The 56,510-nt window shown below is 73.1% G+C and carries 53 protein-coding genes and 1 tRNA gene (2 of these 54 cut by a window edge); 31 read left to right on the top strand and 23 right to left on the bottom strand.

The window, feature by feature from the left end; all coding sequences use genetic code 11:
- From rho to AC3WRM_RS01390, 5 genes are all read right to left on the bottom strand, one after another.
- Positions 1-1,712: the 5' portion of a transcription termination factor Rho gene (rho, locus tag AC3WRM_RS01410; RefSeq protein WP_492246719.1), read on the bottom strand. The gene continues 178 nt to the left of window position 1, outside the view; only the first 1,712 of its 1,890 coding nucleotides appear in the window; it begins with the start codon at positions 1,710-1,712; its stop codon lies off the left edge, out of view.
- Positions 1,713-1,897: 185 nt separating this feature from the next.
- Complete coding sequence (thrB, locus tag AC3WRM_RS01405; RefSeq protein WP_492246720.1) at positions 1,898-2,791, bottom strand: homoserine kinase; 894 nt, start codon at positions 2,789-2,791, stop codon at positions 1,898-1,900.
- A gap of 11 nt (positions 2,792-2,802) precedes the next feature.
- A complete protein-coding gene (thrC, locus tag AC3WRM_RS01400) occupies positions 2,803-3,867 on the bottom strand; it encodes a threonine synthase (RefSeq protein ID WP_492246721.1) in 1,065 nt (354 codons plus the stop codon).
- A gap of 16 nt (positions 3,868-3,883) precedes the next feature.
- Positions 3,884-5,200, bottom strand: a complete 1,317-nt coding sequence (locus AC3WRM_RS01395) for a homoserine dehydrogenase (protein ID WP_492246722.1) — start codon at positions 5,198-5,200, stop codon at positions 3,884-3,886.
- A 10-nt stretch (positions 5,201-5,210) separates the two neighbouring features.
- Positions 5,211-6,704 (bottom strand): MFS transporter, encoded by a 1,494-nt coding sequence (locus tag AC3WRM_RS01390; RefSeq protein ID WP_492246723.1) that lies wholly within the window; start codon positions 6,702-6,704, stop codon positions 5,211-5,213.
- Positions 6,705-6,763: 59 nt separating this feature from the next.
- Here AC3WRM_RS01390 and soxR point away from each other — a divergent pair, with 59 nt between their 5' ends.
- The 4 genes from soxR to AC3WRM_RS01370 are packed head-to-tail and all read left to right on the top strand — an operon-like array spanning position 6,764 to position 8,711.
- Positions 6,764-7,207 (top strand): redox-sensitive transcriptional activator SoxR, encoded by a 444-nt coding sequence (gene soxR / locus AC3WRM_RS01385; RefSeq protein WP_492246724.1) that lies wholly within the window; start codon positions 6,764-6,766, stop codon positions 7,205-7,207.
- Positions 7,208-7,253: 46 nt separating this feature from the next.
- Positions 7,254-7,724: a hypothetical protein gene (locus AC3WRM_RS01380; protein WP_492246725.1), complete on the top strand. Its 471-nt coding sequence runs from the start codon at positions 7,254-7,256 to the stop codon at positions 7,722-7,724.
- A 1-nt stretch (position 7,725) separates the two neighbouring features.
- Positions 7,726-8,400 carry an AzlC family ABC transporter permease gene (locus AC3WRM_RS01375; RefSeq protein WP_492246726.1) on the top strand — a complete coding sequence of 225 codons (675 nt, stop codon included), beginning with the start codon at positions 7,726-7,728 and terminating at the stop codon, positions 8,398-8,400.
- Positions 8,397-8,711: an AzlD domain-containing protein gene (locus tag AC3WRM_RS01370; protein WP_492246727.1), complete on the top strand. Its 315-nt coding sequence runs from the start codon at positions 8,397-8,399 to the stop codon at positions 8,709-8,711. Before AC3WRM_RS01375 ends, AC3WRM_RS01370 begins: the two co-directional genes overlap by 4 nt.
- A 13-nt stretch (positions 8,712-8,724) precedes the next feature.
- On the opposite strand, the gene lysA is transcribed toward AC3WRM_RS01370, so the two are convergent.
- The 3 genes from lysA to AC3WRM_RS01355 form a co-directional block, all read right to left on the bottom strand.
- Positions 8,725-10,137 (bottom strand): diaminopimelate decarboxylase, encoded by a 1,413-nt coding sequence (gene lysA / locus AC3WRM_RS01365; protein WP_492246728.1) that lies wholly within the window; start codon positions 10,135-10,137, stop codon positions 8,725-8,727.
- The gene (argS, locus tag AC3WRM_RS01360) at positions 10,134-11,798 is read right to left on the bottom strand and encodes an arginine--tRNA ligase (RefSeq protein WP_492246729.1); all 1,665 of its coding nucleotides are present in this window, start codon (positions 11,796-11,798) and stop codon (positions 10,134-10,136) included. Before argS ends, lysA begins: the two co-directional genes overlap by 4 nt.
- A gap of 64 nt (positions 11,799-11,862) precedes the next feature.
- On the bottom strand, positions 11,863-12,255 hold the full coding sequence (locus AC3WRM_RS01355) for a response regulator (RefSeq protein WP_492246730.1): 393 nt from the start codon (positions 12,253-12,255) through the stop codon (positions 11,863-11,865).
- Between the two features lie 81 nt (positions 12,256-12,336).
- Here AC3WRM_RS01355 and AC3WRM_RS01350 point away from each other — a divergent pair.
- Positions 12,337-12,408 (top strand) — tRNA-Arg (locus AC3WRM_RS01350).
- Between the two features lie 348 nt (positions 12,409-12,756).
- Here the strand turns inward: AC3WRM_RS01350 and AC3WRM_RS01345 are convergent.
- Together AC3WRM_RS01345 and AC3WRM_RS01340 are read right to left on the bottom strand one after the other, a co-directional pair.
- Positions 12,757-13,893 carry an EAL domain-containing protein gene (locus AC3WRM_RS01345; protein ID WP_492246731.1) on the bottom strand — a complete coding sequence of 379 codons (1,137 nt, stop codon included), beginning with the start codon at positions 13,891-13,893 and terminating at the stop codon, positions 12,757-12,759.
- A complete protein-coding gene (locus tag AC3WRM_RS01340) occupies positions 13,890-14,342 on the bottom strand; it encodes a DUF952 domain-containing protein (protein WP_492246732.1) in 453 nt (150 codons plus the stop codon). The genes AC3WRM_RS01345 and AC3WRM_RS01340 overlap by 4 nt, the downstream gene beginning before the upstream one ends.
- 67 nt (positions 14,343-14,409) lie before the next feature.
- Here AC3WRM_RS01340 and AC3WRM_RS01335 point away from each other — a divergent pair, with 67 nt between their 5' ends.
- From AC3WRM_RS01335 to AC3WRM_RS01325, 3 genes are all read left to right on the top strand, one after another.
- Entirely contained in the window at positions 14,410-15,426 is a 1,017-nt protein-coding gene (locus tag AC3WRM_RS01335) for an LLM class flavin-dependent oxidoreductase (protein WP_492246733.1), read from the top strand.
- 830 nt (positions 15,427-16,256) lie between these two features.
- The gene (locus tag AC3WRM_RS01330) at positions 16,257-17,297 is read left to right on the top strand and encodes a GNAT family N-acetyltransferase (protein WP_492246734.1); all 1,041 of its coding nucleotides are present in this window, start codon (positions 16,257-16,259) and stop codon (positions 17,295-17,297) included.
- Between the two features lie 88 nt (positions 17,298-17,385).
- Positions 17,386-17,832 (top strand): OsmC family peroxiredoxin, encoded by a 447-nt coding sequence (locus AC3WRM_RS01325; RefSeq protein WP_492246735.1) that lies wholly within the window; start codon positions 17,386-17,388, stop codon positions 17,830-17,832.
- 6 nt (positions 17,833-17,838) lie between these two features.
- Here the strand turns inward: AC3WRM_RS01325 and AC3WRM_RS01320 are convergent, their stop codons facing one another.
- Entirely contained in the window at positions 17,839-19,110 is a 1,272-nt protein-coding gene (locus tag AC3WRM_RS01320) for a glutaminase (RefSeq protein ID WP_492246736.1), read from the bottom strand.
- Positions 19,111-19,169: 59 nt separating this feature from the next.
- Between AC3WRM_RS01320 and AC3WRM_RS01315 the strand changes: the two genes are divergently transcribed.
- The 5 genes from AC3WRM_RS01315 to AC3WRM_RS01295 all read left to right on the top strand — a co-directional run bounded on the left by AC3WRM_RS01315 (position 19,170) and on the right by AC3WRM_RS01295 (position 26,566).
- Positions 19,170-20,222: a winged helix DNA-binding domain-containing protein gene (locus AC3WRM_RS01315; protein ID WP_492246737.1), complete on the top strand. Its 1,053-nt coding sequence runs from the start codon at positions 19,170-19,172 to the stop codon at positions 20,220-20,222.
- A gap of 248 nt (positions 20,223-20,470) precedes the next feature.
- Positions 20,471-24,235 carry a multifunctional oxoglutarate decarboxylase/oxoglutarate dehydrogenase thiamine pyrophosphate-binding subunit/dihydrolipoyllysine-residue succinyltransferase subunit gene (locus tag AC3WRM_RS01310; protein WP_492247074.1) on the top strand — a complete coding sequence of 1,255 codons (3,765 nt, stop codon included), beginning with the start codon at positions 20,471-20,473 and terminating at the stop codon, positions 24,233-24,235.
- Between the two features lie 3 nt (positions 24,236-24,238).
- Entirely contained in the window at positions 24,239-24,415 is a 177-nt protein-coding gene (locus AC3WRM_RS01305; protein ID WP_492246738.1) for a DUF6104 family protein, read from the top strand.
- A 293-nt stretch (positions 24,416-24,708) separates the two neighbouring features.
- Positions 24,709-25,440 carry an AAA family ATPase gene (locus AC3WRM_RS01300; RefSeq protein WP_492246739.1) on the top strand — a complete coding sequence of 244 codons (732 nt, stop codon included), beginning with the start codon at positions 24,709-24,711 and terminating at the stop codon, positions 25,438-25,440.
- A complete protein-coding gene (locus AC3WRM_RS01295; RefSeq protein WP_492246740.1) occupies positions 25,433-26,566 on the top strand; it encodes an SLC13 family permease in 1,134 nt (377 codons plus the stop codon). Before AC3WRM_RS01300 ends, AC3WRM_RS01295 begins: the two co-directional genes overlap by 8 nt.
- A 21-nt stretch (positions 26,567-26,587) precedes the next feature.
- On the opposite strand, the gene AC3WRM_RS01290 is transcribed toward AC3WRM_RS01295, so the two are convergent.
- From AC3WRM_RS01290 to AC3WRM_RS01280, 3 genes are all read right to left on the bottom strand, one after another.
- Positions 26,588-27,556: a zinc-binding dehydrogenase gene (locus tag AC3WRM_RS01290; protein WP_492246741.1), complete on the bottom strand. Its 969-nt coding sequence runs from the start codon at positions 27,554-27,556 to the stop codon at positions 26,588-26,590.
- Between the two features lie 75 nt (positions 27,557-27,631).
- Positions 27,632-28,834 carry an NAD(P)-dependent malic enzyme gene (locus AC3WRM_RS01285; RefSeq protein WP_492246742.1) on the bottom strand — a complete coding sequence of 401 codons (1,203 nt, stop codon included), beginning with the start codon at positions 28,832-28,834 and terminating at the stop codon, positions 27,632-27,634.
- A 142-nt stretch (positions 28,835-28,976) separates the two neighbouring features.
- Positions 28,977-29,411 (bottom strand): hypothetical protein, encoded by a 435-nt coding sequence (locus tag AC3WRM_RS01280; RefSeq protein ID WP_492246743.1) that lies wholly within the window; start codon positions 29,409-29,411, stop codon positions 28,977-28,979.
- A gap of 210 nt (positions 29,412-29,621) precedes the next feature.
- Here AC3WRM_RS01280 and AC3WRM_RS01275 point away from each other — a divergent pair, with 210 nt between their 5' ends.
- Positions 29,622-29,873, top strand: coding sequence for a WhiB family transcriptional regulator (locus AC3WRM_RS01275; RefSeq protein WP_067856180.1), 252 nt, complete (start codon positions 29,622-29,624; stop codon positions 29,871-29,873).
- Positions 29,874-29,968: 95 nt separating this feature from the next.
- Here the strand turns inward: AC3WRM_RS01275 and AC3WRM_RS01270 are convergent, their stop codons facing one another.
- Positions 29,969-31,414: a sensor histidine kinase gene (locus tag AC3WRM_RS01270; protein ID WP_492246744.1), complete on the bottom strand. Its 1,446-nt coding sequence runs from the start codon at positions 31,412-31,414 to the stop codon at positions 29,969-29,971.
- A 56-nt stretch (positions 31,415-31,470) separates the two neighbouring features.
- On the opposite strand from AC3WRM_RS01270, the gene AC3WRM_RS01265 reads away from it, so the two are divergent.
- From AC3WRM_RS01265 to AC3WRM_RS01240, 6 genes are all read left to right on the top strand, one after another.
- The gene (locus AC3WRM_RS01265) at positions 31,471-32,427 is read left to right on the top strand and encodes a DUF2785 domain-containing protein (protein ID WP_492246745.1); all 957 of its coding nucleotides are present in this window, start codon (positions 31,471-31,473) and stop codon (positions 32,425-32,427) included.
- Positions 32,428-32,437: 10 nt separating this feature from the next.
- Entirely contained in the window at positions 32,438-34,195 is a 1,758-nt protein-coding gene (locus AC3WRM_RS01260; RefSeq protein ID WP_492246746.1) for an acetolactate synthase, read from the top strand.
- Positions 34,196-34,260: 65 nt separating this feature from the next.
- Entirely contained in the window at positions 34,261-35,994 is a 1,734-nt protein-coding gene (locus AC3WRM_RS01255) for an ABC transporter transmembrane domain-containing protein (RefSeq protein ID WP_492246747.1), read from the top strand.
- On the top strand, positions 35,991-37,772 hold the full coding sequence (locus AC3WRM_RS01250; RefSeq protein ID WP_492246748.1) for an ABC transporter ATP-binding protein: 1,782 nt from the start codon (positions 35,991-35,993) through the stop codon (positions 37,770-37,772). Before AC3WRM_RS01255 ends, AC3WRM_RS01250 begins: the two co-directional genes overlap by 4 nt.
- A 30-nt stretch (positions 37,773-37,802) precedes the next feature.
- On the top strand, positions 37,803-38,171 hold the full coding sequence (locus AC3WRM_RS01245) for a thioesterase family protein (RefSeq protein WP_492246749.1): 369 nt from the start codon (positions 37,803-37,805) through the stop codon (positions 38,169-38,171).
- Positions 38,172-38,249: 78 nt separating this feature from the next.
- Positions 38,250-38,324, top strand: a complete 75-nt coding sequence (locus tag AC3WRM_RS01240) for a 50S ribosomal protein bL37 (RefSeq protein WP_369797015.1) — start codon at positions 38,250-38,252, stop codon at positions 38,322-38,324.
- An 867-nt stretch (positions 38,325-39,191) separates the two neighbouring features.
- Here the strand turns inward: AC3WRM_RS01240 and rsrA are convergent.
- The 4 genes from rsrA to AC3WRM_RS01220 form a co-directional block, all read right to left on the bottom strand.
- Positions 39,192-39,482 (bottom strand): mycothiol system anti-sigma-R factor, encoded by a 291-nt coding sequence (gene rsrA, locus AC3WRM_RS01235; protein WP_492246750.1) that lies wholly within the window; start codon positions 39,480-39,482, stop codon positions 39,192-39,194.
- Entirely contained in the window at positions 39,479-40,186 is a 708-nt protein-coding gene (locus AC3WRM_RS01230; RefSeq protein ID WP_492246751.1) for a sigma-70 family RNA polymerase sigma factor, read from the bottom strand. Before AC3WRM_RS01230 ends, rsrA begins: the two co-directional genes overlap by 4 nt.
- Before the next feature lie 175 nt (positions 40,187-40,361).
- Positions 40,362-41,093: an SOS response-associated peptidase gene (locus tag AC3WRM_RS01225; protein ID WP_492246752.1), complete on the bottom strand. Its 732-nt coding sequence runs from the start codon at positions 41,091-41,093 to the stop codon at positions 40,362-40,364.
- Between the two features lie 63 nt (positions 41,094-41,156).
- Entirely contained in the window at positions 41,157-41,807 is a 651-nt protein-coding gene (locus AC3WRM_RS01220) for a hypothetical protein (protein ID WP_492246753.1), read from the bottom strand.
- 157 nt (positions 41,808-41,964) lie between these two features.
- On the opposite strand from AC3WRM_RS01220, the gene AC3WRM_RS01215 reads away from it, so the two are divergent.
- The 6 genes from AC3WRM_RS01215 (at position 41,965) to arfB (ending at position 48,300) form a co-directional block, all read left to right on the top strand.
- Positions 41,965-43,758, top strand: a complete 1,794-nt coding sequence (locus AC3WRM_RS01215) for a sigma-70 family RNA polymerase sigma factor (protein WP_492246754.1) — start codon at positions 41,965-41,967, stop codon at positions 43,756-43,758.
- Positions 43,759-43,869: 111 nt separating this feature from the next.
- Entirely contained in the window at positions 43,870-44,355 is a 486-nt protein-coding gene (locus tag AC3WRM_RS01210) for a DoxX family protein (protein ID WP_067856151.1), read from the top strand.
- Between the two features lie 64 nt (positions 44,356-44,419).
- A complete protein-coding gene (gene aroA / locus AC3WRM_RS01205; protein ID WP_492247075.1) occupies positions 44,420-45,697 on the top strand; it encodes a 3-phosphoshikimate 1-carboxyvinyltransferase in 1,278 nt (425 codons plus the stop codon).
- On the top strand, positions 45,694-46,716 hold the full coding sequence (gene rsgA, locus AC3WRM_RS01200; RefSeq protein ID WP_492246755.1) for a ribosome small subunit-dependent GTPase A: 1,023 nt from the start codon (positions 45,694-45,696) through the stop codon (positions 46,714-46,716). Before aroA ends, rsgA begins: the two co-directional genes overlap by 4 nt.
- Positions 46,717-46,906: 190 nt before the next feature.
- The gene (locus tag AC3WRM_RS01195; RefSeq protein WP_492246756.1) at positions 46,907-47,860 is read left to right on the top strand and encodes an inositol monophosphatase family protein; all 954 of its coding nucleotides are present in this window, start codon (positions 46,907-46,909) and stop codon (positions 47,858-47,860) included.
- A 20-nt stretch (positions 47,861-47,880) separates the two neighbouring features.
- Entirely contained in the window at positions 47,881-48,300 is a 420-nt protein-coding gene (arfB, locus tag AC3WRM_RS01190) for an alternative ribosome rescue aminoacyl-tRNA hydrolase ArfB (RefSeq protein ID WP_492246757.1), read from the top strand.
- 8 nt (positions 48,301-48,308) lie between these two features.
- Here arfB and AC3WRM_RS01185 read toward each other — a convergent pair whose 3' ends face one another.
- Together AC3WRM_RS01185 and AC3WRM_RS01180 are read right to left on the bottom strand one after the other, a co-directional pair.
- A complete protein-coding gene (locus tag AC3WRM_RS01185) occupies positions 48,309-48,587 on the bottom strand; it encodes a hypothetical protein (protein WP_492246758.1) in 279 nt (92 codons plus the stop codon).
- 73 nt (positions 48,588-48,660) lie between these two features.
- Positions 48,661-49,899 (bottom strand): Fic family protein, encoded by a 1,239-nt coding sequence (locus AC3WRM_RS01180; protein WP_492246759.1) that lies wholly within the window; start codon positions 49,897-49,899, stop codon positions 48,661-48,663.
- A 162-nt stretch (positions 49,900-50,061) separates the two neighbouring features.
- Between AC3WRM_RS01180 and AC3WRM_RS01175 the strand changes: the two genes are divergently transcribed.
- On the top strand, positions 50,062-50,349 hold the full coding sequence (locus AC3WRM_RS01175; RefSeq protein ID WP_067856131.1) for a hypothetical protein: 288 nt from the start codon (positions 50,062-50,064) through the stop codon (positions 50,347-50,349).
- 112 nt (positions 50,350-50,461) lie between these two features.
- Here AC3WRM_RS01175 and AC3WRM_RS01170 read toward each other — a convergent pair whose 3' ends face one another.
- Positions 50,462-51,472 (bottom strand): NAD(P)H-dependent flavin oxidoreductase, encoded by a 1,011-nt coding sequence (locus AC3WRM_RS01170; RefSeq protein ID WP_492246760.1) that lies wholly within the window; start codon positions 51,470-51,472, stop codon positions 50,462-50,464.
- 155 nt (positions 51,473-51,627) lie between these two features.
- Here AC3WRM_RS01170 and AC3WRM_RS01165 point away from each other — a divergent pair, with 155 nt between their 5' ends.
- From AC3WRM_RS01165 to AC3WRM_RS01150, 4 genes are all read left to right on the top strand, one after another.
- Positions 51,628-52,029, top strand: coding sequence for a nuclear transport factor 2 family protein (locus tag AC3WRM_RS01165; protein ID WP_492246761.1), 402 nt, complete (start codon positions 51,628-51,630; stop codon positions 52,027-52,029).
- A 132-nt stretch (positions 52,030-52,161) separates the two neighbouring features.
- The gene (locus AC3WRM_RS01160) at positions 52,162-52,755 is read left to right on the top strand and encodes a TetR/AcrR family transcriptional regulator (RefSeq protein WP_492246762.1); all 594 of its coding nucleotides are present in this window, start codon (positions 52,162-52,164) and stop codon (positions 52,753-52,755) included.
- Between the two features lie 25 nt (positions 52,756-52,780).
- On the top strand, positions 52,781-53,731 hold the full coding sequence (locus AC3WRM_RS01155) for a hypothetical protein (RefSeq protein WP_492246763.1): 951 nt from the start codon (positions 52,781-52,783) through the stop codon (positions 53,729-53,731).
- An 80-nt stretch (positions 53,732-53,811) separates the two neighbouring features.
- Positions 53,812-55,347: an acyl-CoA carboxylase subunit beta gene (locus AC3WRM_RS01150; RefSeq protein WP_492246764.1), complete on the top strand. Its 1,536-nt coding sequence runs from the start codon at positions 53,812-53,814 to the stop codon at positions 55,345-55,347.
- 118 nt (positions 55,348-55,465) lie between these two features.
- Here the strand turns inward: AC3WRM_RS01150 and AC3WRM_RS01145 are convergent, their stop codons facing one another.
- Positions 55,466-56,510, bottom strand: the 3' portion of a protein-coding gene (locus AC3WRM_RS01145) for an RtcB family protein (protein WP_492246765.1). It continues 194 nt past the right edge of the window; 1,045 of the gene's 1,239 nt are visible here — the last part of the coding sequence; its start codon lies off the right edge, out of view — the gene reads right to left on this strand; it ends in the stop codon at positions 55,466-55,468.

Here is a 56,510-nt window from a genome sequence, read left to right as displayed (position 1 = left end):
CGCGAGCCGGCGATGTCGACGGCCGGGAAGACCTGCTGGTTCTCGTCGACGTGCAGGCGCAGCACGCTGTTGGCGGCACCGTCGATCTCCTCCAGCACGGCCTCGTCGACGACGGAGGAGGTGCCCGCCAGCGCCGTCGCGAGGATGGTCAGCGAGCCGCCGTCCTCGGCGTTGCGTGCCGCGCCGAAGAACGTCTTGACGGGGTGCAGGGCGGCCGCGTCGACCGCGCCGGCCATCCGGCTCGAGGCCGTGGACGCCTGGTGGTACGCCCGGCCCAGCCGCGTGAGCGAGTCGAGGAGGACGACGACGTCGTGGCCCAGCTCGACCAGCCGCTTGGCGCGCTCGATGGCCAGCTCGGCCACCGTCGTGTGGTCGGCGGCCGGACGGTCGAACGTCGAGGCGATGACCTCGCCCTTGACCGAGCGCTGCAGCTCGGTGACCTCCTCGGGACGCTCGTCGATGAGGACGACCATGAGGTGGCACTCGGGGTTGTTGGCCGTCAGGGCGTCGGCGACGGTGCGCACGAGCGCCGAGCGGCCGCCCCGCTGCTCCGAGACGACCAGCTGGCGCTGACCCTTGCCCACGGGCGCGAAGAGGTCGATGAGACGGGTCGTGACGACCGTCGGGTCGGTCTCCAGGACCAGACGCTCCTCGGGGTGCACCGGCGTCATCGAGGAGAACTCGATGCGACCGCGCGCCTCCTCCAGCGGCGTCCCGTTGACGGTGTCGACCCGCACCATCGGGTTGAACTTCTCCTTGCGCTCCCCCTCGCGCGGCTGGCGCACCTGCCCGGTGACCGCGTCACCCTTGCGCAGCCCCCACTTGCGGACCATGGAGAGCGAGACGTACACGTCGTTCTCGCTCGGCAGGTAGCCGGTGGTGCGCACGAAGGCGTAGTTGTCGAGGATGTCGAGGATGCCCGCGGCCGGGACCAGCACGTCGTCCTCGGTGTAGGTGGGCTCGCCGTCGGCGCCCCGGCCGCCGCGGTTGCGACCGCGTCGGTTGCGACGACGTCCGCCGGCCTCGTCGTCGTCGGCTGCCTGCGGGTCCGGGCCGCGCTGACCGTTCTTCGGCGACGCGTCCTGCCCGCCCTGCTGGTCGCCCTTGCGCTGCTGGTCACCGCGACGCTGGTCGTCGTTCTTCTGACCGTCGCCGTTCTTCTGGCCGCCGTCGTTCTTCTGGCCGTCGTTGCGCTGTCCGTCGTTCTTGGCGCGCTGGTTGCCGTTCTTCGCGCCCTGGCCCTTGCCCTGGCCGCGGTTCTGCCCGTCCTTGGCCTGGACGTCCTTCTGTGCAGCGTCCTGGGGCTGGGCGTCCTTCTGGACAGCGTCCTGGGGCTGGGCGTCCTTCTGGGGAGCGTCCTGGGGCTCGCCGTCCTGGGGCTGGGCGCCCTGGCCGCGACGACCGCGACCACGCGGGTTCTGCTGCGGCTGGTCGTCCGTCGCCGGCTCGTCCTGCTGGGGCGCCTGCTGCGCCGGGGCGGCCTGGACGGCGCTCGGAGCGCTCTCTCCACGGGCGGCCTTGATGGCGTCGATCAGCTCGCCCTTGCGCAGCTTGCCGGCGTCGCTGATGCCGAGGCCGGACGCGATCTCGCGCAGCTCGGCGAGCACCTTGCCGCCGAGGGCACCGCCCGAGCGACGGGCGGGCTTGGCGGGGGCGGCGGAGGCCGGCTCCGCCGACGGGGACGCAGACTGGTCAGTGGGGGTGTCGGTCACGAGGATGCTTCCTGGGTGGGAGGGGGCGCCACAGGCCCTCCGGCGAAGACCGGGGCACCGTGGCCACCCGCCGACGGCGGGCGGACGTACACGTGTCGGGGAACGGGATCCACACCGACGTCCGTCACTCTAGCAGTGCCGTCGGGAGCCCGGTCCGCCCCCACGAGCGGCGTCCGGACCGCCCGTCAGGACGTCGTGACGACGTGGGCGCCGCGGTCGGCGACGTCGACCTCGAGCACCTTCCAGCCGTCGGGCACCGCGTCGGACACGCCCCGCGCGAACGCGAGGACCGTGGGGCCGGCACCGGAGATGACGGCGGGCACGCCGTCCACGCGCAGGCTGCGGACGAGGCGGTAGGACTCCGGCATCGCGCCGGCTCGGTACTGCTGGTGCAGGAGGTCCTCCGTGGCCGACGCGAGCCGCTCGGGCGCCTGGGTCAGCGCCGCCACGAGCAGCGCGGCACGGCCGGCGTTCGCCGCGGCGTCGGCGTGGCTGACCACGTCGGGCAGCAGACCGCGCGCGGCCTGGGTCGAGACCGGCTCCGGCGGCACGAAGAGGGTCAGCGGCACCGCGACGTCGAGCCGGACCGCCTCGGCGGCGAAGCCGTCGATCCACGCGATGGTCAGACCGCCGAGGAGCGCCGCCGCCACGTTGTCGGGATGACCCTCGATGTCCTGCGCGAGCTGCAGCGTCGCGCGGTCGTCGAGCGGCTCCACGCCCTCGACGAGCGCCTTGGCGAGCACGATCCCGCCGACGATCGCGGCCGAGGAGGAGCCCATCCCCCGACCGTGCGGCACCACGTTGCGGCACGTGAGCCGCAGACCCGGACGTCGCACGCCCATCAGGTCGAGGGCGGCGTCGAGGGAACGGACCACGAGGTGCCGCTCGTCGCGCGGCACCTCGTCGGCGGCCTCGCCCTCCACGACGACCTCGAGCCCGTCGCCGGGGACGACCTCGGCGGTCAGCTCGTCGTGCACGTCGAGCGCGAGCCCGAGGGCGTCGAAGCCCGGACCGAGGTTCGCGCTGCTGGCGGGCGTGCGGACCGTCACGGGCCCGCGGCGGAACGGCTGGTCGACCACGACGGCGCCGCTCAGGCCAGACCGGCGGCGGCCGCGGCGTCGTGCACGTCGGCGTCGATGACGGAGTCCACCACGGACTCCACGCCCGACAACGCCGTCTCCACGTCCTTCAGGCCGTGGCCGGTCACCGTGACCGCGATGCGCAGACCCGGGTCGACCTCGCCCGCCTCGGCGGCGGCCAGCAGGCCGGCGACACCCGCGGCCGACCCCGGCTCGACGAACACGCCGTCGTGGGCGCCGAGCCGACGCTGGGCCTCAAGGATCTGCTCGTCGGTGACGGCGTCGATGCGCCCGCCGGAGCTGTCGCGGGCCTCGATGGCCAGCTGCCAGGACGCCGGGTTGCCGATACGGATCGCCGTGGCGACGGTCTCGGGCCGGGCCACGGCCTCGCCACGGACGAGCGGCGCGGCGCCGGCGGCCTGGAAGCCCCACATGCGCGGGCGGTGGGTGGCCAGACCGGCGTCGGCGTACTCGCGGTAGCCCATCCAGTAGGCGGAGATGTTGCCGGCGTTGCCCACCGGGAGCACGTGCACGTCGGGGGCGTCGCCCAGGACGTCGACGATCTCGAACGCGGCGGTCTTCTGGCCCTGCAGGCGCACCGGGTTGACCGAGTTGACGAGCGCGACGGGGTACTCGTCGGCCAGCGCCCGCGACAGCTGCAGGCACTCGTCGAAGCCGCCCCGCACCTGGATGACCTCCGCGCCGTGCATGACGGCCTGGGCCATCTTGCCGGTCGCGATCTTGCCGTGCGGGACGAGCACGATCGGCGTGAGGCCGGCGCGCGCCGCGTAGGCGGTCATGGACGCCGACGTGTTGCCGGTCGAGGCGCACACCACGGCCTTCGCGCCCTCGCCGACCGCCACGGAGATGGCCGCCGTCATCCCGCGGTCCTTGAAGGAGCCCGTCGGGTTGTCACCCTCGACCTTGAGCCAGACGTCGCCCTGGACGAGCGAGGACAGCCAGGCCGAGTGGACGAGCGGCGTGCCGCCCTCCCCCAGCGAGATCACCGGGGTGTCCTCGTCGACCGGGAGCCACTCGCGGTACTCCTCGAGGACACCACGCCACGGCTGCGCCATCAGCGGAACTCCTTCATCAGTTGAGGCCTTCGACACGCATGACCGACGAGACGTCACGCACCATGTCGAGCGCGCGCACCACCTCGACGGTCGCGGCCAGGGCGGCGTCGTCGGCCTCGTGGGTCACGATGACGAGCTGGGCGTCGGATCCGTGGCCCTCCTGGCGGACCGTCTTGATCGACACGTCGTACTGCGCGAAGGCGTCGGCGACCGAGGCGAGCACGCCCGCGCGGTCGTCGACGTCGATCGACACGTGGTAGCGGGTGCGGGCGCGTCCGACGTCGAGCACCTCCAGGTCCGCATGAGCGGTGTCGCCGGGGCCGTGCACGTCCTGGCGGCGGTTGCGCGCGACCGAGACGAGGTCGCCGAGCACCGCGCTCGCCGTGGGGGCGCCACCGGCACCCGGACCGTAGAACATGAGCTGGCCGGCGGACTCGCTCTCGACGAACACGGCGTTGAACGCGCCCCGGACGCTGGCGAGCGGGTGGCTCTTCGCGATCATCGCCGGGTGGACGCGCGCCGACACGGCGTCGCCGTCGGGCGTGGTGATCTTCTCGCAGATCGCGAGCAGCTTGACGACGCAGCCCATCTCGTCGGCCGAGCGGACGTCGGCGGCCGTGACGTCGGTGATGCCCTCGCGGTGCACGTCGCCGATGGTCACGCGGGTGTGGAACGCGAGCGACGCGATGATCGCGGCCTTGGCGGCGGCGTCGAAGCCCTCGACGTCGGCGGTGGGGTCGGCCTCGGCGTAGCCCAGACGCTGCGCCTCGTCGAGCGCGTCGGAGAAGCCGGCTCCCGTGGTGGTCATGGCGTCGAGGATGAAGTTCGTCGTGCCGTTCACGATGCCGAGCACCCGCTGCACGGCGTCGCCGGCCAGCGACTCCTGGAGCGGTCGGATGATCGGGATGGCACCGGCGACCGCCGCCTCGAAGGCGATGTCGCGCTCGGCCTTCTCGGCCGCCTCGAACAGGTGGGCACCGTCCTCGGCGAGGAGGGCCTTGTTGGCGGTGACGACGGAGGCGCCGTGCTCCAGCGCGGCGAGGATCAGCTCGCGGGCCGGCTCGATGCCGCCGATGACCTCCACGACCACGTCGAGGTCGCCGCGGGTGACCAGCGCGTGCGCGTCGGTGGTGAACAGGTCGGCCGGGAGGTCGAGGTCGCGCGCCCGGCCGAGACGACGCACGGCGATGCCGACGAGCTCGATCGGCGCGCCGATCCGACGCGCCAGCTCGTCGCCGTCGCGGGTCAGCAGCCGGGCCACCTCCGACCCCACGACGCCGCAGCCCAGCAGGGCGACCTTGAGGGGTCGGGCGGTCGACGGAGCGGTGTTCACGCGCGACAGCCTATCGGCGTCCGTCCTCGGTCCGGTCCCCAGTCCTCGCGACGAGACCGGGTTCCCTGCGGGAGGCTCTCCGCTCGTAGCCGCGCCCGAGCACGAGCAGCCCCGCGACCACGCACCCTGCCGGCACCGCGAGGGCCGCGAGCACGCCGACGCCCAGGCCGTGGCCGACGGCCGCGGCGAACACGGTGGCACCCAGGGCGAGTGCGACGGACTCGGCGACCGAGTCGCTGGTCTGCAGGGCGGCACTGTGGTCCGCCTCCTCCCCCGGGCGGGAGCGACGCAGCACCTCGGTCACCGACGTCGACGAGAGCACGCCCATCCCGAAGCCGCCCACGACCCAGACCGTCGCCACGACCACCACCGGGACGTCGGCGACGAGCGAGAGCGGCACGGCGAGGAGCCCCAGGAGGATCGCGCCGGCACCCAGCGCCGCGCGACGTCGGGGCGTGCCGACCAGCGCGGGCAGCCGCTCCGGCCGCGACACGAAGGCCGCGCCGGCGTACCAGGTGAAGGCCGTGCCGGAGATCGCCGCACCCGCCAGGCCCACGGAGAGTCCCCGCTGGTCGACCAGCACCAGCGGCACGTAGACCTCCGCCGCGAAGTACGCCGCCATGAGGAAGGCTCGAGACCCGATGAGGGACGGGAGGCCGCGGCCGCCGGTCCAGGTGCGCGGAGGGACCAGCCGACGGACAGAGAGCCCGAGGGCCACCAGCCCCAGCACGAGCCAGACCGGCCAGGCCGGGAGCGTCCGCTGCCCGGCGACGGACACGAGGAGCACCGCTGCCGCAGCCACCGCGGCGGCAGCCAGGCCGCCCACCGCGCCGTCCCCACGGCCGACGTCGTGGCGAGCGCGGTCGTCCCCGGCACCGGCCGGAGCAGCGGCGAGCGACCGGACGGCCGACCAGGCGACCGCGAGGCTCGCGGCGGCCAGCACGGGCCCGAGCAGGAACACGACCCGCCAGCCGAACGCGTGGGTCAGGCCACCGGCGACGACGGGTCCGACGATCGCCGGCACGGTCCAGGCGCTCGTCATCACGGCGAGCGCGCGGGGACGCAGGTGGTCCGGGTAGGCCCGCGCGACCACGACCCAGAGGGCGACGCCGATCGGCCCGGCCCCGAGCCCCTGCACGGCGCGACCGACGAGGAAGCCGGACATCGACGTGGCGGTGCCGCACACGACGAGCCCGACGGCGAACAGCGTCACCCCCCAGCCGAGCGCCGGCGCGGGACCCGCCCGACCGATCCAGGAGGCGCTGGCGGTCCTCGAGAAGATGCTCACCGCGACCGGGGCGGCGAACGCCACCGCGTACAGGGCGAGCCCGTCGAGCGCGCGGGCCACCTCCGGCATGACGCTGACCACCGCGAGCGACTCGAAGGCGACGAGGAAGGCCAGCGAGAAGAGGCCGAGCGACGTGCGGCCCAGCCGCCCGCGCCAGATCGAGTCGACGTCGTCGGGCGTGGTCGTCTGGGCGTCGAGGGCGTCCGGCGTCGTCATGGGACGATCAGACAACCTCGACCAAAGTTGAGGTCAACACCGACCGACAGGAGGCCCGGATGGCGGACACGAGGGACCAGCTCACCCCGCAGCAGGTCGCCGAGCGATCGGGCGTCGCGGTCTCCGCCCTGCACTTCTACGAGTCGCGCGGTCTCATCACGGCGGCCCGCACGCCGGGCAACCAGCGTCGCTACCGACGCGACGTGCTGCGCCGGCTGGCGTTCATCCAGTTCTCCCAACGACTCGGCATCCCCCTGGCCGAGATCGGCGAGGCGCTCGCGTCGCTCCCCGACGGTCGAGTGCCGACCAAGCGGGACTGGACGCGGCTCACGTCGCGCTGGCGTGCCGACCTCGACGCCCGCATCGCCCGGCTCCAGGCCCTGCGCGACGACCTCGACGGCTGCATCGGGTGCGGCTGCCTGTCCCTGCGCAGCTGCTCGGTCTACAACCACGACGACGAGCTCGCGCGCCGAGGTCCCGGTCCGCACCGGGGCCTCACCTGAGGCGGATCGATCACGGGGCAGGTCCGCCGTCACCTACCCTGGTCCGGTGAGCACGCGCCCGAGCAGCCTGTCGTCGAGCCTGCGGCAGCTGGGGCCCGTCAAGGTGGTCGGACTGGTCACCGTCGTCGTGGTCACGGTCGTGCTCGTGTGGGCCGTCCTCGACGTGCGGTCGCTCCTCGCGCAGGCCCCCGCCGCACAGGTCGCCGCCGCACCGGACGCGACGGCCGGCGCCCGTGGCAGCACCACCGAGCGGCAGGTGGCGGTCACCGTCACCTTCTCCGGCACCGGTCCGTTCAACGCCACGGTCGTCGACGCGTCGAAGCGCGAGCGCACGTTCCGCTCGACCGGTCGGGACGTCACGGTGACCCGCGTGTACGAAGGTGCCGGCCCGTACGTGCTGGCGAGCGTGCAGACCACCGGCAACGCCACCGTCCGCTGCCGTGTCGCCGTCGACGGGAGGCAGACGTCGTCGACCGAGCAGTCGGGCCTCTACGCCCAGACCGTCTGCGCCGGCTGAGGTGGGCGCCGACGACCGCGCCTCCTTCCGGGAGGGGCTGAGGCTCGGGGTGCCGTTCGGCGTCGCCTCCTTCCTGCTGTCGATGTCGTTCGGCGTCGTCGCCCGGGAGACGGGCTTCAGCGTGCTGGCCGCCGTCGCGATGTCGGTCCTCGTGTTCGCCGGCTCGGCCCAGTTCGCGGCCGTGGCGGTGCTCGCCGCCGGCGGAGGAGCAGGCGCCGCCGTCGCCGCAGGGACGCTGATGAACTCACGCTTCCTGCCCATGGGCATCGGGCTCGCGCCGTCGCTGCCCGGGCGCGCCTGGTGGCGGGGCCTGCAAGGACTCGCCGTCGTCGACTCGTCCTGGGCGCTCGCGGCGCGCGGCGACGGCACGTTCGACCGCTGGCGCCTGTTCGGCACCACCGCTCCGCAGCTGGTGGCCTGGTACCTGGGCACCGTGGTCGGGGCGTTCGGCGGTGAGCTGATCGGCGACCTCGACCGGTTCGGGCTCGACGCCGTCTACCCGGCGTTCTTCCTCGCGGTGCTGCTGCCCGAGCTGCGCGACCGCGACCGGCGGAGCGTGGCGGTCGTCGGCGGCCTGCTGGCGCTCGCGCTCGTGCCCGTCGCTCCCCCGGGCGTGCCCGTGCTCGCCGCGGGGCTCGCGGCCCTGTGGGGACTGCGTCGACGGGAGGCGCCGTGAGCACCGTCTGGGCCACCATCCTCGGCCTCACCCTCGCGACGGCCGCCGTCAAGGCCGTTGGGCCGGTGCTGCTGGGCGGTCGCGACCTGCCGGAGCGGTTCACCGGCGTCATCGCCCTCATGGCCCCGGCTCTGCTCACCGCGCTGGTGGTGACCAGCGTGCTCGCCGACGGCGACCGGTGGCACGCCGGGGCCGACACCGTCGGCGTCGCGGCTGCCGGCGTGGTCGCCTGGCGCGGCGCCTCCGTCGTGACGACGCTCGCCGTCGCGGTGGTCGTGACGGCGCTGCTGCGCCTCGCGGGCCTGCCGTAGCGGGGCGCCGGCGTCAGCCGACGTCGAGCGTGAAGAGGTCGTCCTCCGTCTCGCGGCGCAGGATCAGCCGCGCCTCGCCGTCGCGCACCGCCACCACGGCCGCACGCGGCACGTGGTTGTAGGTGCTCGCGAGCGAGCGGCAGTACGCCCCGGTACCGGGGACGGCGAGCAGGTCGCCGGCGGCGACGTCGCCTGGGAGGTACTCGTCCTTCACGACGATGTCGCCGCTCTCGCAGTGCTTGCCGACCACGCGGCTCAGCACCGCCGGCTCCTCGGACCGCCGCGAGGCGAGGGTGCACGAGTAGTCGGCGCTGTAGAGCGCGGGCCGCACGTTGTCGCTCATGCCGCCGTCGACGGCGACGTAGCGGCGCGAGGCGCCCCCGTCGAGACCGACGGACTTGACCGTGCCGACCTCGTAGAGCGTGAACGTCGTGGGCCCGACGATCGCGCGCCCCGGCTCGATCGACAGGTGCGGCACGTCGACGTCGAGCGCCCGGCACTCCGCGCGCACGATGCCGAGCAGGCTGTCGGCGAGCTCGGCGGGCGAGCGGGGGTCGTCCTGCGTCGTGTACGCGATGCCGAAGCCGCCGCCGAGGTCCATCTCCGGCGGGACGACGCCGAGCTCCTCGATGATCCGCGCGTGCAGGCGCAGCACGCGCCGCGCGGCCACCTCGAAGCCGTCGGCCACGAAGATCTGCGAGCCGATGTGCGAGTGCAGCCCGAGGAACCGCAGGCCGCCTCCCCCGGGCCGGTGGGCGGAGACGATGCGGCTGACGGCCTCGAACGCGGCGCCGTCGGCGATGGAGAACCCGAACTTCTGGTCCTCGTGGGAGGTGGAGATGTACTCGTGGGTGTGCGCCTCGACGCCCGCGGTCACGCGGACCATGACGGCTGCCTCACGGCCGGTCTCCGCCGTGAGGGCGACGAGCCGGTCGATCTCCTCCAGCGAGTCGACGATGATCCGCCCGACGCCCGCCTCGAGCGCGCGCCGCAGCTCGGCCACGGACTTGTTGTTGCCGTGCAGCGCGAGCCGCTCGGGCGGGAAGCCGGCACGCAGCGCCACGGCGAGCTCGCCACCCGTGCACACGTCGAGGCTCAGCCCCTCCTCCTCGACCCAGCGCGCCGTGGCGACGCAGAGGAACGACTTGCCGGCGTAGTACACCTCGCACCCCTCGAAGGCGTCGCGGAAGGCCCGCGCCCGGCTGCGGAAGTCGTCCTCGTCGAGCACGTACAGCGGCGTGCCGAACTCCTCGGCCAGGTCCGTGACCGACTCACCGGCGACGGTCACGACGCCGTCGACCTTGGAGACGTTGCGTGCCCACAGGTGCGGCACGAGCGCGTCGACGTCGTCGGGGCGACGCAGCCACGCGGGACCCCTGTCTCCGGCCTGGCCGTGCAGCGCGCCCGCCTCGTGGGCCCTCATCACATGCGCTCCGGGGCCGAGACGCCGAGCAGGCCGAGCCCGTTGGCGACGACCTGACGGGTCGCGTCGACCAGCACCAGCCGCGCGCGGTGGACGTCGGTGACGTCCTCGTCCCCCTGGGGCAGCACGCGGCAGACGGCGTAGAACGCGTGGAAGGCGGCCGCGGTGCGCTCCAGGTAGCGGGCCACCCGGTGCGGCTCCCGCAGCTCCGCCGCACGCGACGCCACCTCGGGGAAGCTCGCCAGGGCACGCAGCAGGTCGCCCTCCTTCTCGTGCTCGAGCAGGCCCGGGTCGAAGCGGTCGAGGCCGTGGTCGATGCCGAGGTCGGCGGCGTTGCGCAGGATGCTCGAGAGCCGCGCGTGTGCGTACTGCACGTAGTAGACGGGGTTGTCGTTCGTCGTGCTGGCCCAGAGGTCGAGGTCGAGGTCGATCGGCGAGTCCGTCGAGTAGCGGGACAGGGCGTACCGGGCCGCGTCGACGCCGATGGCGCCCACGAGGTCCTCGAGGGAGATGACGGTCCCGTTGCGCTTGCTCATCCGTAGGGGCTCGCCGTCACGCAGCAGGTTGACCATCTGGCCGATCAGCAGCTCGAGGTTCACGCCGGGCTCGTCACCGAACGCGGCGCACATGGCCATCATCCGCGACACGTACCCGTGGTGGTCGGCGCCCAGCATGATGAGGCAGCGGTCAAAGCCCCGCTCGCGCTTGTCGAGGTAGTACGCGAGGTCGCCGGAGATGTAGGCGGCCTGGCCGTCGGACTTCACGACGACCCGGTCCTTGTCGTCGCCGTAGTCGGAGGTGCGCAGCCAGCGGGCGCCGTCCTTCTCGTACATCTTGCCGAGCTCGTCGAGCCGCGCGATGGCCCGCTCGACCGCGCCGGACTCGTGCAGGTCGTTCTCGTGGAAGTAGACGTCGAAGTCGACGCCGAAGTCGTGCAGGGACGCCTTGATCTCCGCGAACATCAGTGCCACGCCCTCGGCGCGCAGCACCTCGGTCGCCTCCGGGTCGGGCAGCGAGGCGACGTCGGGGTGCTTCGCCACGACGTCGGCCGCGATCTCGTGGATGTACTGGCCGCCGTACCCGTCCTCGGGCGCCTCCTGGCCCCGCGCCGACGCGAGCAGCGACCGGGCGAAGCGGTCGATCTGGGCGCCGTGGTCGTTGAAGTAGTACTCGCGGGTGACGTCGGCACCGGCGAACGTCAGCAGTCGGCCGAGCGAGTCGCCGACGGCGGCCCAGCGCACGCCGCCGATATGGATGGGGCCCGTGGGGTTGGCGCTGACGAACTCGAGGTTGACCTTCTGGCCCGCGTAGAGCTCGCTGCGGCCGTAGTCGGCTCCGGCCTGGAGCACATGTGTGGCCACCTGGCCCTGCGCGTCGGCGGCGACGCGCAGGTTGAGGAAGCCGGGGCCGGCGACCTCGGCGGCGCTCACGCCGTCGTGCTCGGCGAGCACCCCGGCGAGGTCCGTGGCGAGGTCGCGCGGGTTCAGGCCCGCCTTCTTGGCCAGCTGCAGCGCGATGTTCGTGGCGTAGTCGCCGTGCTCCTTGACCTTGGGTCGCTCCACGCGCACCTGGGTCGGCACGCCGTCGGGGAGGCTGAGCCGTCCCTCGTCGACGAGCCGCTGGAGGGCGGACACGATCACGTCGCTGAGCTGCTCGGGAGTCACCGCACCAGCCTATCGACCGGCGCGCCGCTCCCCGTCCGCGGGAAGCGCTGGCGAGACCGGCGCGTCAGGCCTGCGAGCGCCGTCGGATGACGTCGTTCACCGTCGACACCAGGTCGTCGGGGTCGAACGGCTTCGTCACGTACGCGTCGACGCCGGCGTCGAGCCCCCGCTGGATGTCGGCGGGCAGGTTCTGGGTGCTCACCATGACCACCCCGAGGTGCCGCAGCCGCTCGTCCGCCCGGATGGCGTGCACCGTGCTCACGCCGTCCTGGCGCGGCATCATGACGTCGACGGTGACGACGTCGGGCAGGTCGCCGACGTCGGCCGAGGCCCGCAGCCGCTCCACGCAGTCGAGGCCGTCGACGGCCTCCCGCACGTCGAACCCCGCCAGCTCGAGGTTCGTGCGGATGAGGAACCGGATCGACGCGGTGTCGTCAGCGACCAGGACCGTGGGCACACGCACCACCGTAGCGGGCGTGGGGTAGGGTCGTACCGCACTCGGCCAGACCGGTCACCGCACCCGCGGAACCGTGCACCGGCCCCCGTAGCTCAGGGGATAGAGCACCGCCCTCCGGAGGCGGGAGCGCAGGTTCGAATCCTGCCGGGGGTACCCAGCACAGCGCATCGGTCCCGTCGCCACCTGGCGGCGGGCGCCTTGGTGCTCCCCCGGTCTCCTCGCCCGCGACACCGACCGGAGTAGGCCATGTGAACGCCTGTCACCTTTTCTCCGCGCCCAGTCAGCGCGGAGTCGCCGGACATCGTAGGCTCCAGCCTGCGCCGGATCGCCCACCCCTGGACGCGGACGGCGCAGCGCCCCTGCTCTCGGACACGGAGAGCAGGGGCGCCTCGCTCCTGGCGCGCTGGAGCACGGAAGACGATACGTCCGCCCTGACTCCCCTGAGGGGTGTCGCGCCGGGCGGTGGGACGGCCGTACGAGTCGGGCCCCGCGGGCGCCTCGTCAGTCGAAGGTGCCGCGCACGACGTGCGTCACGCCGAGCTCGTCCATCCACGGCAGCTCGGCGTCGGAGACGCCCAGCGCGACGCAGTCGGCGTCGATCTGCGCCGCCAGCGTCGCGATGGACTCCACGAGGACCCGACGTCGCAGGTCGTCGGCCAGGCCGTGCACCAGCTCGGGATCGATGCGCAGCACGTCGGGCGAGAGCAGGAGGATGTGGCGCAGCTCCGCCGCGCCGTCACCGACCCGGTCGACCGCCACCCGCGCTCCGAGCCGACGGAGCGGCTGCAGCAGCGACGTGAGCTCCTCGTAGTCCTCGATCGTCTCGTCCACGTCGAAGCGCAGCATCAGGCGCGACGGCGGCATCGAGGCGATCAGCGCCTGGAAGGCCGGGTCGCGCAGGGCCTCCGCCGACAGGCTGACGCTCACGACCGGCACCGACGTCTGCTCGACGGCCTTCAAGGTGCGCGACAGCACGGACAGCTCGAGCTCGACACCGCGACCCACCTCGCGCGCCTCCCCCAGCCGGCGGCGGAACGGACGGCCGTCCGCGAAGCGGGCCACCGCCTCGTGGCCGACGACCGCGCCGGAGACCACCTCCGAGACGGGCAGGAGCTCGATCGTCGCGTCCTCGAGGGCGCCGTCGATGGTCTCCGCGAGGTCGGCCAGGTCGGTCAGCCGCCCGTCGACCTGCTCCTCCATCTCGATGAGCCGCATGATGAGCACGGCGGTCGCCCGCAGCACCTCCGCCTCGGCCGGCGAGAGGTCCGGGTGCGGGTCGCGCGAGAAGGCGCACAGCGTGCCGAACAGCTCGCCGCTGCTGCGGGTCATCGGGACGCCCACGTAGGCGCCGATGCCGAGGTAGGACGTGTGGAACGCGTCGACCGTGAGCGGCTCGGTGGCGGTGTCGGGCACGACCTCCCCCAGCTGGCCGCTCGTGATCATCTGGCAGTAGGTGCCCTCGTACGGCTCGCTGAACCCCACCTGGATCGGGAGGTCGACGTCGGACACCAGCGCACGGAACGAGCGACGATCACCCTCGATCTCGCTGATGAACGCGACGTTGAGGCCGAGCTCGCGACGCACCAGGTCGACCATGGCCGTCGCTGCCGTGCGTGCGTCCGTCCTGAGCCTGCTCACACGCCATGCCTTTCGGAACCCCGAACCGTCGTCTCGGACGCGATCCTAGGGTCTTCCTCCCAGATCCGCACAGCAACACGACCCTCCCACTCCACCTCGCCGACGGACGTCACGGCGTCGCGGTCGAGGGGGCCGCGGACGTGCGGGAACAGGACGTCGTCGCCCACGCCCGGGGGCGGGACCGGTGACGCCGCCTCGTGGACCACGTCCGCCCGCAGCCGCGACACGTCGAGGCGCAGGACCAGCAGCGGGCGCGGCGCGTCGGCGTAGAACGCCGTGGCCACCGCGAGCGTCGTCGCCTCGTCGGGCGAGCAGTGCACGAACCCCTCCTCCGCGAGCGACGCGGGCGCGTACGGACGATCGGGGTCGGCGGCCCACTCGGGCGCCGGGACGAGGTGCAGGATCGTGGTCGGGCTGGTCGGTCGGGGAACGTCACCGTCGGGCGTCACGAGGTCATGGGACCACGAACACCCTGGCAGCGGGAATGCGACACCCTCACGACGGCTTGACGCAGGCATGAAGAACATCGGGTTCCTGTCCTTCGGGCACTGGTCGGACTCGCCGCACTCGGCGACCCGCAGCGCCGCGGACGTGCTGCACCAGTCGATCGAGCTCGCCGAGGCGGTGGAGGACCTCGGCGGCGACGGCGCCTACTACCGCGTGCACCACTTCGCGCAGCAGCTCGCGTCGCCGTTCCCGCTCCTCGCCGCCGTCGCCGCGCGCACGAGCCGGATCGAGATCGGCACGGGCGTCATCGACATGCGGTACGAGAACCCCCTCTACATGACCGAGGAGGTGGGGGCGGTCGACCTCATCAGCGACGGTCGGCTCCAGATCGGCATCAGCCGCGGCTCACCGGAGCAGGTGATCGACGGCTACCGCTACTTCGGCTACGCCCCGAGCGACGGGAAGACCGACGCCGACCTCGCGCGCGAGCACACGGCGGTGCTGCTGGAGCTGCTCAAGGGCACCGGGTTCGCCGAGCCGAACCCGCGGCCCATGTTCCCGAACCCGCCGGGCAAGCTGCGCCTCGAACCGCACTCCCCCGGCCTGCGCGACCGGGTGTGGTGGGGCGCCGGCAGCCGGGCCACCGCCGAGTGGACGGCGGAGCAGGGCATGAACCTCATGAGCTCCACCCTGCTCACCGAGGACACGGGCGTCCCGTTCCACGAGCTGCAGGCCGAGCAGATCCAACGCTTCCGCGACGCGTGGAAGGCGGCCGGCCACGAGCGCGAGCCGCGCGTGTCGGTGAGCCGCAGCATCTTCGCCCTCGTCGACGACCGCGACCGCGCCTACTTCGGCGGGTCGGGCGGCGACGACCAGGTCGGGTTCCTCGAGGGCGGCCGCGCCCGCTTCGGCCGCACCTACGCCGCCGAGCCCGACCAGCTCGTCGAGCAGCTGCGCGAGGACACCGCCATCGCCGCCGCCGACACCCTCCTCCTCACCGTCCCGAACCAGCTCGGCGTCGAGTACAACGCCCACGTCGTCGAGAGCATCCTCCAGCACGTCGCGCCGGAGCTGGGCTGGCGCTGAGGCGGGCTCGAGCTCTTCCTGTCGGGGTCTCGGCTTGCCGGTGCGCTGCCTGCGTGGGTCTGGGGTTGCTGGTGTTGAGCCTGCGCGGGTCTGTGGTTGCTGGTGCGCTGCCGTAGTTGGGCTGTGCTTGTTGGTGCGCTGCCTCGGCCTTCGCTGGGGGTGGCCTCCGAAAGGGCCTCGACCGGGCAGCTGGGCGGGGGTCGGTTCCGGGTCTCGGGCTGTGGCCCGCGCTGTGGGACGCAAGATGCTGCGTTCGCGTGCGGAATCGCGAAGGATGCTGCGTTTGCTACGGGATCCCGTCGTGAACGCAGAAGCGTTCGATCTGACTCGCGCGAAGGCAGAGTCTTGGGTGCCCTTTGGGTTGGGGGGACGAAGGATTCTTCCTTCTCGTGGAACGGTCCACGAGAAGGAAGAATCCTTCACACGTCTGGCCCCCTCGTCGGTGGATCTGCCACCTGAACAGCGCCCAGAAGGTGGCCGATCCACCGACGGCACGCGCAAACGCAGCATCTTGGGCCAGCCACGCACAAATGCAGAATCTTGGGTCCCACGCGGGCCACAGCCCGAGAACCCAGACCACCTCGCGCCCAGCCGCCCGGTCGAGGCCCTTTCGGAGACCAGCCCCAGCGAAAGCCGAGGCAGCGCACCAGCAAGGTCACGACGACCGCAGGCAGCGCACCAGCAAGGTCACGACGAGCGCAGGCGGCGCACCACCAACCCCAGACCCGAGCAGACAGCGCACCAGCAGGACGACCGCAGCCAGCCCCGACCCCCACCTCCCCCCAGGGCCGACGCGCGCGAGACGGCGGAGGTGGGAGACTCGTGACCCGATGAGCCCAGCAGACGAGACCGCCCCGACCGAGATCGACGTCCCCGACCTGCCCGGCCCCTGGTCCGCGCGCGTCCCCACCTACGGTGACGTCGACGCCCTCGTGCGTCTGCGGCACCTCGACGAGCTGCAGGGCACGGGCGAGGCGCACGTGGACCCGGCCGGTATCGAGAACGAGGTCGCCGGCCAGGCGTCCTGGACGCGGCGGCAGCTCGTCGCCGTCGGGACCGACGACGTGCCGGTCGCCTGGATCACCGTCCACGACCGCGCCGCGGGACGCGCCCTGGTGTGGGGCTACTTCGACCGCGACGTCGCGGAGGTCGACGAGATCGCGCGCGTCCTCTACGCGTGGGCGGAGGAGGTGGCGATCCTCATGGCGCGCATCCGCGGCATCACGGAGACGCGCCTCGACGAGAGCCCGTTCGCCGACGACTCCCGCCAGGCGGGCTGGCTGGAGCAGGCCGGGTACGCGAAGCGACGCACCTGGCTGCACATGGAGCGACCGGTGCGCGACGGCGACGCCGACCTGGAGCCACGCGAGGGCGTCGTCGTGCGCACCGTCGAGAAGCACGAGAACGGGTTCCCGGTCGCCTCCGACCTGCAGACCGTGCACCACATGCTGGAGACGTCCTTCGAGGACCACTTCAACAACTACCGCGAGTCCTTCCCCGAGTTCGTGCAGCGCATGCGGGAGGAGCCCGGGCACCGCTGGGACCAGTGGTGGCTGGCCTACGTCACCGACGAGGACGGCGAGCAGGTGCCGGCCGGCACCGTCGTGTGCTCGGTGCTGCCCGGCAAGCACGACGGCCCCGAGGGAACCTACGTCGAGTACATCGGCGTCAACCGGCACGCCCGTGGTCGGGGCGTGGCGAAGTCGCTGCTCGCCACGGTCATCAGCGACGCGGTCCGACGTGGACGCGACCGGGTGGGTCTGGAGGTCGACGCCGACTCCCCCACCTCGGCCGACCAGCTGTACCTGTCGATGGGGTGGGAGACCGACTACGTCACCGACTCCTGGTTCAAGGACCTGACGCTCGCCTGACGGGCTGTCGTCGCCCGGATCAGGTTGCGGGACCTCTCCACGCTCGTAGCGTCGGTGGTACACATCCCACCCACCGGCAGGAGACACCATGCCTACTCGCACTGCTCGCACCGCCTGGGACGGCGGCTTCGAGGACGGAACCGGTCAGGTCGAGCTGACCAGCTCGGGCCTCGGCACGTTCGAGATGTCCTTCCCGAAGCGTTCCTCCGAGGACGGGGGCGGCGCGACCAACCCCGAGGAGCTGCTCGGCGCGGCGCACTCGGCCTGCTACACGATGCAGCTGACGGCGGTGCTCGGCCAGAAGGGCGGCACGGTCCACTCCATCGAGACCAAGGCCGACGTGTCCCTCGGCAAGGACGACGCCGACGGCGGCTTCAAGATCACGAAGATCGCGCTCACCGTGCGGGGCGAGGTCGAGGGCGTCGACGACGCCACCTTCCAGGAGGCCGCCGAGGCCGCGAAGACCGGCTGCCCGCTCAGCAAGGCGCTCGCGTCGGTCGACGAGATCACCCTCGACGCGACGCTGGAGAGCTGAGCCCGCTCACTCCCCCACGGCGGCGGCTGCGTCCTCGAACACCTCGGGGACGTAGCCGTCGCCTGCGTCGGGACCCTGGCCGTCGCCGCCCCCGAGCACGCCCGACGGGTCGACGAGCCGGACGTCGTGACCGTCGAGGTGCAGCCGGCGCACCCCCTCCAGGAGCATGCGCCGCGCGACGTCGTTGACCCGGTGCACCCGCTCGAGGTCGAGCACGACGGGAGCCTCGCCCTCCGGCTCCTCCTCCAGGCTGCGCAGCACGCGCTCGGCCTCGACGAAGCGCAGGTCGCCCGCGACCTCGTGCACCGCCACGTTCGAGGCACCTCGCTCGACCCGCCGCACCACCGAGCGCGCGACGTCGGAGACCTCCATCAGGTGCAGGCCCATGTCGCGCGACAGCCGCTCGAAGACGCGCACGCCCCGGGCGCTGTTGCCGTGCCGGTCGAGGCGCGGGGAGAAGACGGCGATGCCCACCTGGCCCGGCAGGACGCCGATCAGGCCGCCGGCCACGCCGCTCTTGGCCGGGATGCCGACCGTCGTGAGCCAGTCGCCGGCGGCGTCGTACATGCCGCAGGTGGCCATGACGCTCAGCACCTGGCGGGCCACCTGCGGCTCGAGCAGCTGCTCCCCGTCGGGCGCGCGGCCCTGCCCCGCGAGCACCGCGGCCATGCGGGCGAGGTCGCGGACCGTCACCGACACGGCGCACTGACGCGTGTAGCCGCGCACGACGTCCGGCGGGTCGCCCTCGAGGGTCCCGACGGTGCGCAGCATGTAGGCGATCGCCATGTTGCGGTCGGCGGTGCCCAGCTCGGAGTCGAACACCGCCTCGTCGACGCCCAGCTCGCGCCCCGCCAGTCGGGAGTAGAAGGAGCGCACGCGCTCGAAGCGCTCGTCGGCACCGGATCCTTCGACCAGGGCGTGCGCCGCGATCGCGCCGGCGTTGATCATCGGATTGCGGGGACGCCCGGAGCCGGGCTCCAGCGAGATCTCGTTGAACGCGTCGCCCGACGGCTCGACGTCGATCTTCTCGACGACGGCCTCCAGGCCCTGGTCGGCAATCGCGAGCGCGTAGGTGAACGGCTTGGAGATCGACTGGATCGAGAAGGCGACGTCGGCGTCGCCAGCCGTGGCCACCACGCCGTCGAGCGTCGCGACCGCGATCGCCAGCCGGTCGGGGTCGGCCTGCGCGAGCTCGGGGATGTAGTCCGCCACCGCACCGTCGTCACCGCCACACTCCTCGAGCACCTGGGCGAGGTAGTCCGGGATGGGGGTCCGCATGCGCCGATGCTGCCACGCGACCGGCCGGTCCTGTCCCTGGCACCTGCCACGCTGTGGGGGTGCACCAGTCCCTCGCCCCCACGCGGCTCCTGGCGCAGCGGCTCGTCGGCGAGCCGCTGCCGGACCCGGTCGCGGTCGTGCGCCACCTCGGCGCCGTGCAGGCCCAGGAGCACACCACCGTCCCGTGGAGCGTCGGACGACGGTGCGCCGCCGCGTCGGTCGACGACGTGGTCGACGCGCTCGACCGCGGCGCAGTGGTGCGCACCCACGTGCTCCGCACGACCTGGCACCTCCTCCACGTCGACGACCTGCCATGGGTCGCGGCGGCCACGGGCGACCGCGTGATGGCGCAGGTGCTGCCGCACGTCCGTCGCCAGGGGCTCGACGAGACCACGCTGCTGGCCGCCTCCGACGTGGTGGTGCTGGCCGTGCGCGAGGCGCCCGGCTGCACCCGCGACGACGTCGCCCGTCGGCTCGACGACGCCGGCCTGTCGTTGCGGGGCGACCTGCTCGCCCACGCCGTGATGGTCGCCGAGCTGCGCGCCGAGGTGGCCGGCCGACGCGACCCCGGCGGGCCGCACCGCTACCGTCCCCTCGCCCCGACTCCGCCCGTCCCCGACGTCGATGCCGCCCGCGCACGCCTGGCCGCCACCTACGTGCGCGGCCACGGACCCGCATCGGCGGCCGACCTCGCGTGGTGGTCGAGCCTGACGCTCCGCCAGGCGCGGCGCGCCCTCGCCGACGCCGGCCTCGTGGAGGGCGAGCGCGACGGCCGCGCGCTCTGGACCGACGTCGACGCCGAGACCGACGGCCCCGTGCCACCCGCGCTGCTCCTGTCGCAGTTCGACGAGCTGATCTCCCACGTGCGCGACGCCGAGGTCCGCGCCGAGGCCGGTCCCGCGTACGACGTCGCGATGACGTCCCAGGGGCTCGTCGTCCTCGACGGCCGGCTGGCCGGCGGCTGGCGCCGCCAGGTGCGCGGCGGCCGGCTCGAGGTCGAGGTCACGGTCGGTGGCGCGGTCCCGCGAGCCGCCCGCGCGGCGCTCCGGGAGGAGGCGCTCTCCCTCGCCCGGTTCCACGGGCTCGACGACGTGCTCCTCGAGGTGCGCTGAAGGACGTCGTGGTCCCTCGGACACCGCCCTGACGCGGTGCGCGCGACGGCCGGTCGTGGGAGGGTGTCGACACGGCTCGGGGCACGCGAACCAGGCCGTCGGTCCCGACCGGCGTCGCGCTAGTCTTGAGTCGCACCGTGTCCAAGTGCGCAGGGAACCAACCGGAAGAGGCGATCGAGGCCGTGGCCGAGTCCTCACATGACCCGTCAACCCCCGACTTCGGGACGAACCAGTGGCTCGTCGAGGAGATGTACGACCAGTACAAGGCGGACCCCGCCTCCCTCGACCCCACCTGGGTGACGTTCTTCGAGGAGGGTGACGGCGCGGCGCTCCTGCGCAGCAACGGCAGCACCCCGTCCGCGAACGGGGCCGCCCGCAACGGGTCGTCCACGAACGGCACGTCCACGAACGGTTCTGCACCGGCAGCCGCGAAGGTCGCCGAGAAGAAGCCCGAGCCGGCCAAGGCTCCGGAGAAGAAGCCCGAGCCCGCTGCGCAGGCGCCGTCCACGCCCGCGCCGAAGAAGGCCGAGCCCGCTCCCGCCAAGCCTGCTGAGAGCAAGGCACCGGAGAAGAAGCCGCAGGCGGCTCGCCCCTCCGCACGCTCCGCCGACCCGAAGGCCACGTCGGCCGCGCCGCAGCCGGTGGGTCCGGGCGAGGTCCAGCGCATCCCGCTGAAGGGCGCCCCGGCCCGTACCGCCGCGAACATGGACGCCAGCCTCGAGGTCCCCACGGCCACGAGCGTGCGCTCGGTGCCGGTCAAGCTGCTCTTCGACAACCGCATCGTCATCAACAACCACCTCGCCCGCGCGCGTGGCGGCAAGGTCTCGTTCACCCACCTCATCGGCTACGCCGTGGTCAAGGCGATCGCCGCGATGCCCGAGATGAACACCGGCTACGACACCGACGAGAAGGGCAAGCCGGTCCAGCTGAAGCCCGAGCACGTCAACTTCGGTCTCGCCATCGACACGAAGAACGCCAAGGGCGAGCGCCAGCTCCTCGTGCCGTCGATCAAGGCCGCCGAGACCATGACGTTCGCGCAGTTCTGGCAGGCCTACGAGGCCATGGTCAAGAAGGCGCGCGACGGCAAGCTCGAGGTGTCCGACTTCCTCGGCACCACGGTCAGCCTCACCAACCCCGGCGGCATCGGCACCAACCACTCCGTGCCGCGTCTCATGAAGGGCCAGGGCGTCATCGTCGGCGTCGGCTCGATGGAGTACCCGCCGGAGTTCCAGGGCGCCTCCGAGCACACCATCGCCAACCTCGCCGTCAGCAAGATGATGACGCTGACGTCGACCTACGACCACCGCGTCATCCAGGGTGCGCAGTCCGGCGAGTTCCTGCGCCGCATCCACCAGATGCTGCTGGGCGAGGACGGGTTCTACGACGAGATCTTCCAGGCGCTGCGGATCCCCTACGAGCCCATCCGCTGGGCCCAGGACATCGCCGTCAGCCACGACGACGAGGTGCACCGCCAGGCGCGCGTGCTCGAGCTGATCCACGCGTTCCGCGTGCGCGGCCACCTCATGGCCGACACGAACCCGCTGGAGTACCGCCAGCGCAGCCACCCCGACCTCGACACGGCGTCGCACGGCCTGACCCTCTGGGACCTCGACCGCGAGTTCGCCACCGGTTCGTTCGCGAGCGGCACCGGCAAGCGCTTCATGAAGCTGCGCGAGATCCTCGGGGTCCTGCGTGACTCCTACTGCCGCTCCATCGGCTTGGAGTACATGCACATCCAGGACCCCGGCGAGCGCCAGTGGCTGCAGGACCGCATCGAGGTGGGCCACACCAAGCCCCCGCGCGAGGAGCAGCTGCGCATCCTGCTGAAGCTCAACCAGGCCGAGGCGTTCGAGACGTTCCTGCAGACGAAGTTCGTCGGCCAGAAGCGGTTCAGCCTCGAGGGTGGCGAGACCACCATCCCGCTGCTCGACGAGATCTGCGAGGAGGCAGCCGCCGACGGCCTCGAGGAGGTCTGCATCGGCATGGCCCACCGCGGTCGCCTCAACGTGCTCGTCAACATCGCGGGCAAGAGCGCCGGCACGGTGTTCCGTGAGTTCGAGGGCAACATCGACCCCCGCACGGTGCAGGGCTCCGGCGACGTCAAGTACCACCTCGGTGTCGAGGGCGAGTTCCGCTCCGAGCACGGCGACACGATCAAGGTGTCCGTGGCCGCCAACCCGTCGCACCTCGAGGTCGTCGACCCGGTCCTCGAGGGCATCACCCGGGCGAAGCAGGACCGCCTGAACCGCGGTGCCGAGTTCCCCGTGCTGCCGGTGCTCGTCCACGGCGACGCCGCGTTCGCCGGACAGGGTGTCGTCGCCGAGACGCTCAACCTCTCGCAGCTGCGCGGGTACCGCACGGGTGGCACGATCCACGTGATCGTCAACAACCAGGTCGGCTTCACGACGAGCCCGTCCTCGTCGCGCTCCTCGACGTACTGCACCGACGTGGCCCGCATGGTCCAGGCGCCGATCCTGCACGTGAACGGCGACGACCCGGAGGCGTGCATCCGCGTCGCCGACCTCGCCTACGAGTACCGCAAGACGTTCAACAAGGACGTCGTCATCGACCTGGTCTGTTACCGCCGCCGCGGCCACAACGAGGGCGACGACCCGTCGTTCACGCAGCCGCTGATGTACGACACGATCAACGCGAAGAAGTCGGTGCGCAAGCTCTACACCGAGGCGCTCGTGGGTCGTGGCGACATCACCATCGAGGAGGCCGAGGCCGCCCTCGCGGACTACCAGTCGCAGCTCGAGCGCAACTTCGCCGACGTCAAGGAGGCCACCTCCTCCGACACCGACTACACGCGCACCCCGGACTACCCGGAGAAGCCGGAGCAGGAGGGCGCGCTCGAGACGGCCGTGTCCCCCGAGGTCATGAAGGCCGTGTCGTCGGCCTACACGTCCGTGCCGGAGGGCTTCACCGTCCACCCGAAGGTGCTCCCGCAGCTGCAGCGTCGTGCCCAGTCCATCGAGACGGGCCCGATCGACTGGGGCACGGGCGAGATCATCGCGTTCGGGTCGCTGCTGCTGGAGGGTCGCCCGGTGCGCCTCGCCGGCCAGGACTCGCGTCGCGGCACGTTCTCCTCGCGCTTCGCCACGATCATCGACCGCAACAACGGCAGCGAGTGGACCCCGCTCTCCCACGTCGGGGACGAGCAGGCGACGTTCTACATCTACGACTCGCTGCTCAGCGAGTACGCCGCCCTCGGCTTCGAGTACGGCTACTCCGTGGCGCGTCCCGAGGCGCTCACCCTGTGGGAGGCGCAGTTCGGCGACTTCGTCAACGGCGCCCAGTCGGTCATCGACGAGTACATCTCCTCGGGCGAGACCAAGTGGGGCCAGAAGTCGGGCGTCGTCCTGCTGCTCCCCCACGGCTACGAGGGCCAGGGACCGGACCACTCGTCGGCACGCATCGAGCGCTTCCTGCAGCTCGCCGCGAACGACGAGATGACGATCGCGCAGCCGTCGACGTCGGCGTCGTACTTCCACCTGCTGCGGCGGCACACGCTGGAGGGCCAGCACCGCCCGCTCATCGTGTTCACGCCCAAGCAGCTGCTGCGTCGCAAGAGCGCGGCGTCGCAGCCGGAGGAGTTCACCTCCGGGCAGTGGCGCCCGGTCATCGGCGACGACTCCGTCGACGCGGAGAAGGTCGACACGGTGCTGCTGTGCTCGGGCCGGATCGCGCACGACCTGTTCGACGAGCGCGCCAAGCGTCAGGGCGACGACCCGACGACGGCGATCGTCCGGCTCGAGCAGCTGTACCCGCGTCCGGTCGAGCAGATCAAGACCGAGCTCGCCCGCTTCAGCGGTGTGAAGAACGTCCGCTGGGTGCAGGACGAGCCCGCGAACCAGGGTCCGTGGCCCGACGCCGCGCTCCACTACCCCGACGCCGTGGCGTCCGGTGCGCTGACGCTCGTGTCGCGCCCGGCGTCGTCGACGACGGCGGTGGGCTCGAAGTCGCGGCACGACGCGGAGCAGCGTGAGCTGATGGACGCGGCGTTCGCCTGACCCGTGTACTTCACCGACCGAGGCATCGAGGAGCTGGCGGCCCGTCGCGGCGAGGAGGAGGTCTCCTTCGCGTGGCTGGCCGACCGGCTCGTCGAGTTCGTCGACCTGCACCCCGACTTCGAGGTCCCGGTCGAGCGGCTGGCCACCTGGCTAGCCCGCCTCGATGATGACGATCTCTGAGCGAGCTCTGCTGGGGGCACCTCCCGCTCGCGGGGGCGCGAACGAGATCGGCAGGTCGAGTAGTGCACCGGCGAAGCCGGTCCAGCAGTATCGAGACCTGGCAAACGTCCAGACCCCGCCAGGCGCGAGGTGTTGCCGCCGAACCGCTGCAGAGTGGTCTCGATACGCGCGAACCACGCTCGTCCCTCGCGGCTCCGCACTACTCGACCAGCGGTGTCGCCGCCGGCGCTACTCGACCAGCGGAGGACATGGCTGAGCACGTCTCGATCGGCCCCCACTGCCACACTGTCCCGGTGAGGTTCGAGCAGCCGCCGGTGGTCCGGGTGATCCCGGAGCGCTCGGGCGGTCTCGACCCCTGGCTCGACGACGTCCCCGCCGTCCAGCAGGTGCTGCGGGAGGGGCTGGACCTCCCGCCGGGCGTCACGTTCCTCGTCGGTGAGAACGGGGCGGGGAAGTCGACGATCGTCGAGGCGGTCGCGATCGCGTACGGCCTGTCGCCCGAGGGTGGCAGCACGCACGGGCAGCACAGCTCCCGACCGAGCGAGTCGACGTTGCACACCGCCCTGACGCTGCAGCGGGGCGTGGGAGCGGGCCGGTGGGGGTTCTTCCTGCGCGCCGAGACGATGCACGGCTGGTACACGTACCAGGAGGGTGTGGGCGGGCCCGACCTGCACGCGATGAGCCACGGCGAGTCGTTCCTGGAGGTGCTGCGCCGCCGCTTCGACTCCCCGGGCTTCTACTGCCTCGACGAGCCGGAGGCCGCCCTGTCGTTCTCCTCCAGCCTGGCGCTGCTGCGGACCCTCCACGACATCTCCGCCGGCGGCGGCCAGGTGCTGTGCGCGACCCACTCCCCCGTCGTCGCGTCGCTGCCCGGTGCCCGCATCCTGGAGGTCGGTCCGTGGGGGCTGCGGGAGACGAGCTGGGAGTCGCTCGACCTCGTGAGCCACTGGCGCGCCTACCTCGAGGCCCCGGGACGCTACCTGCGGCACGTGCTCGCCGACGACGGGCAGGACGACGATGGCTGAGCACGGCCTCGCGACGCGCGCCCGGCACCTGCTGACCGCCAACCCCTTCCTCACCGCGACGGCCGTCGCCGCCGCCCTGACGTGCGTGCTGGTGCCGCCGAGCGCGGAGTACCTGCACTATCCCGAGTACCGCACGCTCGTGGGGCTGTGGTGCTTCCTGACCGTCATCAGCGCGCTCGACCGGACCCACCTCGTCACCGCCGCGGCGCAGGGGGTCGTGGGGGTGCTGCGCGGGCGCCGGACGCTCGTCGTGGGCCTCGTCCTGCTGACCGCCCTCGGGTCGATGCTCATCACCAACGACATGGCGCTGCTGACGTTCCTGCCGCTGTCCGCGCTCGCCCTGCGCGCGACGGGCGACGAGGAGCACCTCGCCTACGTCTTCGTGCTGCAGACCGTCGCGGCGAACCTCGGGGGCATGATCACGCCGTTCGGCAGCCCGCAGAACCTGTTCCTCTACCAGTACTTCCACCTGTCCGTCGGTCAGCTCGTCGCCGTCCTCGCGATCCCGTTCGCGCTGTCGATCGCCCTGCTGGTACTGGCGTGCCTGCGCGTGCCGCGGGGAGCGATCCGACCCGTCACCTCGCGCACGCCGGTGCGGTGGCGACCTGCGGCCGTCCACCTCGTCCTGTTCGCCGTGGCGGTCGCGCTCGTCGTGCGCGCGCTCCCGGTGTGGGCGGGCCTCGCGGTGGTCGCCGTGGTGGCCGTCGTCGACCGGCAGGCGCTCCGGTCGGTCGACTACGGCCTGCTCGCCACGTTCGTGCTGTTCTTCGTGTTCGCCGGCAACCTCGAGCGCGTCCCGCAGGCCAGCGGCTTCCTGCAGGACCTGCTGCAGGAGCACGTCCTCCTGTGGAGCGTGGCAGGCAGCCAGCTGATCTCCAACGTGCCCACCGCGCTGATCTACGCGCCGTTCACCGACGACTGGCGGGCCCTGCTCCTGGGCGTCAACGTCGGCGGGGTGGGCACCGTCGTGGCGTCGCTGGCGAGCCTCATCACCCTGCGCCGCTACCAGCTGCTGCGCCCCGGCGGCACTGGAGCGTTCCTCCGCCTGTTCACCGTGGTGAACGTGCTGTTCCTCGCCGTGCTGCTGGGCGCGACGAGCGCGCTGCTGGCCGCCGGCGTCCTCTGACGCCGGCGACCGGGCCGCAGGTCAGAGGGTCAGGACGATCTTGCCGAAGACGTCGCCGTCGACGACGCGCTGCAGGCCCTGGGCGGCGTCGGCCATCGGGATCTCGCTGTCGATGAGCGGGCGCGTGCCGGTGACGTCCATGAACTGCGCGAGCGCGTGCAGCTCGTCGCGCGTGCCCATGGTGGACCCGTGCACGCGCATCTGCTGGAAGAAGATGCGGGTCAGCTCGGCCGCCTTCGGCGCGTCGCCGGACGTCGCGCCGGAGATGACGATCGTGCCGCCCGGGCGCATCGACTTGACCGAGTGCGACCAGGTGGCGGCGCCGACCGTCTCCATGACCGCGTCGACCTTGGCGGGCAGGCGTGCGCCGGACTCGAACACCTCGTGCGCACCGATCTCGAGCGCCTTCGCACGCTTGTCCTCGTCGCGGCTGGTGGCGAACACCCGGAAGCCGGCGGCGCGCGCCAGCGTGATGAGCGCGGTCGCGACGCCGCCGCCGGCGCCCTGCACCAGCACGGTGTCGCCCTGCTTGAGCCCCGACTGTGTGAACAGCATCCGGTAGGCGGTCAGCCAGGCCGTGGGCAGGCAGGCCGCCTCGCTGAAGGACAGACCCGCCGGCTTCGGCACGACGTTGCGGGTCGGCACCGCGACCTTCTCGGCGAACGTGCCCTGGTGGCGCTCCGACAGCAGCGACCGCTTCGGGTCGAGCGTCTCGTCACCGCGCCACGACGGGTCGCTGACCACGGCGTGCACCAGCACCTCGTTGCCGTCCTCGTCGTAGCCCGCCGCGTCGCAGCCGAGGATCATCGGCAGCGACTCCTCGCGCAGGCCGACGCCGCGCAGGCTCCACACGTCGTGGTGGTTGATCGACGCCGCCTTGACCGTCACCGTGGTCCACCCGTCCGGCACCTCGGGGTCGGGACGCTCCCCGACCACCAGCCCCTCGAGCGGGTTCTCGGGGTGGATCTGACCGGCGTAGACGGCGAACATGCGACTCCTTCGAGCAGGGCGTCGGCCGGGCTGAGCCCGGCCTCGGACGAGGTACCGCGTCCAGTATCGAGCGGATCAGTACGGACGGCGCGCGAGGCCCTCGCGGCGAGCCGTCTCCGTGACGGCCCGGCTCACGACGTCGGCCACGCGCGGGTCGAACGGTGAGGGGATGACGTAGGACTCGCTCAGCTCGTCGCCCACGAGCTCGGCGATCGCGTGCGCGGCCGCCAGCTTCATGCCCTCGGAGATCGCCGTCGCACGCACCGCGAGCGCGCCCCGGAAGATGCCGGGGAACACGAGCACGTTGTTGATCTGGTTCGGGAAGTCCGAGCGGCCCGTGGCCACCACGCGGGCGTACCGGTGCGCGACGTCGGGGTGCACCTCGGGGTTCGGGTTGGCCATCGCGAAGATGATCGCGTCGGGCGCCATGCGCGCGACGTCCTCCTCGGGGATGGTGCCGCCGGAGACCCCGATGAACACGTCGGCCTTCTCCAGCGCGTCACCGACCGTGCCGGGACGCGCCCAGTCGGCCGTCTGGTCCGCCAGCCACTGCTTGACGCTGTTGAGGTCGTCGCGCCCGGGGTGGATGACGCCCTGGCGGTCGACGACGCTGATGCGGTGCACGCCCGCGGACTGCAGGATCTTCGCGATCGCCACACCAGCCGCACCCGCACCGGAGATGACGACCTTGAGGTCCTGCATGTCGCGGTCGGTGAGCCGGACGGCGTTGATGAGCGCCGCCAGGGTGACGACGGCCGTGCCGTGCTGGTCGTCGTGGAAGACGGGGATGTCGAGCCGCTCGATGAGCCGCTGCTCGATCTCGAAGCACCGTGGGCTCGAGATGTCCTCGAGGTTCACGCCGCCGAACGTCGGCGCCATGCGCACGATCGTCTCGACGATCTCGTCGACGTCGGTGGTCGCCAGCGCCACCGGGATCGCGTCGACCCCGCCGAACTGCTTGAACAGCACGGCCTTGCCCTCCATCACCGGCATCGAGGCGGCCGGGCCGATGTCGCCGAGGCCGAGCACCGCGGTGCCGTCGGTGATGACCGCCACCGTGTTGGACACCCAGGTGTAGTCGTGCGAGAGGTCGGGGTCGGCCGCGATCGCCTCGCACACCCGCGCGACGCCCGGCGTGTACGACATCGACAGGTCGTCGGCGTCCCGCAGCGGTACCGTCGCGGCGACCTGCATCTTCCCGCCGCGGTGCAGCGCGAACACGGGGTCGGTGGGGTCGAACGCGTCGAACGTCGAGGTGGTGGAGTCGGTGGCGACCATGGGCTGGCAGCTTCTCTCTCGCTGAAGGCGGGGGCTCACGGGGCGGACCCGGAGCAGGACGGCGTCGACGCGGCCCGCGACCGGTAGGTGCACGGCGGGCCCGCGGACACGGGAGCGCGGCAGGTGATGCCGTCGCCCATTCTCACACGGGATCGTGGCGCCCGAGCGCCTGGGTGACCGGAGGTGACAGGAGGCACACCAGCGCGACGGCGGCGCCCCCCGCCAGCGTCGGCGTGATCCACGGGGCGTCACCACGGAAGTTGAACGAGAGCGCCAGGCACAGGAGCTGGGAGAAGACGAGGAAGCCGCGAGGCCAGGTGCGGCCGCGCAGCACCTGGACGACCGCCACCAGCAGCAGCACGCCGAGCGCACCCAGGAAGACCGCGGTACTGACGCCCAGACCCACCCGGTCGGCCTCCACCGAGGCCAGCTCGAGCGCCGTGATCGCCAGCAGCCCCGCAGCCTGCAGGGCCACGACGGCACCGGCCACCAGCAGCAGCGCCCTGGCCCGCCCCCGCGGCGCCACGGGGCTCGCGTCCGGCTGGTCGGACGGGGTCGGGTCGCTGGTCTCGCTCACCGGACCAGCCTAGGACCACGCCCCGGTCGGCACCCGCCCCCGGAGCACGGCGTCTCCTTTGGTATGACCTGTGTGACTCAACAGACATCGACCCACCGGGCTATCCCTTGTGCGACGCGCCTTTTGTTGAAACGATGAACGCGGCGCGTTGGTCTTCCCCTGGGCGGACATCCCTGCGCGCCTGCACACACAAGGGAAGGAGCTGTCGTCATGGACTGGCGCCACCACAGCGCATGTCTCGATGAAGACCCCGAGCTCTTCTTCCCCATCGGCAACACCGGCCCCGCGATCATGCAGATCGAGGAGGCGAAGGTCGTGTGTCGCCGCTGCGACGTCCGTGAGCAGTGCCTACAGTGGGCACTCGAGTCCGGTCAGGACCATGGCGTCTGGGGAGGCATGAGCGAGGACGAGCGTCGTGCCCTCAAGCGTCGCAACGCCCGGGCGCGTATTCGCACCGCCTGAGACGTTCCACGCCGCACGCGTCCGAACCCCGTACCCGAGCCCGGGTACGGGGTTCTCGACGTCCGGGGCCCGCACCGGCGCGCAGGTCCGCCGGCTCAGAGCGTCAGCATGATGGCGACGGTCGCGCCGCGCCCGGGGCGCGACTCGAAGCCGAGCGACCCGCCCAGCTCGCTCTCCACGAGGGTGGAGACGATCGACAGCCCCAGGCTGCGGGTCGGGTCGAAGTCGGCCGGCAGACCGACGCCGTCGTCGCTCACCCGCATGCGCAGCCGGTCGCGGATCCGGTTCACCGCCACCGTCACCCGACCGGCACCGTCGGGGAACGCGTGCTCGGCCGCGTTCTGCACGAGCTCCGTCAGCACCATCGCCAGCGGTGTCGCGACCTCCGCCGGCAACAGGCCGAACGCGCCGATGCGCTCCGCCCGCACCTGCGGACCCCCGACGTCGAGCACCGTGCGCAGGAGCCGGTCGGCGATGTCGTCGAACGCGACGCTCTCGTCGAACCCCTGGCTCAGCGTCTCGTGCACCAGCGCGATCGACCCCACACGTCGCACCGCCTCCTCCAGCGCCGCCCGCGCCTCCGGCACGTCCATGCGCCGCGCCTGCAGCCGCAGCAGCGCGGCGACCGTCTGCAGGTTGTTCTTGACCCGGTGGTGGATCTCCCGGATCGTCGCCTCCTTCGACAGGAGCTGCTTCTCCCGCAGCCGCAGGTCGGTCACGTCGCGCAGCAGCACCACGGCACCGTCGCGCTCCCCGCGGCCACGCGCGCCCTCACGCGTCACCGGGATCACGCGCAGCAGCAGGGTCGCCTCCGCCCCGACCACCTCGGCCTCCGCCGGCGCCATCCCGCCGAGCGCCGCAGCCGTGCTCAGGTCCGTCGGCGTGCGACCGACGCAGGCTGCCGTGACCTCGGCCAGGTCGACGTCCTGCAGGTCGCCGTGCAGACCCAGACGGCGGTACGCCGACAGCGCGTTGGGGCTCGCGTACTCGACCGTGCCGTCGGCGCGGGTCCGGATGAAGCCGTCGCCCACCCGCAGAGAGTCGGCCAGGTCCGACCGGGTGCCCGGCGTCGGGAACTCCCCTCGCGCCACCATCGCGACCAGGGCCTCCGCACAGGCCCGGTACGTCACCTCGAGATGGCTCGTGGCACGTGCGTCGCGACCGCTGCGCACGGCCAGCACCGCGATCGTGTCCGGACCGCGGCGCACCGGCACCAGCCGCACGCGCAGCCCGTCGCCGACCGCCGGGTCGTCGTCGTCCTGCGCGCCCTCGCCCGCCAGCACCCGGCCGGCCGCCGGCGAGCGCTCCGCCGGCACGAACGTGCCCGTCACGTCCTCCAGCAGCGTCGTCGCGCCCGTCGTCGGACGGATCTGCGCCACCGCCCACAGGCCCTTCGACTCCGCGTCGGGCACCCACAGCACCAGGTCGCCGAACGACAGGTCGGCCAGGATCTGCCAGTCCGCGACGAGGGCGTGCACCCAGCCGACGTCGGCAGGCGCGAGAGCCGTCTGCGACCGGATGATGTCGTCGGGCGTCGGCACGCGCCCACCCTAGCCGCGCTACCGCGGACCAGGACCCCTCTGGCACGATGGGCGAGATGTCCGAGGCGTACTGGCAGGCCGTGGTGCGGACCGGTCGACAGGTTCCGCTCGACCGCTCCCTCGACGAGTCCACGGCCGAGCTCGTCGAGATGCTCGGCCACCCCAACCCCCGACTGCGTGAGGACCTCGCCTACCCGCTGCTGACCACCTGGATCTCCACCGGCGTGTACGACGACCTCCTCGGCGGGCTGGGCGACGGTGTCGCGCCCGGACTGCGGTACGGGCTCGGCCACGACGGCGACGTCTCCGTCGTCCGACGCTCCTACAGCGCCCTCCTGCTCGCCGACATCGTCGGCCGCGACAACACCCTGCACGTGCTGCCCTCCTCCACCGTGCTCGCCTGGGGCGACCGCGCCACCAGCTGGTACGTCCGCGAGCTCGACCACCGCGGCTGGGTCCCCGAGCAGGGCTGGGCGCACGCCATCGCCCACGGCGCCGACCTCCTCGCCGCCCTCGCCCGCTCGCGACACTTCGACCGGCTCGAGCTGACCGTGCTGCTCGACGTGATCGCCGACCGCGTGCTCACCCCCACCTCCTACGTCTGGCGCCACGGCGAGGACGACCGCCTCGCCTACGCGGTCATGACCGCGCTGCACCGCAACGCCCTCGACCCGAGCATCGTCGAGCCATGGCTCGCCCGACTCGGTGCCGGGGTGCGCGCCCCTCGCACCCGCGGGCACCTGGACGACGAGTGGCCCTCGCCCACCGCCAAGAACACGTCGTCGTTCCTGCGCGCCCTGCACCTGCAGCTCGCGCTCGGCGTCCAGGGTCGCGCCGACCTGCGCGGCGACGCCGAGCTCTTCGCCGAGCAGCCCGCCCACCGCGCCGACCTCCTCCTCGCCGTCCTCGACCAGATCCGTGGCGAGAGCCCCTGGCTGTACCGGCAGACCACCCGCGCCCGTCCCCTGGACGCCCCGGACGGCCCCCCGGACAACGACACCGCCGTGCAGTAGCGTGCGAGCCATGTCACAGACCGACGAGTCCGCGACCACCCCCGACACCGACGGCGGGAGCTCCGCAGCCACCGCGCACGGTGCAGACGATGTGCGCTCCGCGCACGGTGCAGACCATGTGCGCTCCGCGCACGGGGGCGTCCACGCGCTCGAGGTGGCCCGCGCCCACGGCGTACAGGCCATGTTCACGCTCTCCGGTGCCCACGTCTTCCCGATGTACGACGCCGCCGTCACCGCCGCCAACCCGATGCCCATCATCGACGTCCGGCACGAGCCGACCGCCGTCTTCGCCGCCGAGGCCGTCGGCAAGCTCACCCGCACCCCCGGCCTCGCCGTCCTCACGGCCGGCCCCGGCGTCACCAACGGCGTCAGCCCGGTCGCCCAGGCGCACTTCGCCGGCTCGCCGCTCGTCGTCGTCGGCGGTCGCGCCCCGGCCGCCCGCTGGGGCATGGGGACCCTCCAGGAGCTCGACCACCCCCCGATCTTCGAGACCGTCTCCACCTGGGCGGCCACCGCGCACACGCTCGCCGACATCGCCCCCACCGTCCACGAGGCCTTCACCCGCGCCGGCTCCTCGCACCGCGGACCCACGTTCGTCGACGTCCCGATGGACGAGTTCTTCAACTCCGGGCCCCTCGGCACCGCCACCGGTCCCGACCGGTCCCCCCTGCAGCCGGACGAGGACGACCTGACCCGCGTCGCTCGGCTCCTGCAGGACGCTCGCCGCCCCGTGCTCGTCCTCGGCACCGACGTGTGGGCCGACCGCGCCGAGGACGCCGCGTCGCGGTTCGCCGCCGAGACCGGCATCCCCGTCATCGCCAACGGCATGGGTCGCGGCCTCCTGCCCGGTGGCCACCCACAGCTCGTCACCAAGGCCCGCTCGGCGGCCTTCTCCGGCGCCGACCTGGTCGTCGTCGCCGGCACCCCGCTCGACTTCCGCCTCGGCTACGGCGTGTTCGGCGGCAAGGACGGCGCGACGCCCGCGCAGGTCGTCCACCTCGCCGACTCCCCCGGCCAGCTCTCGACCCACGCCGACCTCGCCGCGTCGGCCGCAGGCGACCTGACGCTCGTGCTCGACGGCGTCCTCGCCGCGCTCCAGTCCGCGTCGGGCTCCCGCCCGGACTGGTCGTCCTGGCTCGGCGAGCTGCAGGACCTCGTCTCCGCCGCGGCCGCCCGCGACGTCGACCTCCTCGCGTCGTCCAGCGACCCCATCCACCCGGCGCGGATCTACGGCGAGCTGCTCCCCCGCCTCGCCGACGACGCCGTCGTCATCGGCGACGGCGGCGACTTCGTCTCCTTCGCCGGCAAGTTCGTCGAGCCCCAGCGGCCCGGCGGCTGGCTCGACCCCGGCCCCTACGGCTGCCTCGGCGCCGGCATGGGCGCCGCCATGGCGGCCCGCATCACGCGACCCTCCAGCCAGGTCGTCGTGCTGTTCGGCGACGGCGCGGCCGGCATGTCGCTCATGGACGTCGACACGCTCGTGCGCCACCGGCTGCCCGTCGTCATGGTCGTCGGCAACAACTCCGCCTGGGGCCTGGAGAAGAGTCCCATGCAGATGCTCTACGGCTACGACGTCGCCGCCGACCTCGCACCGAACACGCGCTACGACCAGGTCGTCACCGCCCTCGGCGGCGGGGGCGAGATGGTCACCGACCCCGCCCAGATCGGCCCGGCGCTCGACCGGGCGTTCGCGTCGGGCGTGCCATACCTCGTGAACGTCATGACCGACGTGTCCGCGGAGTACCCGCGCACCACGCACGGGGTGTGAGCCAGCGCCCGCCGTCGTCGCGACCGGCGGTCGGTGCGACGACGGGTTAGGCTAACCTCACTCGCATGGGACGAGGCGGACGCGACACGAGCACGGAGTCGCCCGACGCACCGACCAGCGCCCCGGCCACCGCGGGCGCCCTGCTGCGCCGCGCGCTACGCCGCAACGGACGCGACCTCGGCCGTGGCTATCCCCTGCTGACCCTGTGGCAGCTCAGCGAGACGCTCGTGCCCGTCGTCATCGGGCTCGTCGTCGACCAGGCCGTCGACGGCGGCGGTCTCGGCGACCTCGCGTGGACGCTCGGTGTGCTCGTCGCGCTCTTCGTCGTGCTCAGCAACGGCTACCGGTACGGCGCACGCTTCATCAAGCAGGGCATCGAGCGGGAGGCGCACGCGCTGCGCGTCGAGGTCGCCGGGCACGTGCTGCATCCCCGCGGGGCGCGCACCGACCGGCTCGCGGGCGAGACGCTCTCCATCGCCACGTCCGACGCCGACCTCGTGCCGATGGCCCTGCACCAGCTCGGCTACGCGATCGCGTCCCTCGTGGCCGTGCTCGTGACGGCCGCCTACGTGCTCCGCGTCGACGTCGTGCTGGGTCTGCTCATCCTGCTCGGGGTCCCGGCCGTGCTCGTCGCGATCCAGGCCCTCGCGCCGCTGGTGGCGCGCCGCACCGCCCGGCAGCAGGAGAGCACGGCTGCCGCCTCCGGCCTGGCCGCCGACCTGCTCGAGGGTCTGCGTCCGCTCAAGGGGATCGGCGGGGAGGACGTCGCGCTGCGCCGCTACCGCGTCGCCAGCACCCGGGCGAGCGACGACACGGTCGCCGTCGCCCGGTCGTGGGGCTACCTCGACGGCTTCACGACCGCCCTCAGCGGGCTGCTGCTCGCAGCGGTCGCGCTGCTCGCCGGACGTCGCGCGCTCGACGGCGACATCAGCCTCGGCGAGCTCATCGCGCTCGTGGGTCTCACGCAGTTCCTGGCCGAGCCGCTGCGCGGCCTCGGCGACGTCAGCGCGCAGTTCGCGGCGTCGCGGGCGTCGGCCGCGCGGATCGTCGACTTCCTCGCCACGCCGCGCATCCTCGCGCCGGGCGGGCGGACCCCCAGCGAGGACCGGCCCGAGCTCGTGCTCGAGGACGTGACGGCGGGTCCGCTGGCCGGGCTCAGCCTGCACCTGCGGAACGACGAGCTGGTCGCCGTCGCCGTCGACGACCCGGCCGTCTCCGACGCCCTGGTGGCGCTGCTCTCCGGCGACCTCGACCTCGTCTCGGGCCGCGCACGTCTCGGCGACGTCGAGCTCGCGGAGCTGTCCGTGGCCGGACGTCGCCGTCACCTGCTCGTCGTCTCGCACCACGGCGGCATCACGGAGGGCACGCTGCGCACGACCGTCGACCCTGGCGGCCAGCACGACGACGGCGCGCTCGCCCCGGCCCTCGCCGCGTCGGCAGCCGACGACGTGGTCCGCCTCCACCCCGACGGCCTGGACCGACCGGTCCGTGCCGGCGGCAGCAGCCTCTCCGGTGGCCAGCGTCAGCGGCTCGCCCTGGCGCGTGCCCTGGCGACCGACCGGCCCGTCATCGTGCTGCAGGACCCGACGAGTGCCGTCGACGCCGTGACCGAGCAGGCCGTCGCCGAGGGCGTGCGACGCCTCCGGACCGGCCGGACCACGCTCGTCCTGACCTCCAGCCCCGCCCTGCTGCGCGCCGCCGACCGCGTGCTCGTCGTCCGCGAGGGACGCGTGGTCGCCCAGGGCACGCACGCAGACCTGCTGCGCGACGCCGACTACCGCGAGGCGGTCGACCGATGAGCCCGACCCCGCAGGCCGACCAGCTGCTGCCCGTCGCCGACGGTCGCAGCACCACGCGCGTCGCCTGGCGTCTGCTGCGTGCCCGGCGGGGCAGCCTGGCGCTCACCGTGACGGCCTTCCTCGTGACCGGGTTCGCCGGCATCGTGCCGGTGCTCATGATCGGCCGCGTCGTCGACGTCGTGCGCGACGACGGCAGCTTCACCGACGTGCTCGTGCCGGTCGGCGTCATGCTGGCCGCCGCGGTCGTCGCCGCGGTGTCGACCACCGTGTCGACGGCCGCGCTCGCGAGGACGGTCGCGCCCGCCCTGGCCGAGCTGCGCGAGGAGGTGCTCGACCGTGCCCTCCACCTCGACTCCCAGCAGCTCGAGGCCGCCGGCGTCGGCGACGTCCTCGGCCGCGTCGGCGACGACGTCCGGCGCGTCACCGAGTCCCTCGACGAGGCGATCCCGATGCTCCTCACGTCGGTGTCGGCGATCGCCTTCACCGTCGGCGGTCTCTTCACGCTCGACTGGCGGCTGGGCCTCGCGGGCCTGGCTGCCGCCCCTGGCTACGTGCTCGGCATGCGCTGGTACCTGCCGCGCTCGATCCCGTTCTACCGCGCCGAGCGCACGGCCGAGGGGGCGCGGGCCGAGGTGCTCGTGACGGGTGTGCGCGACGCACCCACGCTGCGGGCGTTCGGCGTCGAGGACGTCGCCCTCGAGCGGGTCGAGCGACGCTCCGGCGACGCCGTGGCGATCACGCTCGACGTGTTCCGCCTGTACACGCGGCTCGGGGCACGCATGAACGCGTCGGAGTGCGTGGGGCTCGTCGTCGTGCTGGCGACCGGGTACGCCCTCGTCAGCACCGGCTCGGCCAGCGTCGGCGACGCGACGGCCGCTGCCCTCTTCTTCCACCGCCTGTTCAACCCGATCGGCGCGGTGCTGTACGTCTTCGACGCCGCCCAGGCCAGCGGTGCCGCCCTCGCGCGCCTGGCCGGGGTGGCACTCATCCCGCCGCGCGACGTCGCGCCCGTCGACGCCGGGCCCGAGCCGGTGCTGACGCTGCAGGGGGTGCACCACGCGTACGAGACCGGCCGCCCCGTGCTGGCTCGGATCGACCTGACGATCCGCCCCGGCGAGCACGTGGCCGTCGTCGGGGCCACGGGCGCCGGCAAGTCGACCCTCGGAGGCATCGCGGCCGGAACGCTGCGCCCGACCGGGGGCCGCGTCCGGCTCGGCGCCCTCGACGTGACCACGGCGCCCGAGCCCGTCGTGCGTCGTCACGTGGCGCTCGTGTCGCAGGAGGTGCACGTCTTCGCGGGCAGCCTGCGCGACAACCTGCTGCTCGCCCGGGCCGACGCGGACGACGAGGCCCTGTGGCGGGCGCTCGAGACCACCGACGCCGCAGGCTGGGCCCGTACGCTCCCCCAGGGCCTCGACACCGTCGTCGGCGACCTCGGGCACCCTCTGACGCCGGCGCAGACGCAGCAGCTCGCGCTCAGCCGCGTCGCCCTGCTCGACCCGCAGGTGGTGGTGCTCGACGAGGCGACGGCGGAGGCCGGGTCGTCCGGTGCCCGCGAGCTGGAGCAGGCAGCCTCGGCCGTCACGCGGGGGCGCGCGGCGCTCGTCATCGCGCACCGGCTCACCCAGGCCCGTACCGCCGACCGGGTGCTCGTCATGGAGGACGGTGCCGTGGTCGAGGAGGGGCGGCACGAGGCGCTCCTGCGCGCCGGCGGCCGGTACGCGCAGCTGTGGGCGGCGTGGTCCGACACGGGAGAGCAGCCCGTCGGGCAGGCTTGAGCCGACCCGCCCGACGACCCAGGAGGACCCATGCCCCGCACCGCGACCGTCACCCACGTGGTGGGCGACGCCGACACCGCAGCCGCCCTGGGCAGTGGCGACCTCGCCGTGCTCGCCACCCCTCGCCTGCTCGCCTGGCTCGAGGAGGCGACGTGCGCCGCGCTCGACCTGGAGGAGCACCGCACGAGCGTCGGCACCCGCGTCGAGGTCGAGCACGTGGCGGCGAGCCCGGTCGGGGCGACGGTGACCGCGACGGCCGACGTCACCTACGAGGACGGCCGGCTCCTGCGGTTCCGGGTCGCCGCGCACGACGCCCACGGCACGATCGTCGCCCACGGGGAGGTGCGGCGCGTCGTCGTCGACCGGGAACGCTTCCTGTCGCGCCTGCCCACCCCGTGACCGCATGCTCCCAGGGCGTGTGCCGCCCCGACGGCCCCGTGTGGGACCATGGACGCTGGACGTCTGAGGAGGACCATCATGGGTAAGACCGGCCGCAAGCGCCGCGCGCGTCGCAAGAAGGGCGCCAACCACGGCAAGCGCCCCAACGCGTGACCTGACGCTCCCCGCGAGCGCAGACGATCGAAGCCCCCACCGGCCCACGCCGGCGGGGGCTTCGTCGCGTCCGGGGACGCGTGGTCGGCTGGGGCTGCGCTGCTGCGGCTTCTCGTTCTGCCGGGGGTGCGGTGGTGTGGCTTCTCGTTCGGGTGGGGGGGGTGCGTCGGTGCGGGTTGTCGGTCGGGTGGGGCTGCGCTGGCGCGGCTTCTCGTGGAGGTGGTCTCCGAAAGGGCCTCGACCGGGCGGCTGGCAACGGTGCGGGGCTGGGTTCTCGGGCTGTGGCCCGCGTTGCACCCAAGATTCTTCCTTTGTGCGCGATTGGCCCAAGATGCTGCGTTTGCGCGTGCCGGCGGTGGATCTGCCACCTTCTGAGCGTTCTTCAGGTGACGCATCCACCGCTCAGGGGGCAAGGGGCGCGAAGGATTCTTCCTTCTCGTGGAACGGTCCACGAGAAGGAAGAATCCTTCGTCCCCCCAACGCAAAGGGCACCCAAGATTCTGCCTTCACGTGTTCGAGGTCGAACGCTTCTGCGTTCACGACGGGATCCCGTAGCAAACGCAGAATCCTTCGAGCCCCAGCGCACGAACGCAGATACTTGCGTCCACCGCGGGAGCCACAGCCCGAGATCCGAAGCCGACCCCCGCCCAGCCGCCCGGTCGAGGCCCTTTCGGAGCGCAGGACGAGTCAGAGCCGCGCTAGCGCAGCCCCACCCGAGGGAGGAAGCCGCACCGACGCAGCCCCACCCGAGAGAAGAAGCCACAACAAGCGCACCCCGCCTCGAGGCACAGCCACCCCCGCGAACCCACAAGCCCCCGGACGCACCACCGCCCCTCCCCGACGGCGGGGAGGGGCGGTGGAGTGTGGTCAGGAGGAGCGGTACTCGGTGATCTGGACCTGGACGGCGCGGATCGAGAGGAGCACCTTGTCGCGCAGCGGCTCGGGCGCGACCTCGCTGCAGGAGCGGTGCACCAGCGCCTTGACGAGACGCTCGAGGTCGTACTCGGTCAGGCACTCGCTGCAGTCGTCGATGTGGGCCTGGATCTCGTCGCAGCTGGCGCTGTCGATCTCCGAGTCGAGGAACAGGTAGAGGTTCTCGAGGGCCTTGGAGCAGTCCGGGCCCTCGCACCCTCCGGCGGAGGTGGGCTCGGCGCTCACTGGTCGCTCACCCCGCTCGCCACGGCCATGCCGCGGTCACGCGCGTAGTCGGCGAGCAGCTCGCGCAGCTGGCGTCGACCACGGTGCAGGCGGGACATCACGGTGCCGATGGGCGTGCCCATGATCTCCGCGATCTCCTTGTACGGGAAGCCCTCGACGTCAGCGAGGTACACCGCGTAGCGGAAGTCCTCCGGCAGCGCCTGCAGCGCGTCCTTGACGTCGCTGTCGGGCAGTCGCTCGAGCGCCTCCATCTCCGCGGACTTCAGGCCTGACGAGGAGTGCGCCTCCGCCGCCGCGATCTGCCAGTCCTCGATCTCGTCGGTGACCTGCTGCGGCTGGCGCTGCTTCTTGCGGTAGGAGTTGATGTAGGTGTTCGTGAGGATCCGGTACAACCACGCCTTGAGGTTCGTGCCCGGCTTGTACTGGTGGTAGGCGCTGAAGGCCTTCGCGTACGTCTCCTGCACGAGGTCCTCGGCGTCCTGCGGGCTGCGCGTCATGCGCAGACCGGCCGAGTAGAGCTGGTTCAGGAACGGGAGCGCCTCGGCCTCGAACCGGGCCTGGCGCTGCTCCGGCGTCTCGGTCGCGACGTCGACGTCGCTGTAGTCGACCACGTCGGTGAGCAGGTCGACGGACGGGTCGGACGCGGTGCCCGCCGAGGGGCTGACCTCCGCGGTCCTGTCGGAACGTTCTGGGGTGTCGGTCATCGTGCTCCAGCCTACTCCCGGGGTCCGACGGTCGCCTCGGGCGACGACGTCGACGGACAGTGGCGTAGGACTGGTGGTGGTGCGCTCAGGGCACGCAAGCATGTCGGCCTCCTTACACCGGTCACAACGGTGCCCGCCGTCGCCCTATTCCGAGGGCTCGCACAGCCCGCCCGCCTCACTCGGCGGGCAGCGGCTCCACGAGCTCCGGACCGTTGTGGCGCACGTTGTTGACCTGGGTGCTGACGGGCCAGGCGTCGAGACGTCCTGGGGTGGCCGGGACCAGCAGGTCGAGCAGCTCCCCGGTCGGCCGGGCGACGGGCGCCAGCCAGGCGTCGCGGACCTCGGGCCGCACGAGCAGCGGCGCACGGTCGTGCAGCACGCCGTCGGCGCCCTCCGCGCTCGTCGTGAGGATGGTGAACGTCAGCAGCCACGACTCGTCGCGCGACGGACGCCAGAACTCGTAGAGGCCTGCCAGACCCAGCACCTCACGGGCGCCGTCGTCGCCGGCGGCCGTGATGTAGAACGGCTGCTTCGGCGCCTTCGGCCCCTCCCCCGCGTACCACTCGTAGTAGCCGTCGGCGGGCACGATCGCCCGCCGACGGGCGAACGCCGAACGGAACGCCGGCTTCTCGGCGACCGTCTCGGACCGCGCGTTGATCATCCGGCTGCCGATCGAGCGGTCCTTGGCCCAGCTGGGCACGAGTCCCCAGGTGGCGGCGTGCAGCTCGCGCCGGGGCGGGGCCGCCTCCTCGGCGTCGTCGCGCCGCCGCCCCACGACCACGGGCGCCTGCTTGGTGGGCGCCACGTTCCAGTCGGCCGCAGGCAGCTCGACACCGTCGCCGAGCGCGGCCGCGAAGGCGTCGTCGAGCTCGGCGGACGTCCGCGTGGTCGCGTACCTGCCGCACATGGCACGAGCCTCCCACAGCGCACCGACAGGGCCGCACGAGCACGACCTCTCGGCGCCCGCCGCTCAGGACGAGAGCGCGTGCAGCAGCCCCGGCAGGTCCTCGGCCGTGGGCGGAAGCTCCTCCACCCACAGCCGAGGCGCCGTCCCGCCCGTCGGCGTGCGCCCGAGAAGCACACCGACGAGCGCGAGCGTCGTGGCATCGGCGCGCTCCCTCGCCGACACCACCGCGAAGCGCCCAGGTCCCACCCGGGCGACGGTCTCGCCACCCGGGTACACCGACCTGAGCACCTGGCCCACCTCGATGGCCCGCACCGACGTCTCGAGCGACGACCTCGCCCGTCCGACGCCGACGTCGACCACCACGAGCACGTGCCCGTCGCCCGGCCGCTGCTCCTCGACAGCGGCGGCGCGGTACACGTCGCCCAACCTGCTGTGCAGGTGCGGGACCGTCGACAACGACGTCAACGGATCCTCGCAGCCCGCCTCGTGCACCCGTGCCACGGCACGTTCGGCCCACCCGAGGCACGCCGCCCGCACGGCCAGGTGCCGCGGGGCGCCGTCGAAGGCCTCCTCGACGAGGTCGATCACCTCGTCGAGGGGGGACCCGTCGAGCGCTGCACTCGCTCCCACCACGTGTGCAACGCCCTCGACGTCGGTCCGACCGTCCCGGACGGCATCGGCGAGCAGCGCTGCCGCGCGTCGCGTGTCCTCCATGACGGTCCCCCTCTCGTGTCGGTCGCAGGAGGAACGGGTGAGGAGACGTTCCATGACGCGGTACCGACGACTTTTTTTCTCGCGGCGCTCGGACCGTCGTGACGTCGGGACCGTTCGCTCGTTGGACCAGCCGGGAGCTTGGACGAGGGAGACGATCGTGCGGGACGCGCAGGCCACGACGCTGGACAGCAGCGACGCGGAGCTCATCCGCGCCGTGCGCGCCGGTGACACGAGCGCCTACGCCATCCTCTTCCAGCGCCACGTGCAGGCGGCGACCCGCCTCGCCCGCCAGCTCCTCACGACCGGCGAGGCCGACGACCTCGTCTCCGAGGCCTTCCTCAAGGTCCTGGCGGTGCTGCAGGACGGCCGCGGCCCCGACGAGGCGTTCCGCGCATACCTGCTCACCTCCGTGCGGCGCCTGCACGTCGACCGGATCCGTGCGACCACCCGCACCCGTCCGACCGACGACGACGCCGTCCTCGACCGCGGGGTGCCGTTCGAGGACGCGGTGAGCATCGCGTTCGAGAACGACGCGGCGGCCCGCGCGTTCACGTCCCTCCCCGAGCGGTGGCAGCTCGTCCTCTGGCACGTCGAGGTCGAGGGCCAGAAGCCCGCTGCCGTCGCCCCGCTGCTCGGCATGAGTCCCAACGCCGTCTCCGCCCTGGCCTACCGCGCCCGCGAGGGCCTGCGCGCCGCCTACCTGGAGAGCCACGCGGCCACGACGACCGACGACGCCTGCCGCCGGGTCACCCCTCTGCTCGGCGGGTACGTCCGGCAGACGCTGTCGCCGCGCGACACGGCGAAGGTCGACGAGCACCTCGACGGCTGCCGGCGGTGCACCGGGGTCCACCTCGAGCTCGTCGAGGTCAACCAGAACCTGCGCGGGCTCCTCGCCCCCGCCGTCCTGGGGCCGGCTGCCGCCGGCTACCTGGGGGCGACCGGCGTCGCGGCCACCGCGATCGCGGGCGCCGGGAGCCTGGCAGCGGGCAGCGCGATGGCCTCGGCGGGGTCGGCCGCGGCAAGCGGCACGGCGGCCAGCGGCGTGGCAGCGGGCGGCGGGTTCGTGGCCGCCGGCGGCTACGCGGGCGCGTCCATGCTGACGTCGGCGGTCGTCGCCCAGGTCGCGCGCGTGGCCCTGGTCCCCGCCCAGGCCGCCGCGGCGACCGCCGCCACCGTCGGCACGCCCGCGGTCGTCGCCACGACGGTGGTCACCGGAGCACTCACCACCGGGGTCGTGGTCGGCGGCGCCGACCTCGTGCGGCCCGACCAGCCCTCGGTCGTGGCGTCGGCCTCACCCACCCCGACGCCCTCGCCCGAGCCGGGCACCGCCCCGCCCGTGGTCGCCGCCCCGACGCCGGAGCCGTCGCAGGACACGGCACCGTCGGACCCCGCTCCCGCCGAGGAGCCGACCACCGCACCCACCCCGGCACCGACCACCGGGACCGAGGGGGCCGAGCCGACGCCCGACCCCGAGTCGACGGCCGGTGCCACCCCGGCCCCCGGCGGGACGGCGGGGCCCGAGCCGTCGCCGACCCCCAGCGCCGAGCCGACACCCACCCCACCGCCGGTCACGCCCACCGACTTCGGCCTCGGGACGCCTTCGGTGACGAACGACAGCACCTACCTGCAACGGCGGATCATCGTGCCGATCACCGCCGACGGCGGCAGCAACCTCGTGGCACGCACCGTCACGATCTCCATCGCCTTCGACCGCTCCGCGACCTTCCGGGGCGTGCCGGGGGGCGGCTGGACGTGCGACGCGTCGCGCAACGACCGGATCACCGCACTCAGCTGCAGCCGGCTCATGCCCGCCGGCCAGGGGGGCAGCTTCCCCTTCAAGGTGGCAGGCGCGGCCCCGGCCGGCACGATCCGCATCAGCGCCCCCGAGGACCCGCGGTCGGACAACGACACGGTCCGCTTCAGCTCGGGCAGCTGGATCCTCCCCCTCTGACCCGTCGCTCCCGCGCTGAGTCACGCTGGGTCACCGTGCACCTTTGCGCTGTCTCACCGTGCGCCTCCGCGCTGGCGTTGTGGAACCTGGCGACGTTGGCATGATGGGTCCATGACCGTCCTGCGCACGCTCGCCCGTCCTCTGCTCGCGTCGATGTTCGTCTACGGGGGTGTGAACGCCCTGCGCCACGCGTCGGCCATGGGGCCCAAGGCGGAGCCCGTCGCCGACGCGCTCGGACGCACCGCGCCCCAGCTCCAGACGTCGCCGACGAACCTCGTCCGCGTGAACGGCGCCGTGCACGTCGTCGCGGGCGCGGCACTCGCGACCGGGCACTTCCCCCGGCTCTCCGCGGCCGTGCTCGCCGGCACCCTCGTCCCGACCACCGCGGTGGGCCACCCGTTCTGGAACGAGTCCGACCCGGCGTCGCGCCAGAACCAGACCATCCACTTCCTCAAGAACGTCTCGCTCATCGGCGGTCTGCTCATGAGCACGCTCGACCCCGACCCGCACAAGAAGTTCATCGGCACCCGCGCCAAGAACAAGGTCGTCGACGCGGCCGACGCCGTCGCGGAGCGGATCGACGACCTGCGTCCGTGAGTGCGCCCGACGCCGCCGCCGCGCGCTGCGGCGGCACGCGTCGGCACCACTAGAGTGGCGCGTGATGAACGCCCCGCTGCCCTGGCTCGCCCCCACCCGTGACACGCCCGTCGACGCGCAGGTCCTCGTGCCCGGCTCCAAGTCGCTGACCAACCGCGCCCTCGTGCTGGCGGCGCTCGCCGACGGCCCGTCGACGGTGTCGCGCCCGCTCGGCTCCCGCGACACGCAGCTGATGGCAGCAGCCCTGACGTCGCTCGGCGCCCGGGTCGAGAAGGACGGCATGACCTGGCGCGTCACACCGGTCGACCGCACCAGCACCGCCCCCGCCGCGGTCGACTGCGGACTGGCCGGCACCGTCATGCGCTTCGTGCCGCCGCTCGCCGCGCTGGGCTCCGCGCCCGTGACCTTCGACGGCGACCCGCACGCGCGGCGTCGTCCGATGGGGCAGACGATCGCCACCCTCCGCGCGCTCGGCGTCGACGTGGACGACGAGGGCCGGGGCGCGCTCCCGTTCGTCGTGCGCGGCACCGGCGTGGTCGAGGGCGGCCCGTTGGAGGTCGACGCGTCGGCGTCCAGCCAGTTCGTGTCCGCGCTGCTCCTCGCCGCGCCCGCCTTCGCGCGCGGGCTCGACCTGCGCCACGTCGGCGCGGCCCTCCCCTCGCTGCCGCACGTCGAGATGACCGTGCACGAGCTGCGCCGGCGCGGCGTCGAGGTCGACGACACCACGCCGGACCGGTGGGTGGTGTCACCCGGGCCGGTCCGCGCCCTCGACGTCGAGATCGAGCCCGACCTCTCCAACGCGGGTGTCTTCGTGGCCGCCGCCGTCGCCACCGGTGGGCGCATGCGGGTCCGTGGCTGGCCCGAGCGGACCCAGCAGGCCGGCGATGCGTGGCGCTGGCTCGTGGAGGCGTTCGGCGGTGGCGTCGAGCGCGACGGCGCCGACCTCGTCTTCCAGGGTGGCTCCAGCATCCAGGGCGTCGACCTCGACCTGCACGACGTCGGCGAGCTGACGCCCGTGGTGGCGGCGCTCGCAGCCCTCGCCGACGGCCCGTCGCGGCTGCGGGGGGTCGCGCACCTGCGCGGTCACGAGACCGACCGGCTGGCCGCCCTCGCGACCGAGCTGAACCGGCTGGGCGGCGACGTCACCGAGACCGAGGACGGCCTCGAGATCCGCCCGCGTCCCCTGCACGGTGCGATCTTCGAGACCTACGACGACCACCGCATGGCGCACGCCGCCGTGGTGCTCGCCCTGCGCGTGCCGGAGCTGTTCGTGGAGAACGTCTCGACCACGGTCAAGACCTACCCGAACTTCGCGCCGGTCTGGGAGCGGCTGGTCGCGTGAGGCAGGACGACGAGCACGCCGCGTTCGACCGACCGCGTCGTCGCACGCGTCCTCGCACGAAGGACCGCCCGTCGTACGACGACGCCCCCGTGGCACGCGTCGTCACGATCGACCGCGGCCGGTACACGCTGCGCCTCCTCGACACCACCCCCGAGGACCCGCTCGTCACCGCGATGAAGTCGCGGCCGCTGGGTCGTCAGGGGGTCGTGGTCGGCGACGAGGTGCGGGTCGTGGGCGACGTCAGCGGCGACACCGGCACGCTGGCCCGGATCGTCGAGGTGCTCCCCCGCCGCACCGTGCTGCGCCGCACCGCCGACGACGACGACCCGATCGAGCGCGTCGTCGTCGCCAACGCCGACCAGCTGGTCGTGGTGACGGCGCTGGCCGACCCGCCGCCGCGTCCCGGGCTCATCGACCGCTGTCTCGTCGCCGCGTTCGAGGCCGGCATGGAGCCGCTCGTGTGCCTCACGAAGTCCGACCTCGGACCCGCCGACGGCATCCTCGACCTGCTCCGGCCGCTCGACGTCCGCGCGGTCGTCACCCGCCGCGGCGAGGACGGGCTCGAGAACCTCGACGAGCTGCGCGACGCGATCGCCGGCCGGGTCAGCGTCTTCATCGGGCACAGCGGCGTCGGCAAGTCGACGCTGGTCAACGCGCTGGTGCCCGGCACGGGCCGCGCGGTGAGCCACGTGAACGAGGTGACCGGCCGCGGCCGGCACACGTCGACGTCGGCGCTCGCGATCGAGCTCGACGACGCCTCGACCGGCGGGCGGGGTGGATGGATCATCGACACACCGGGCTTCCGCTCGTTCGGGCTCGCGCACGTGGAGGTCGACGACGTGCTGCGGGCGTTCCCGGACCTCGCCGACGCGAGCCGCGACTGCCCCCGGGGCTGCACCCACGCCGCCACGGAGCCGGAGTGCGCGCTCGACACGGCGGCCGCCGAGGGCGAGGTGCCCGTGGCGCGGGTGGAGTCGTTCCGCCGCATCGTCGCGGCGAAGGACACCACCAGCTGGTAGACGGCGTCCGGCCTGCCTCACTCGGCGAGGGCGAGCGGCGACGGGCCCGTCGACACGACCACGCGGGCCAGGAGGAGCAGGTGCGCCCCGCGGGCGGTCGTCCGCTCCACCGTCGCCACGGCAGTGCCACCCGGCCGCCGGCACGCGTGGCCGCGTCGGGCACGTCGGGCGTCGCCGTTACCCTGCGAGCATGACGCACTCCTGGAACGACGACGTGCGGCTCGCCCACGTGCTGGCCGACACCGCCGACAACCTGTCGATGGACCGGTTCGGCGCGATCGACCTCGAGGTGTCCACGAAGCCCGACATGAGCTACGTGACCGAGTCCGACCAGGCGGTCGAGGCGGCCATCCGTCGTGTGCTGAAGTCGGCGCGCACCCGTGACGTCGTCCTCGGCGAGGAGCAGGGCGAGGAGCTCGGCTCCACCGGGTCACACGAGCGCCGGTGGATCATCGACCCGATCGACGGCACGTCCAACTTCGTGCGCGGGGTGCCGGTCTGGGCCACGCTCGTGGCGCTGGAGGAGGACGGGGAGATCGTCGCCGGACTCGTCTCCGCCCCCGCGCTCGGCCGGCGCTGGTGGGCCTCGAAGGGCGCGGGCGCCTACACCGGCAAGTCGTTCATGCACGCCCGGCCGATCCGCTGCTCGCAGGTCTCCGACCTCTCCGCCGCGTCGCTGTCGTTCAGCTCGGCGCCCTCCTGGGAGCAGATCGACAAGGCCGACGCCTTCTGGGCGCTCGCCCGCCGCTGCTGGCGCACGCGCGCGTACGGCGACTTCTGGTCCTACATGCTCGTCGCCGAGGGGGCCGTCGACATCGCCGCGGAGCCCGAGCTGAAGCTCTGGGACATGGCCGCCCTCGACGTCATCGTCCGCGAGGCGGGCGGTCGGTTCACGGCCCTCGACGGCACCGACGGGCCGTGGGGCGCGAACGCCGTCGCCACGAACGGTCGCCTGCACGACGCGGCGATGGCCTACCTCGGGCACTTCCCCGACGACGGCGCGGACGACGGTGACGACGGCGCTCACGACGATGACGACGCCGAAGACCCGACCGACGGTCCCACCGCGGGCCGGTCGTCGTCGGGCGGGACGGTGAGCCGGATCGACTTCTCGCGCTCCCGCGGTGGTTCCGATGCGACCTGATCGGCCCGGGCGCGACCGCCGTGGCTGACGACCGGCTCCGCATCCCCGACGACGAGCTGACCTGGAGGTTCAGCCGGTCGTCGGGCCCCGGCGGTCAGCACGTCAACACCAGCGACACCCGTGTCGAGGTGACGTGGGACCTGCGTCGCTCGCAGGTGCTCTCGGACGCGCAGCGCGCGCTCGCCGAGGAGCGGCTGCGGACCCGTCTGGTCGACGGGACCCTCACCCTCGCCTCCTCGCAGTACCGCTCGCAGCACCGCAACCGCGAGGCCGTCCGCGTGCGGCTCGAGCAGCTCGTCGCCGTCGCCGTGGTCCCACCGCGACCTCGGCGGGCCACCCGCCCCACCCGCGCCTCCCAGCGCCGTCGGGTCGACGCGAAGAAGCGTCGCGGCGACGTCAAGCGGACGCGGCGACGCCCTGGTCTGGGCGACGCCGGCTGATCGGACCGTCAGTCCGGTCGGTCGTGGTCGCCCTGCTCGTCGCCACCCGCGCCGGGCGCCGTCTGCGTCTCGTCGTCCGACCCGCCGGTCTCGGTCTCGCCGCGGTGGGGGTCGGCACCGTCGACCTCGGCCGTGCCCTCGGGCTGCTCCGCCAGCGGCGGTGCCGGGACGTCGGGCGAGAGGCTCGGCCCCGCGTCCTCCGGCACGTCGGGCCCCGGCGGGTCGTTCGGCACGCCCGGGTCGGCGGCGTCGACCTCCTGGCCGGGCTGGTGGGGCTGCTCGCTCATGCTGTCCTCCGTCGCGTCGGGTGGGCCTCCTGACCATCCTGGCCCCGCACGCTGCCCGGCGCGACCGCGGAGGTCAGCCGTCCCGCAGCCGACTGACAGCGACGATGCGCTGGTCGAGGTCCGCCAGCTCGTCGAGGATGTCGCGGGCCGCCCACACCCGGTCCTCCCACCGTGCACGTCGACGGTCGCCGAGACCACGGGGGGCCGGCTCGAGGATCTGCACGGCGTGCAGGGCATCCACGGCGGCACCGACCTCGTCGCGCTCGAGACCCAGGGAGTCCGCCAGACCCGAGACCGTCACCGTCGGGTGCTCCGGCAGCGCGATCAGCACGCGGTGCACCGGCGAGCCACGTCGGACGGGACCCAGCCGGGCGTCCCAGTCGGTGCGGATCTCGTGCAGGTGCGTGGCCGTGCGGCGGCTCTCGTGCGTCGCGACGATGACGGCGGCGGTGAGCATGGCCACGATCGGGCGGGCCAGGCCCTCCCGGTAGTCGCCGAGTGCGTCGAAGTAGCTCTCGCGGTGGGCGACGAGGGCCGAGGCGAGCGGCACCGTGAGGTGACGGGTGACGCGTCGGCGACGCAGCACCGCGTGCACGAGCGTGCGTCCGATCCGGCCGTTCCCGTCGACGAAGGGGTGGATCGACTCGAACTGGGCGTGCACGACGGCGGCCTGGACCAGCACGGGCACGTCGTCGCGGTTGGCGAAGGCCACGAGGTCCTCGAGCAGGCCCGGCACCAGGTCGGGCGGCGGAGGGACGTACAGCGCGTTGCGCGGCGTGAAGTCCGATCCCCCGATCCAGTTCTGGACCGTGCGGAACCGTCCGGCGTGGTGCTGCTGGTCGGCGTTGCGACGGAACAGCACCGTGTGGGCGTCGCGCAGGGACGTCAGCCCGATGACGCCGCTGACGTCGGCCTGGGTCACGACGTCGGCGAGGGCGTCGGTGGCGGCCGCCATCGAGACCGCCGACGCGCTGGAGCGGGCACCCAGCACGGCGCGACCGTAGTCGACGAGACTCGCCTCGACGTCCTCGATCTTCGAGGAGGCGACGGACTCGGTGCGCAGCAGGAGCTGGTTGAGCGAGCGCAGACGACGTCCGTGGCTGCCGTCGAGCTGGCGCAGCCCGGCCAGCGCGTTCGCCATCGACGCGGCGAGCGGACGGTCGGCGAGGTGGTGTGCCTCCGCGATGCGCGGGGGCACCCGGACCTCGATGCTGCGCAGGAGCCGGTCCGCACGGGGTCCGCGCTCGACCTGCTGGCGCCACGGCACCTCGACGCGGGCGTGGGGCGCCCAGTCCCGCTCCGCCTCGTCCACGGCCCCATTCTCCCGGTCGTGGCGCGGGAGGCCGTCCGAGGGTCGTCGCACGGACGGAGTGAAGCAGTTCGCATCGAAGTTGTTCAGCTCGACATGCGGCTGAACAACTTGTGCCCTAGATTGGGAGTCGCCCCCACTTCCCCTGCGCGACAGGAGCCGGACATGTCGACCTTCCCCACGCCCACCGTCACGTTCCACGCCGTGCGCGACGCCGCCACCGTGCGCGCCGTCGTGGAGGCGATCGGCGCCCTCGGACGCCCCGGGCTGCGCGCGCTGGGCACCAGCACGGGTCACGGCGACGTCGTGGCCATCGAGGCCGACAACGTGGGCGACGCGTTCCGCGGCAGTGGCATCGTCCGGCTCATCGACCCCCGCTCACGGCGCCTCGACCACGCTCAGCCGGAGCGCCAGCGCGGCGCCCTGGCGCAGCAGGACCGCGTCGCAGGCTGACCCGAGCGACACGAGAGCCCTGGCACGCACCAGCGCCGCCACGGACCCGACGGCCGTGGCGGCGTTGCTGTCTGGCGCGGGCCCAGTCAGACGGCCCAGTCAGGCGGCCCAGTCAGGCGTGTGCGGGCGCCAGGCTGAGCTCGCGCTGCCCGTCCCAGATCGGCGCAGCGAGGGCCTCGTCGTACTCGGCGCGCAGCTGCGCGACCAGCTCGGCGACCGAACGACGCTGGTCGATGGCGCCGACACCCTGGCCAGAGCCCCAGATGTCGCGCCAGGCCTTCGCCTTCGGCTGGGCGTCGTCGCCACCGGTGCCGAAGTCCATCGCCGTGGGGTCGGACTCCGGCAGCGCGTCGGGGTCGAGACCGGCCGCGACGATGCTGCCGCGCAGGTAGTTGCCGTGCACGCCCGTGAAGAGGTTGCTGTAGACGATGTCGGCGGCCGACGACGAGACGATCATGTCCTTGTACTCCTCGGCGGCGTTCGCCTCGTGCGTCGAGAGGAAGGCGCTGCCGACGTAGGCGAGGTCGGCGCCGGCGACCTGGGCGGCCAGGACCGAACGACCGTGCGCGATGGCCCCCGAGAGCAGCACGGGACCGTCGAACCAGCGACGGATCTCCCGCACCAGGGCGAACGGCGACTGCGTGCCCGCGTGGCCTCCGGCTCCCGCGGCCACTGCGATGAGCCCGTCAGCACCCTTCTCGATCGCCTTGTGCGCGAAGCGGTCGTTGATGACGTCGTGCAGGACGATGCCCCCGTAGGAGTGGACGGCCTCGTTGACGTCCTCCCGCGCGCCGAGCGAGGTGATGACGATCGGCACCTGGTGGTCGACGCAGAGCTGGAGGTCGTGCTCGAGCCGGTCATTGGACCGGTGGACGATCTGGTTCACGGCGAACGGGGCCACGGGGCGGTCGGGGTTCGCGGCGGCGAACGACGCGTTCTGCTCGGTGATCTGGCTGAGCCAGTCGGTCAGCAGCGACGCCGGGCGAGCGTTGAGGGCGGGGAACGAGCCGACGATGCCGGACGTGCACTGGGCCACCACCATCTCGGGCCCGGAGACGATGAACATCGGCGACGCGACGACGGGCAGGCTGAGCGGACGGCGCAGGATCTCGGGCAGGGCCACGGGGGTCTCCTCGGGACTCGGCGGGTGGGCACGACGACCCGCCCCGCTAGCGAACTATGCAACTGATTGCATACAGTGAGACCACCCTAGCGGGGGCTGCACTCTGCGGCACCCTCGCGTGACGCAGCCCACATCCGAGGCAGTTGAGGAGCACGATGAGCCCGTCCCCCGTCCGTCCCGCCGCCGTCGACGCCTGGCACGAGGTCGTGCGCACGGGCGACCTCGAGCAGCTCCACGCCCTGCTCGCCGACGCGGTCGTCTTCCGCTCCCCCGCCGTCCACACCCCGCAGGAGGGGAGGGCGACGACGACGCTCTACCTCCGCGCCGCGCTCGAGGTCCTCCGGCCGCACCTGACGTACCACCGACAGCTCTGGGACGACGAGTCCGCGGTGCTGGAGTTCACGACGGAGGTGGGCGGCAAGCAGGTGCACGGCGTCGACATGCTGCGCTGGGGCGCGGACGACCGGCTCGTCGAGTTCACCGTCATGGTCCGACCGCTCCAGGGCCTCACCGCGCTCGTCGAGGAGATGGGCGCGGCCCTGCGCCGACTGGCCTGACGCGCGGCGTCCGGCCGAAGGCCGGGGCCGCCCGAATCGACCACCCGGACCGACCTGCACGATGCTCCCACCGGCCACGTCGGACGCGATGTTGATCTGTGCAGGCACCCTGAGGTCCCTTACGGTGACGCCATGGGACTGCGGGAGGTCAACGCGAGGCGCACCCGTCAGCTGCTCGCCACGACCGCGATGCAGATGTTCGTCGAGCGGGGGTACGAGGCGACGACGCTCGAGGACGTCGCCCAACGGGCCGGTGTCGGCATCTCGACCCTCTACCGCTACTTCCCCACGAAGGAGCAGCTCGGGACCGCGTTCCTCGGCGACCCCGGCCTCATGGCCGACGAGCTCGCCGGGCGGCCCTCCGAGGAGGACACGGGGACGGCCCTGGGGCACGCGCTGGTGGCCCTGCTCGAGCACACCCGGGAGGCCAACCCATACGCCGACCGCTTCCGCGAGCTCGCCGACGCCAACGCGCGGCTGCACGGTCGCCTCCTGGAGTGGCTCTCGGAGGCGTACGAGCAGCTGTGCATCGCGCTGGCCGCGCGGCGTGGGGTCGCGGCCGACGACGTGGGCGTCGCCGCCACGGCGTGGATGGCCGTCTTCGTGCTGAAGCAGGTCGACGAACGGCGCGGCGAGGAGGACGGTCCGACGCTCGCCCGCCGCGTCATGACCAGCCTCGCCGCAGCCCCGCTGCGCACCCCGCAGCCGCCCGCGGGCCCGGCCTGACCCCTCGTTTGGCACGATCGACCCCATGAGACCAGGGGACCTCGAGGGCATCCGAGGTCACGCACCGCCGGCCGGAGCGGCTCTGGAGGAGGCAACCGCGCTCGTGCTGCAGCACTGCGACCGCCAGGCGCAGGGCCGCGAGACGGACGCGACCGTGGTCGCCGCCGTCGTGGGCGTCGAACGCGTGGCCGGCATCATCGGCAGCACCGACGCCGACACGCTGCGCCTGGCCGTGCTGGAGGGCCTCGAGCACGACGTCGACGCCTCACCCGGCGAGGTGGCCCGCGTCGTGCTCGACCTGGTGCGCACCATCGGTCTCGCGCTCCCCCGTCGCACGGGCGCGTGGCCGGCCGACGCGACGGTGCTCAACCCCGAGACCGGCGGGCACGCGATCGCTACGGACCTGTCCCTGCTGCGCGCGGCGATCCGCGCGGCACGGACGTCGTACGAGGGTCTGCCGTACTACCGCGACCGCTACGGCGACCGCGGGGCGCGCTTCTCGGTGTCGGACTCCAGCTGGATCGTGCACCTCGTCGCCGCACCCGAGGCCGTCGCGGTGCAGCAGGTGTTCTGGCTGGCCGACATGCTCGCGACCCGGGGGATGCCGACCTGGCTGATGGAGCTGCACCTCGACGCCATGGCCGAGGAGCTGACGTCGACCGGCCTGCCGAGCGGAGCGCTGCCGCACGCGGTGGCCGCGCTCGCCGCGCGTCGGCGGCCGCACGTGCCCGACGCCGCGCTCGATAGCGCCGAGACCCTCGTCGCCGAACGCGTGACGGCGCCACCGACGGCGCCGGTCGGGCGGCTCCTGGCCGCCGCGGCCGCCGACGTCCGCTCGGGCGCCGCCCGCAGCGGAGCCCCGCTCGTCGACTGGGTCGCCGACCCCGTCCGCACCAGCGCGGAGGACGCCGCGGTGCTGCGCGGGCTGCACGACCACCTCTCCCGGCACGGCGCGACCGGCTCGGGCCCTCACTGACCCGTCCCGACCCACCCACCGCGTCTGACCCACTGCGCCTGACCCACCCCACCTGACCCGCCGTGCGGCAGGATCGCCGGGTGGACATCCGACCCGAGCTGCTCGAGCTCCTCGCCCGTCGCGCCCTCACCGAGGACGCCGCCCGGCCCGACGCCGTGGCACGCCTGCACCGACGCGGGGGCCGCACGGCGCGCGAGAACGTCGCGGCCCTGGTGGACCCCGGCAGCCTCGTCGAGTACGGCCGGTTCGTGACCGCGGCGCAGACCGACCGCCGCGACGACGACGACCTGCTCGACCGCACGGTGGCCGACGGGATCGTCGGTGGTCTCGCCACGATCGACGGCCACGCGTGTGCCGTCCTGTCGTACGACTACCTGGTGATGGCGGGGACCCAGGGCATGCGCGGGCACGCCAAGACCGACCGGCTGCTGGACGTCGTGGCCCGGCTGGGTCTGCCGACCGTGTTCTTCGCCGCGGGCGGCGGAGGTCGCCCGGGCGACACCGACATCCCGCTCGCGTCAGCGCTCGACGTGCCGACGTTCGCGGCGTGGGCGCGGTTGTCGGGGCGGGTCCCGCGCGTGGCGGTCGTGGACGACAACTGCTTCGCGGGCAACGCGGTGGTGGCCGGGACGGCCGACCTGGTGGTCGCGACCTCGCGGGCGTCGCTCGGCATGGGCGGTCCGGCGATGATCGCGGGCGGTGGCCTGGGCGACGTCGACCCGGCCGCCGTCGGTCCGATCGACGTGATGACCGCCAACGGCGTCGTCGACGTGGTGGCCGAGGACGACGAGGCACCGCAGGTGGCACGGGAGCTGATCGGCTACTTCCTCGGTCGACACGACGACTGGTCCGCCGCCGACCAGACGGTGCTGCGCGACCTGGTCCCGGCCGGCGAGCGCCGCGCCTACGACCCGCTGCCGGTGCTGGAGACGGTGTTCGACGAGGGGACCGTGCTGCCCCTGCGCCCCACGTTCGCGCCGGAGCTCGTGACGGCGCTGGCCCGGCTCGAGGGCCGGACGGTCGGCGTGCTGGCGAACGACTCACGGCACGTGGCCGGCGCGATCACCGCCGACGCGGGCGACAAGGCGGCCCGCTTCCTGCAGCTCTGCGACGCACACGGGTTCCCCGTGGTCTCGTTCGTGGACACCCCCGGCATGATGGTCGGCCCGGACGCCGAGCGCACCGCGATGGTGCGGCACTGCGCGCGGCTGCTCGTGGCGGGCGCGGCCCTGCAGGTACCGATGGTCGGCGTCGTGCTGCGGCGGGCCTACGGATTAGGTGCGCAGGCGATGCTCGGTGGCAGCCTGCACGAGCCGCTGATGACGGTGGCATGGCCCGGTGCGCACCTCGGCGCGATGGGCCTGGAGGGGGCGGTGCGGCTGTCGATGCGCAAGGAGCTCGAGGCGATCGCCGACGAGGAGGAGCGCGAGCGCGCGGTGCGCGAGCTGACCGCCCTGGCACAGGCCCACGCGTCGGCCCTGAACGTCGCCCGGCACGGCGAGATCGACGACGTGATCGACCCGGCCGAGACGCGCGGGCTGCTCGCCCGGCTGGTGGAGGCCGCCGACCGCGACGGTCGGCTCGTCGGGTCGGGTCGCACCGTCGACACCTGGTGAGCAGGGCCCGGCGGGGGTGCCGGGCCGTGGGCGGCAGACCAGCACAGCCCCGACACCGGGGCCGGTCGGTCCTGCGCCGACCGGCCCCACCTCTCCCCTGTCCGTCAGCCCACCGCCGTCAGCCCTTGACGCAGAGCAGGGTGGTGAGCCGCGCCTCGACCGACACGAGGTCGGTCTGCGCCGCGATGACGGACTCGAGGTCCTTGTACGCCGCCGGGATCTCGTCGACCACGCCGACGTCCTTGCGGCACTCGACACCCGCGGTCTGGGCGACGAGGTCGTCCGCCGTGAATGTCTTGCGGGCCCGGGTGCGCGACATCCTGCGTCCCGCACCGTGCGACGCCGAGCAGTAGGACCGCTCGTTGCCGAGCCCGCGCACCACGTACGACCCGGTGCCCATCGAGCCCGGGATCAGGCCGTAGTCACCGGTGCCGGCGCGGATCGCACCCTTGCGGGTGACCACCAGGTCGACGTCGTCGTACCGCTCCTGCGCCACGTAGTTGTGGTGGCAGGAGATCGCGCGGTCGTACGCCACGTCGCGGCCCCGGGCGGCGAAGAACGTCGTGACGACCTCGCGGACGAGCGCCATCATGACGGCACGGTTGCGTGCCGCGTAGTCCTGCGCCCAGTACAGGTCGCGCAGGTAGGCCTCCATCTGCGGGGTGCCGGCGAGGAAGACGGCAAGGTCGCGGTCGGGCAGGTCCAGGTTGTGGTCCAGGCCCTTCGCGGCCGCGATGTGCCGCTCCGCCAGCTCCTTGCCGATGTTGCGCGACCCCGAGTGCAGCATGAGCCACAGCCGTCCGCCGTCGTCCGACGTCACCTCGATGAAGTGGTTGCCGCCGCCGAGGGAGCCCATCTGCTTCATGGCCTTCGACTCGCGGTCCTGCACCTTCTCGTGCAGCCCACGGAACCCGGCCCAGAAAGCGTCCCAGCCGGCCCCGGCCCCGCCGAGGCCGAGCCGCTCGACGTCGGGTGCGACGTCGTGCGCGTGGAAGCCCACGGGGACGGCCCGCTCGATCGCGTGGCGCAGCGCCCGCAGGTCCTCGGGCAGGTCGTCGGTGGTCAGGTCGGTGCGGACCGCGGTCATGCCGCAGCCGATGTCGACGCCGACGGCCGCCGGCGACACCGCGTCGCGCATGGCGACGACGGAGCCGACGGTGGCA

The sequence above is a fragment of the Aeromicrobium sp. EU05-FHT14F07 genome (genome assembly GCF_058790455.1).
The sequence above is the reverse complement of the archived record's forward strand: the minus strand, read 5'-3'. Positions and strand labels throughout refer to the sequence as shown.

Bases quoted from the DNA above. Each gene is read 5' to 3' on its own strand.
- AC3WRM_RS01210 (WP_067856151.1), top strand. From the start codon at position 43,870: ATGACCGTCCTGCGCACGCTCGCCCGTCCTCTGCTCGCGTCGATGTTC.
- AC3WRM_RS01290 (WP_492246741.1), bottom strand. From the start codon at position 27,556: ATGTTCGCCGTCTACGCCGGTCAGATCCACCCCGAGAACCCGCTCGAG.
- AC3WRM_RS01175 (WP_067856131.1), top strand. From the start codon at position 50,062: ATGTCGACCTTCCCCACGCCCACCGTCACGTTCCACGCCGTGCGCGAC.
- AC3WRM_RS01225 (WP_492246752.1), bottom strand. From the start codon at position 41,093: ATGTGCGGCAGGTACGCGACCACGCGGACGTCCGCCGAGCTCGACGAC.
- AC3WRM_RS01320 (WP_492246736.1), bottom strand. From the start codon at position 19,110: ATGCGGACCCCCATCCCGGACTACCTCGCCCAGGTGCTCGAGGAGTGT.
- AC3WRM_RS01165 (WP_492246761.1), top strand. From the start codon at position 51,628: ATGAGCCCGTCCCCCGTCCGTCCCGCCGCCGTCGACGCCTGGCACGAG.
- AC3WRM_RS01295 (WP_492246740.1), top strand. From the start codon at position 25,433: ATGGCTGAGCACGGCCTCGCGACGCGCGCCCGGCACCTGCTGACCGCC.
- aroA (WP_492247075.1), top strand. From the start codon at position 44,420: ATGAACGCCCCGCTGCCCTGGCTCGCCCCCACCCGTGACACGCCCGTC.
- AC3WRM_RS01185 (WP_492246758.1), bottom strand. From the start codon at position 48,587: ATGAGCGAGCAGCCCCACCAGCCCGGCCAGGAGGTCGACGCCGCCGAC.
- AC3WRM_RS01260 (WP_492246746.1), top strand. From the start codon at position 32,438: ATGTCACAGACCGACGAGTCCGCGACCACCCCCGACACCGACGGCGGG.
- AC3WRM_RS01390 (WP_492246723.1), bottom strand. From the start codon at position 6,704: ATGACGACGCCGGACGCCCTCGACGCCCAGACGACCACGCCCGACGAC.
- soxR (WP_492246724.1), top strand. From the start codon at position 6,764: ATGGCGGACACGAGGGACCAGCTCACCCCGCAGCAGGTCGCCGAGCGA.
- AC3WRM_RS01325 (WP_492246735.1), top strand. From the start codon at position 17,386: ATGCCTACTCGCACTGCTCGCACCGCCTGGGACGGCGGCTTCGAGGAC.
- AC3WRM_RS01250 (WP_492246748.1), top strand. From the start codon at position 35,991: ATGAGCCCGACCCCGCAGGCCGACCAGCTGCTGCCCGTCGCCGACGGT.
- AC3WRM_RS01155 (WP_492246763.1), top strand. From the start codon at position 52,781: ATGAGACCAGGGGACCTCGAGGGCATCCGAGGTCACGCACCGCCGGCC.
- AC3WRM_RS01335 (WP_492246733.1), top strand. From the start codon at position 14,410: ATGAAGAACATCGGGTTCCTGTCCTTCGGGCACTGGTCGGACTCGCCG.
- AC3WRM_RS01255 (WP_492246747.1), top strand. From the start codon at position 34,261: ATGGGACGAGGCGGACGCGACACGAGCACGGAGTCGCCCGACGCACCG.
- AC3WRM_RS01275 (WP_067856180.1), top strand. From the start codon at position 29,622: ATGGACTGGCGCCACCACAGCGCATGTCTCGATGAAGACCCCGAGCTC.
- AC3WRM_RS01160 (WP_492246762.1), top strand. From the start codon at position 52,162: ATGGGACTGCGGGAGGTCAACGCGAGGCGCACCCGTCAGCTGCTCGCC.
- AC3WRM_RS01245 (WP_492246749.1), top strand. From the start codon at position 37,803: ATGCCCCGCACCGCGACCGTCACCCACGTGGTGGGCGACGCCGACACC.
- AC3WRM_RS01195 (WP_492246756.1), top strand. From the start codon at position 46,907: ATGACGCACTCCTGGAACGACGACGTGCGGCTCGCCCACGTGCTGGCC.
- AC3WRM_RS01230 (WP_492246751.1), bottom strand. From the start codon at position 40,186: ATGACCGACACCCCAGAACGTTCCGACAGGACCGCGGAGGTCAGCCCC.
- AC3WRM_RS01265 (WP_492246745.1), top strand. From the start codon at position 31,471: ATGTCCGAGGCGTACTGGCAGGCCGTGGTGCGGACCGGTCGACAGGTT.
- thrC (WP_492246721.1), bottom strand. From the start codon at position 3,867: ATGGCGCAGCCGTGGCGTGGTGTCCTCGAGGAGTACCGCGAGTGGCTC.
- AC3WRM_RS01310 (WP_492247074.1), top strand. From the start codon at position 20,471: ATGTACGACCAGTACAAGGCGGACCCCGCCTCCCTCGACCCCACCTGG.
- AC3WRM_RS01220 (WP_492246753.1), bottom strand. From the start codon at position 41,807: ATGGAGGACACGCGACGCGCGGCAGCGCTGCTCGCCGATGCCGTCCGG.
- AC3WRM_RS01330 (WP_492246734.1), top strand. From the start codon at position 16,257: ATGAGCCCAGCAGACGAGACCGCCCCGACCGAGATCGACGTCCCCGAC.
- AC3WRM_RS01285 (WP_492246742.1), bottom strand. From the start codon at position 28,834: ATGGTCGCCACCGACTCCACCACCTCGACGTTCGACGCGTTCGACCCC.